58 protein-coding genes and 1 pseudogene (1 of these 59 cut by a window edge) are annotated in these 55741 nt (G+C 64.0%); 19 read left to right on the top strand and 40 right to left on the bottom strand.

Annotated elements, in window-relative coordinates; all coding sequences use genetic code 11:
* On the top strand, nt 1-398 hold the 3' portion of the coding sequence (locus tag AC0L17_RS15865) for an RrF2 family transcriptional regulator (RefSeq protein ID WP_027154320.1). 52 nt of this gene lie to the left of the window's left edge; only the last 398 of its 450 coding nucleotides appear in the window; its start codon lies beyond the left edge, outside the window; its stop codon occupies nt 396-398.
* A 37-nt stretch (nt 399-435) separates the two neighbouring features.
* Here the strand turns inward: AC0L17_RS15865 and AC0L17_RS15860 are convergent, their stop codons facing one another.
* The 10 genes from AC0L17_RS15860 to AC0L17_RS15815 form a co-directional block, all read right to left on the bottom strand.
* Nucleotides 436-963, bottom strand: coding sequence for a gluconokinase (locus AC0L17_RS15860; protein WP_473516507.1), 528 nt, complete (start codon nt 961-963; stop codon nt 436-438).
* Nucleotides 964-992: 29 nt separating this feature from the next.
* Nucleotides 993-1979, bottom strand: a complete 987-nt coding sequence (locus tag AC0L17_RS15855) for an ABC transporter permease (RefSeq protein ID WP_023798663.1) — start codon at nt 1977-1979, stop codon at nt 993-995.
* Nucleotides 1976-2956, bottom strand: a complete 981-nt coding sequence (locus AC0L17_RS15850) for an ABC transporter permease (protein ID WP_023798662.1) — start codon at nt 2954-2956, stop codon at nt 1976-1978. Before AC0L17_RS15850 ends, AC0L17_RS15855 begins: the two co-directional genes overlap by 4 nt.
* Nucleotides 2953-4521: a sugar ABC transporter ATP-binding protein gene (locus tag AC0L17_RS15845; RefSeq protein ID WP_473516506.1), complete on the bottom strand. Its 1569-nt coding sequence runs from the start codon at nt 4519-4521 to the stop codon at nt 2953-2955. The genes AC0L17_RS15850 and AC0L17_RS15845 overlap by 4 nt, the downstream gene beginning before the upstream one ends.
* A gap of 69 nt (nt 4522-4590) precedes the next feature.
* Entirely contained in the window at nt 4591-5715 is a 1125-nt protein-coding gene (locus AC0L17_RS15840; protein WP_027154324.1) for a sugar ABC transporter substrate-binding protein, read from the bottom strand.
* A 311-nt stretch (nt 5716-6026) separates the two neighbouring features.
* Nucleotides 6027-7055: an HTH-type transcriptional regulator GntR gene (gene gntR, locus AC0L17_RS15835; protein ID WP_473516505.1), complete on the bottom strand. Its 1029-nt coding sequence runs from the start codon at nt 7053-7055 to the stop codon at nt 6027-6029.
* Between the two features lie 248 nt (nt 7056-7303).
* Entirely contained in the window at nt 7304-7525 is a 222-nt protein-coding gene (locus tag AC0L17_RS15830) for a hypothetical protein (protein WP_023798658.1), read from the bottom strand.
* Nucleotides 7526-7648: 123 nt separating this feature from the next.
* On the bottom strand, nt 7649-8059 hold the full coding sequence (locus AC0L17_RS15825; protein WP_473493715.1) for an SRPBCC family protein: 411 nt from the start codon (nt 8057-8059) through the stop codon (nt 7649-7651).
* Entirely contained in the window at nt 8056-8379 is a 324-nt protein-coding gene (locus tag AC0L17_RS15820) for an ArsR/SmtB family transcription factor (protein ID WP_128175152.1), read from the bottom strand. Before AC0L17_RS15820 ends, AC0L17_RS15825 begins: the two co-directional genes overlap by 4 nt.
* Nucleotides 8380-8530: 151 nt before the next feature.
* The gene (locus AC0L17_RS15815; RefSeq protein WP_473516504.1) at nt 8531-9763 is read right to left on the bottom strand and encodes an MFS transporter; all 1233 of its coding nucleotides are present in this window, start codon (nt 9761-9763) and stop codon (nt 8531-8533) included.
* A gap of 195 nt (nt 9764-9958) precedes the next feature.
* On the opposite strand from AC0L17_RS15815, the gene AC0L17_RS15810 reads away from it, so the two are divergent.
* Complete coding sequence (locus tag AC0L17_RS15810) at nt 9959-10246, top strand: DUF3175 domain-containing protein (RefSeq protein WP_473516503.1); 288 nt, start codon at nt 9959-9961, stop codon at nt 10244-10246.
* A 99-nt stretch (nt 10247-10345) separates the two neighbouring features.
* Here the strand turns inward: AC0L17_RS15810 and AC0L17_RS15805 are convergent, their stop codons facing one another.
* Entirely contained in the window at nt 10346-10660 is a 315-nt protein-coding gene (locus AC0L17_RS15805) for a hypothetical protein (RefSeq protein WP_473516502.1), read from the bottom strand.
* A gap of 196 nt (nt 10661-10856) precedes the next feature.
* Between AC0L17_RS15805 and AC0L17_RS15800 the strand changes: the two genes are divergently transcribed.
* Together AC0L17_RS15800 and AC0L17_RS15795 are read left to right on the top strand one after the other, a co-directional pair.
* Nucleotides 10857-11540, top strand: a complete 684-nt coding sequence (locus AC0L17_RS15800) for a Crp/Fnr family transcriptional regulator (RefSeq protein WP_473516501.1) — start codon at nt 10857-10859, stop codon at nt 11538-11540.
* Between the two features lie 2 nt (nt 11541-11542).
* Nucleotides 11543-12910 (top strand): adenylate/guanylate cyclase domain-containing protein, encoded by a 1368-nt coding sequence (locus tag AC0L17_RS15795; RefSeq protein ID WP_473516500.1) that lies wholly within the window; start codon nt 11543-11545, stop codon nt 12908-12910.
* A 27-nt stretch (nt 12911-12937) separates the two neighbouring features.
* On the opposite strand, the gene AC0L17_RS15790 is transcribed toward AC0L17_RS15795, so the two are convergent.
* Complete coding sequence (locus AC0L17_RS15790; protein WP_091599182.1) at nt 12938-13714, bottom strand: FadR/GntR family transcriptional regulator; 777 nt, start codon at nt 13712-13714, stop codon at nt 12938-12940.
* Nucleotides 13715-13816: 102 nt separating this feature from the next.
* On the bottom strand, nt 13817-14713 hold the full coding sequence (locus AC0L17_RS15785; protein WP_473516499.1) for an NAD-dependent epimerase/dehydratase family protein: 897 nt from the start codon (nt 14711-14713) through the stop codon (nt 13817-13819).
* Between the two features lie 154 nt (nt 14714-14867).
* On the opposite strand from AC0L17_RS15785, the gene AC0L17_RS15780 reads away from it, so the two are divergent.
* Entirely contained in the window at nt 14868-15803 is a 936-nt protein-coding gene (locus tag AC0L17_RS15780) for an NAD(P)-dependent oxidoreductase (RefSeq protein ID WP_473516498.1), read from the top strand.
* Nucleotides 15804-16510: 707 nt separating this feature from the next.
* Here AC0L17_RS15780 and AC0L17_RS15775 read toward each other — a convergent pair.
* The 3 genes from AC0L17_RS15775 to AC0L17_RS15765 form a co-directional block, all read right to left on the bottom strand.
* A complete protein-coding gene (locus AC0L17_RS15775; protein ID WP_473516497.1) occupies nt 16511-16819 on the bottom strand; it encodes an EthD family reductase in 309 nt (102 codons plus the stop codon).
* 182 nt (nt 16820-17001) lie between these two features.
* Nucleotides 17002-17835 carry a FadR/GntR family transcriptional regulator gene (locus tag AC0L17_RS15770; protein ID WP_091599173.1) on the bottom strand — a complete coding sequence of 278 codons (834 nt, stop codon included), beginning with the start codon at nt 17833-17835 and terminating at the stop codon, nt 17002-17004.
* 134 nt (nt 17836-17969) lie between these two features.
* Nucleotides 17970-18959: a sugar-binding protein gene (locus tag AC0L17_RS15765; protein WP_473493725.1), complete on the bottom strand. Its 990-nt coding sequence runs from the start codon at nt 18957-18959 to the stop codon at nt 17970-17972.
* A 426-nt stretch (nt 18960-19385) separates the two neighbouring features.
* On the opposite strand from AC0L17_RS15765, the gene AC0L17_RS15760 reads away from it, so the two are divergent.
* From AC0L17_RS15760 to AC0L17_RS15710, 11 genes are all read left to right on the top strand, one after another.
* Nucleotides 19386-20126 (top strand): ATP-binding cassette domain-containing protein, encoded by a 741-nt coding sequence (locus AC0L17_RS15760; protein ID WP_027154335.1) that lies wholly within the window; start codon nt 19386-19388, stop codon nt 20124-20126.
* 40 nt (nt 20127-20166) lie between these two features.
* Nucleotides 20167-21165 carry an ABC transporter permease gene (locus AC0L17_RS15755; protein WP_473516496.1) on the top strand — a complete coding sequence of 333 codons (999 nt, stop codon included), beginning with the start codon at nt 20167-20169 and terminating at the stop codon, nt 21163-21165.
* 320 nt (nt 21166-21485) lie between these two features.
* Nucleotides 21486-22313 (top strand): AraC family transcriptional regulator, encoded by an 828-nt coding sequence (locus AC0L17_RS15750; protein ID WP_287121277.1) that lies wholly within the window; start codon nt 21486-21488, stop codon nt 22311-22313.
* Nucleotides 22314-22452: 139 nt separating this feature from the next.
* Nucleotides 22453-22896 (top strand): SRPBCC family protein, encoded by a 444-nt coding sequence (locus AC0L17_RS15745; protein ID WP_473516495.1) that lies wholly within the window; start codon nt 22453-22455, stop codon nt 22894-22896.
* Nucleotides 22897-22927: 31 nt separating this feature from the next.
* Entirely contained in the window at nt 22928-23722 is a 795-nt protein-coding gene (locus AC0L17_RS15740) for an FAD binding domain-containing protein (protein ID WP_473516494.1), read from the top strand.
* 48 nt (nt 23723-23770) lie between these two features.
* On the top strand, nt 23771-24253 hold the full coding sequence (locus AC0L17_RS15735; RefSeq protein ID WP_473516493.1) for a (2Fe-2S)-binding protein: 483 nt from the start codon (nt 23771-23773) through the stop codon (nt 24251-24253).
* A gap of 14 nt (nt 24254-24267) precedes the next feature.
* Nucleotides 24268-25635 (top strand): xanthine dehydrogenase family protein molybdopterin-binding subunit, encoded by a 1368-nt coding sequence (locus AC0L17_RS15730; protein WP_473516492.1) that lies wholly within the window; start codon nt 24268-24270, stop codon nt 25633-25635.
* Nucleotide 25636: 1 nt separating this feature from the next.
* Nucleotides 25637-26641, top strand: coding sequence for a xanthine dehydrogenase family protein molybdopterin-binding subunit (locus AC0L17_RS15725; RefSeq protein WP_473516491.1), 1005 nt, complete (start codon nt 25637-25639; stop codon nt 26639-26641).
* A 9-nt stretch (nt 26642-26650) separates the two neighbouring features.
* Complete coding sequence (locus AC0L17_RS15720) at nt 26651-27547, top strand: AAA family ATPase (RefSeq protein WP_473516490.1); 897 nt, start codon at nt 26651-26653, stop codon at nt 27545-27547.
* A gap of 53 nt (nt 27548-27600) precedes the next feature.
* Nucleotides 27601-28677 carry a vWA domain-containing protein gene (locus AC0L17_RS15715; RefSeq protein ID WP_473516559.1) on the top strand — a complete coding sequence of 359 codons (1077 nt, stop codon included), beginning with the start codon at nt 27601-27603 and terminating at the stop codon, nt 28675-28677.
* A complete protein-coding gene (locus AC0L17_RS15710) occupies nt 28677-29564 on the top strand; it encodes an amidohydrolase family protein (protein ID WP_473516558.1) in 888 nt (295 codons plus the stop codon). The genes AC0L17_RS15715 and AC0L17_RS15710 overlap by 1 nt, the downstream gene beginning before the upstream one ends.
* 37 nt (nt 29565-29601) lie before the next feature.
* Here AC0L17_RS15710 and AC0L17_RS15705 read toward each other — a convergent pair.
* Nucleotides 29602-30499, bottom strand: a pseudogene (locus tag AC0L17_RS15705) (MFS transporter).
* Here AC0L17_RS15705 and AC0L17_RS15700 point away from each other — a divergent pair.
* The gene (locus AC0L17_RS15700; RefSeq protein WP_473516561.1) at nt 30459-30707 is read left to right on the top strand and encodes a hypothetical protein; all 249 of its coding nucleotides are present in this window, start codon (nt 30459-30461) and stop codon (nt 30705-30707) included. The pseudogene AC0L17_RS15705 and the gene AC0L17_RS15700 sit on opposite strands and share 41 nt — an antisense overlap.
* A gap of 175 nt (nt 30708-30882) precedes the next feature.
* Here AC0L17_RS15700 and AC0L17_RS15695 read toward each other — a convergent pair whose 3' ends face one another.
* The 14 genes from AC0L17_RS15695 to AC0L17_RS15630 all read right to left on the bottom strand — a co-directional run bounded on the left by AC0L17_RS15695 (nt 30883) and on the right by AC0L17_RS15630 (nt 45118).
* A complete protein-coding gene (locus tag AC0L17_RS15695) occupies nt 30883-31683 on the bottom strand; it encodes a 3-methyl-2-oxobutanoate hydroxymethyltransferase (RefSeq protein WP_473516489.1) in 801 nt (266 codons plus the stop codon).
* A gap of 97 nt (nt 31684-31780) precedes the next feature.
* The gene (locus AC0L17_RS15690; protein WP_091599142.1) at nt 31781-32092 is read right to left on the bottom strand and encodes a MocE family 2Fe-2S type ferredoxin; all 312 of its coding nucleotides are present in this window, start codon (nt 32090-32092) and stop codon (nt 31781-31783) included.
* A 43-nt stretch (nt 32093-32135) separates the two neighbouring features.
* The gene (locus AC0L17_RS15685; protein ID WP_473516488.1) at nt 32136-33224 is read right to left on the bottom strand and encodes a fatty acid desaturase family protein; all 1089 of its coding nucleotides are present in this window, start codon (nt 33222-33224) and stop codon (nt 32136-32138) included.
* 91 nt (nt 33225-33315) lie between these two features.
* Nucleotides 33316-34497 (bottom strand): aldose 1-epimerase family protein, encoded by a 1182-nt coding sequence (locus AC0L17_RS15680; RefSeq protein WP_473516487.1) that lies wholly within the window; start codon nt 34495-34497, stop codon nt 33316-33318.
* Between the two features lie 16 nt (nt 34498-34513).
* On the bottom strand, nt 34514-35296 hold the full coding sequence (locus AC0L17_RS15675) for an ATP-binding cassette domain-containing protein (protein ID WP_473516557.1): 783 nt from the start codon (nt 35294-35296) through the stop codon (nt 34514-34516).
* Complete coding sequence (locus AC0L17_RS15670; RefSeq protein WP_236376860.1) at nt 35293-36297, bottom strand: ABC transporter permease; 1005 nt, start codon at nt 36295-36297, stop codon at nt 35293-35295. The genes AC0L17_RS15675 and AC0L17_RS15670 overlap by 4 nt, the downstream gene beginning before the upstream one ends.
* Before the next feature lie 61 nt (nt 36298-36358).
* Nucleotides 36359-37300 carry a sugar ABC transporter substrate-binding protein gene (locus tag AC0L17_RS15665; protein WP_287194979.1) on the bottom strand — a complete coding sequence of 314 codons (942 nt, stop codon included), beginning with the start codon at nt 37298-37300 and terminating at the stop codon, nt 36359-36361.
* A 24-nt stretch (nt 37301-37324) separates the two neighbouring features.
* Complete coding sequence (locus AC0L17_RS15660) at nt 37325-38239, bottom strand: sugar phosphate isomerase/epimerase family protein (protein WP_473516486.1); 915 nt, start codon at nt 38237-38239, stop codon at nt 37325-37327.
* 26 nt (nt 38240-38265) lie between these two features.
* Complete coding sequence (locus tag AC0L17_RS15655; RefSeq protein ID WP_473516556.1) at nt 38266-39378, bottom strand: Gfo/Idh/MocA family protein; 1113 nt, start codon at nt 39376-39378, stop codon at nt 38266-38268.
* A gap of 35 nt (nt 39379-39413) precedes the next feature.
* Complete coding sequence (locus tag AC0L17_RS15650; RefSeq protein ID WP_473516485.1) at nt 39414-40505, bottom strand: ABC transporter ATP-binding protein; 1092 nt, start codon at nt 40503-40505, stop codon at nt 39414-39416.
* A 4-nt stretch (nt 40506-40509) separates the two neighbouring features.
* Nucleotides 40510-41595, bottom strand: a complete 1086-nt coding sequence (locus AC0L17_RS15645) for an ABC transporter ATP-binding protein (RefSeq protein ID WP_473516484.1) — start codon at nt 41593-41595, stop codon at nt 40510-40512.
* A complete protein-coding gene (locus AC0L17_RS15640; RefSeq protein WP_473516483.1) occupies nt 41592-42569 on the bottom strand; it encodes a carbohydrate ABC transporter permease in 978 nt (325 codons plus the stop codon). The genes AC0L17_RS15645 and AC0L17_RS15640 overlap by 4 nt, the downstream gene beginning before the upstream one ends.
* Nucleotides 42566-43426, bottom strand: a complete 861-nt coding sequence (locus tag AC0L17_RS15635; RefSeq protein ID WP_473516482.1) for a carbohydrate ABC transporter permease — start codon at nt 43424-43426, stop codon at nt 42566-42568. The genes AC0L17_RS15640 and AC0L17_RS15635 overlap by 4 nt, the downstream gene beginning before the upstream one ends.
* 78 nt (nt 43427-43504) lie before the next feature.
* A complete protein-coding gene (locus AC0L17_RS15630; RefSeq protein ID WP_473516481.1) occupies nt 43505-45118 on the bottom strand; it encodes an extracellular solute-binding protein in 1614 nt (537 codons plus the stop codon).
* A 358-nt stretch (nt 45119-45476) separates the two neighbouring features.
* On the opposite strand from AC0L17_RS15630, the gene AC0L17_RS15625 reads away from it, so the two are divergent.
* Nucleotides 45477-46508, top strand: a complete 1032-nt coding sequence (locus AC0L17_RS15625; RefSeq protein ID WP_473516480.1) for a LacI family DNA-binding transcriptional regulator — start codon at nt 45477-45479, stop codon at nt 46506-46508.
* A 27-nt stretch (nt 46509-46535) separates the two neighbouring features.
* Here AC0L17_RS15625 and AC0L17_RS15620 read toward each other — a convergent pair whose 3' ends face one another.
* The 9 genes from AC0L17_RS15620 to AC0L17_RS15580 form a co-directional block, all read right to left on the bottom strand.
* Entirely contained in the window at nt 46536-46967 is a 432-nt protein-coding gene (locus AC0L17_RS15620; RefSeq protein WP_473516479.1) for an aconitase X swivel domain-containing protein, read from the bottom strand.
* Complete coding sequence (locus AC0L17_RS15615) at nt 46964-48211, bottom strand: aconitase X (protein ID WP_473516478.1); 1248 nt, start codon at nt 48209-48211, stop codon at nt 46964-46966. The genes AC0L17_RS15620 and AC0L17_RS15615 overlap by 4 nt, the downstream gene beginning before the upstream one ends.
* Before the next feature lie 66 nt (nt 48212-48277).
* A complete protein-coding gene (locus AC0L17_RS15610) occupies nt 48278-49342 on the bottom strand; it encodes an ABC transporter ATP-binding protein (RefSeq protein ID WP_473516477.1) in 1065 nt (354 codons plus the stop codon).
* Nucleotides 49342-50130, bottom strand: coding sequence for an ABC transporter permease (locus AC0L17_RS15605; RefSeq protein ID WP_473516476.1), 789 nt, complete (start codon nt 50128-50130; stop codon nt 49342-49344). Before AC0L17_RS15605 ends, AC0L17_RS15610 begins: the two co-directional genes overlap by 1 nt.
* Complete coding sequence (locus AC0L17_RS15600; protein ID WP_473516475.1) at nt 50130-50999, bottom strand: ABC transporter permease; 870 nt, start codon at nt 50997-50999, stop codon at nt 50130-50132. Before AC0L17_RS15600 ends, AC0L17_RS15605 begins: the two co-directional genes overlap by 1 nt.
* Before the next feature lie 58 nt (nt 51000-51057).
* The gene (locus AC0L17_RS15595; RefSeq protein ID WP_473516474.1) at nt 51058-52113 is read right to left on the bottom strand and encodes an ABC transporter substrate-binding protein; all 1056 of its coding nucleotides are present in this window, start codon (nt 52111-52113) and stop codon (nt 51058-51060) included.
* A 44-nt stretch (nt 52114-52157) separates the two neighbouring features.
* On the bottom strand, nt 52158-53138 hold the full coding sequence (locus tag AC0L17_RS15590; protein WP_473516473.1) for a PfkB family carbohydrate kinase: 981 nt from the start codon (nt 53136-53138) through the stop codon (nt 52158-52160).
* A gap of 38 nt (nt 53139-53176) precedes the next feature.
* On the bottom strand, nt 53177-54211 hold the full coding sequence (locus AC0L17_RS15585; RefSeq protein WP_473516472.1) for an ADP-ribosylglycohydrolase family protein: 1035 nt from the start codon (nt 54209-54211) through the stop codon (nt 53177-53179).
* Nucleotides 54212-54213: 2 nt separating this feature from the next.
* The gene (locus AC0L17_RS15580; protein ID WP_473516471.1) at nt 54214-54939 is read right to left on the bottom strand and encodes a GntR family transcriptional regulator; all 726 of its coding nucleotides are present in this window, start codon (nt 54937-54939) and stop codon (nt 54214-54216) included.
* Nucleotides 54940-55253: 314 nt separating this feature from the next.
* Here AC0L17_RS15580 and AC0L17_RS15575 point away from each other — a divergent pair, with 314 nt between their 5' ends.
* Entirely contained in the window at nt 55254-55592 is a 339-nt protein-coding gene (locus AC0L17_RS15575; protein WP_091599084.1) for a hypothetical protein, read from the top strand.
* Nucleotides 55593-55741: the final 149 nt, after the last annotated feature.

Raw genomic sequence — 55741 nt, 5'->3', positions numbered from 1 at the left:
GCTTGCCGGTCGGCCAGCTGGCGTTCGTCAACGACATCGCCGTCGCCAACAACATCCCGAAGAAATTCCTGGATGCCATTCTGGGCGAATTGCGCAATGCCGGCTTCGTCCAGAGCCGCAAGGGCAAGGAAGGCGGCTATCGCCTCGCCCGCCCGGCCTCCGAGATCAAGATCGGCCATGTCGTGCGCGTCCTCGACGGGCCGCTGGCGCCGATCCCTTGCGCCAGCCGCACCCAATATCAGCGCTGCGATGATTGCGACGAGGCGACATGCCAGGTCCGGAACATGATGCTGGAGGTGCGCCATGCGATCGCCGAGGTGCTGGACAATCGCAGCCTCGCCGCCATGCGCGACGCCGACAACGACGATTTTCCAGTCGAACTGACGTCACAGATCTGATCTGGCGTCTTGAAGCGGAATCGGCGCCAGCGACCCCTCATGAATCCGACTCGAACAGGCTTGTTACGTCGGCGACGATATCGGCGATCGGACGCGTCGCATCGAGCGTCAATGCATTCTCGTCGGCTGCCGGCGGTTCGAGCGTGGCGAACTGGCTGTCGACCAGGCTTGCCGGCATGAAATGGCCCTGGCGGGAGCCGACACGCCGCTTTGCGGTCGCCGGATCGATTTCCAGGTAGAGGAACAAAATGTCCTGGCAAAAACCGCGCAGACGCTCGCGATAACTGCGCTTGAGCGCCGAGCAGGCGGCGACGACGCTCTGCCCATCGCCGACCGGTCCGGCAATGCGCAGGCCGATCGCGTCGAGCCAGCCTTCGCGCAATGCGTCGGTCAGCGGCTCGCCGCTTGCCATGCGTGCGACGTTTTCCGGTGGATGCAGCCTGTCGCCCTCGACGAAGACAGCGCCCAATGCCGCCGCCAGCGCTTCGCCGACCGCCGACTTGCCACAGCCGGCGACGCCCATCACCACGACGGCCGGTGCGGGCCGAATGCGATCGCTCTGCATTTGTGCTGTCTTTTCGTCCACGATGCGGGTCAGCGGCTGGCCGGCGCGCGGCCGTAAAGCAGGAGCATGGCGACGATGACGACGCCATAGATGATCTGCCGCCCCGCCTCCGGCATCTGCATGACGGAAAGAATGGATTGCAAAAGCGTGATCAGGATGACGCCCGCGACCGTGCCGAGATAAGAGCCGCGGCCGCCGAGGATCGAGGTGCCGCCAAGCACCACCGCAGCGATCGACGGCAGGAGATAGGCGTCACCCATCGACTGCGCTGCCTTGGAGGCATAGCCGGCCAGAAGCACGCCGCCGAAGGCGGAGAGCCCGCCGGATACGGCGAAGGCGATCAGCACCACGCGCCGCGTGTCGATGCCGGAGAGGTAGGCGGCGCGCTCGCGGTTGCCGATGCCGTAGACCGTGCGGCCGAAACCGGTGCGGGTCAGCACGAAAACCATCGCAGCACCGATCAGCGCCCAGATGACGACGGCATTGGGCACGCCCGGAATGGCAAAGCCGGTCGCCAGATAGCGCATCGCCCGGGTCGCCGAATCCTGTGGCGAGAAGCCGCCTGTATAGACCACCATCAGCCCTTGGGCGACGGCATTGGTGGCGAGCGTGATGATCATCGAGGGAATGCGCAGATAAGCGACGCCGATGCCGTTGACGATGCCGATCGCGACGCCGCAGAAAATGCCGAACGGGATCGCCAGCGCCACGCCGAGCGGGCCGTAGGCGGCGGCCGCACAGGCCATCATCGCGCCCGTCGCCACCGACCACGGCACCGACAGGTCGATCTGCCCAAGCAGGATGACCAGCATCATGCCGGTGGCGATGACGCCGAGAAACGACGCCACCTTGAGCTGCTGCAGCAGATATTCCGGCGACAAGAAGCTGCGCGAATAAAGGCTGCCGACAAACAGCAGCAGCACGATGCAGGCAAAGGCGGTCAGCACCGCAGGGTCGGCGCGGCGGATGAATTTCGGCATGCGGCCGGCGATGCCGGCGATGGTCGTTTCGCTCACAGGAACCACTCCAGCCGGTTGCGGACCCTGAACAGGGCGAAGGCGCCGAGGCTGACGGCGATCAGCAGGATGACGCCCTGGAACAGCGGCTGCCAGAGCGGATCGAAATCGAAGACGAAGAGCAGGTCGCCGATGGTGCGGAAGGCGAGCGCGCCGAAAATCGCGCCGATGGCGCTGCCCTTGCCGCCGAACAATGAGACGCCGCCGAGCACCACGGCGGCGATCGAGAACAGCGTATAGGCATTGCCGCTGGCATAGGCCGCCTCGCCCGTATAGGTGAAGAAGGTCAGGAACAGCCCGCCGATCGCGGCGAGCAGGCCGGCCAGCGCATAGGCGGCGAATTTTCCCCGGCGGATCGGCACGCCGGACATGTAGGCTGCCATCTCCGAAGATCCTGCGGCATAGGCCGCGCGCCCAAGCACCGAGCGGCTGAACGGCACCCAGACGACGAGCACGATGGCCAGCAGCGCCACCAGGCTCGCCGGCACCACGCCGAACAGCCGCCCGGTCAGCGCGTCGGCAAGATCCTCGTTGACCGAACCGCCCGGGAACGGTCGCAGCAGCAGCGCGATGCCGAAATAGACCGCGCCGGTGGCAATGGTGGTGACGATCGGCTGCAGCCGTCCGTAGATGACGATGGCGCCGTTGATCGCCCCGCACAGAAGTCCGGTGCCGAGCACCGCGACGACACCGAACGCGGTCTCGATACCGGTGCCGATGACCAGCCATGAGGCCAGGCAGTTGGTCAGCAGAAAGATCATGCCGACGGAAAGGTCGATGCCGGCGGTGATCACCACCAGCGTCTGCGCCATGGCGACGAAGGCAAGCAGCACGCCTTTGTTGGAAGCAGTCTGCACGACATTGGCGGTAAAGCCGGCCGGATGGTTCGAGGTGTAGATCGTGAACATCACGATGAAGATGCCGAACGCCAGCAGCGTTCCGCGTTGTTCGGCAAGCCAGTAGCGCCAATCCTTCACGCGTCTGCTCCTCCGGCTGGCGTCTTCGCCATGCCTCTGACGGGCATCTCTTCGCCATGGATGTTGAGCGCGCTGGCGATCAGCGCCCGCTCGGTGATCTCGGCGCCGACCAGCTCGCGCTTGACCGCTCCGTCATAGAGCACCAGCACCCGGTCGCAGCAGCCGATCAGCTCGTCATAGTCGGTCGAGTAAAACAGGATCGCCGCGCCCTGGTCGGCGAGCTTGCGCATCAGCTGATACAGTTCCTGCTTGGTGCCGACGTCGATGCCGCGCGTCGGGTCGTTGAGCAGGATGATGCGCGGCTGCCGCATCAGCCATTTTGCGATGACCACCTTCTGCTGGTTGCCGCCGGACAGCGCGCCGACAGGGATGTCGAGGCCGGCCGTCTTGATCGCCAGCAGGGCGACCATGTCGTCGATCAGCCGCTGCTCGGCGGCACGGTCGATGATGCCGGCCCTGGACAACCGGTCGAGTGCGGCGAAGGAGAGGTTTTCGCGCACCGTCATCGGCAGCATCAGGCCTTCGGTCTTGCGGTCCTCCGGGATCAGCGCCATGCCGATCCGGTCACCGCGGGCCTTGGCCGGGCTGGCGATCGCCACCGGCTTGCCGTCGATCAGTATCTGGCCGCTGAGGCCGCGCAGCACGCCGAAGAAGGCGAGCAGCAATTCGCGCTGGCCCTGGCCGTCGAGACCGCCGAGGCCGACGACCTCGCCTGCCCCGACCGTGAGCGAGATATTGTCCAGCCGGTCGGTCCACGACAGTTTTCGCGCCTCAAGCACCGGAGCGGTTATAGCCGGGGCGCGCACCGGCTTCGGTGGAAAAATATGGCTGTATTCGCGGCCGATCATCAGCTCGACGACTTCATTGTCGCTCTTCGAGCCCGCAGCATAGCTGGCGACGTTGCGGCCGTTGCGGTACACTGTGCACTGGTCGGCCAGTTCGGCGATCTCGTTCATCCGATGCGAGATGTAGAGCAGCGCCAACCCTTCCGAGCGCAGCCGCTTCAAGACGCCAAAAATCTTGGCGACGTCGGCCGCGGTCAGCGCCGAGGTCGCCTCGTCGAGGATCAGGATGCGCGGCTTCCTGGCAAGTGCTTTGGCGATCTCGACCATCTGCCGTCTTGAAAGCGGAAGGTCCTTGACCAGCGCCAGCGGGTGGATGTCGGCGGCGCCTGCACGCGCCAGGGCTTCCTCCGCGATGCGCCGCTGCGCCTTGCGGTCGATCATGCCGAACCGTTTCGGCGGATCGGAAATGACGATGTTGTCGGCGACGCTGAGTTCGGGGACGAGCGACAATTCCTGGAAGATGCAGACGATGCCGGCCTGGTTGGCCGCGGCCGGCGACGCGAAGCTCACCTCGCTTCCGTCCAGCATCATGCGGCCTTCGTCAGGCGCGACGACGCCGGCCATGACCTTGATCAGCGTCGATTTGCCGGCGCCGTTTTCGCCGAGGATGGCGTGGATGCTGCCTGGCGTGACCGAAAGCTCGGCCTTTTCCAGCGCCCGCACACCGCCATAGCGCTTGGATATGCCCTCCATGCGGAAGAGCGGAACCGCACCGTCCATCGGCCCCTCCCAAGGCGCTTGTTCATCGGGACTGGCGCCGCGGAATACCCGCGGCGCCGAGCGATCAGCCTACTGGTTCTCCTTGCTCTGGCCCATGATTTCCTGCGCGGTGAAATTGATGCCGCAGGTCGGGAAGGAATTGCCGACGAAGAAATTGTCGGACTGGTCGGGGAAATAGTCCTCGCCCTCCTTGAAGTTCGGATCCTCGACGATCGCCAGCGGCAGCTTCACCGCCTGCGGGACGACCTGGCCTTCGAGCGCGGCGATCGCCGTCTTGATGGCGACCGCAACCTGGGCGGGTCCGGTTCCGGCCGACGAGCATTTCAGCCCTTCTGAGGCAAACTTGGCGCAGAATTTGCGAAAGCCATTCTCCGTTTCGCCGCCGAACGGCACGAACGGATGCTTGGCGTCGATCATCGCCTGGACGATGCCGGTGTCGCCGCCCTGCCCGGTGACGCCGTCGAAGGGACCGTTGGTGGCGATCGCGTCGGCCGTAGCCTTTTGCGCCACGCCGTCGTCCCATTTGCCGACGACTTCGGTGACCTCCCACTTCTTGCCTGAAGCGTCGAGGGCCTCATGGATGCCGTTGTGGCGGTCGGTGTCGACCGACGTGCCGGCAACGCCGCGCACCTCGAGGAGCTTGCCGCCATTGGGGATATGCTTGATCAGCCAGTTGGCCCACAATTCGCCAAGGCCTTTCTGGTCGACATTGACGTTGATGGCGTCCTTGGTGTCGAGGATGTTGTCGAAGGCGACCAGCACGACGCCGGCTTGCTTGGCGCGCTTGATGACCGGACCGAACGCCGTCGGATTCTGCGCGTTGACGACGATCGCGTCATAGCCGGAATCGATGAAATTGTTGATCGCTGAAATCTGCGCCGGCACGTCTTCGCCGGTCGAGACGACCTTGAATTCCTTGAGCTTGGCCGCGACCTCCGGCTGCGCCGCATAGGCTTTTGCCGTCTGCACCATCTGGATGCGCCAGGTGTTGGCGATATAGCCATTGGCGAGCGCGATGCGGTACGGGCCTTCCTTCTTGGGAAACTTGAAGAACTGCGTGTCGGCGGCCCATGGTGCGAAGCATTCCGGCTCGGCGGATGGGCCTGCTACGATTTCGGGTTCGGCGAGCGCCGACGAACTCAGCATGACGAATGCAGTGGCGGCGACGACGCCACCTACGAGTGACTTGATCATCGATATTCCTCCCAGTTGCAGTTTCTGATTGTTCTTACGCGTCTCGCGTGCCTGGCTCGGCACCTCCTGCCTTGCCGTCGCGCTTTCAGGGTGGCCGAATGCCAACCCGATCTCCTCCCTCGTGGCTCAGTAAACCGGAATAAAAACTATCATATTATACATAATAAACAAGCATCAGCTGTCGCTTATATATAATAAACAGACTTTCGCTGTTTCGCGAGCTTTCGCCTGGATATAACTGGTAGCGCTACCATGACGTGGAGTAAAGCGGATTTCGCGATGCCTGCAAGCGCTTTCAGCGGCCAGTGCTTTCAGCGGGAAGTGCTCTCACGGCGCTTGAGTTCGAAGCCAAGGTCTACGACCGGCTGTTGCGGCCGCTTGCCTGCAATCGCCGCGAGCGCCATGGCGACCGACAGCCGGCCGATCTCGTAGCGAGGCGTCCGGACGCTGGTGACCGAGGGGAAAGCCACTTCCATCATGTCGAGATCATTGAAGCCTGTGATGCCGATCGTCTTCGGCACGGCGATCGAGGCGCGGTGGCACTCGAACAGCGCGCCGAGCGCGATGTCGTCATTGTTGCAGAAAACCCCGTCCAGCGTCGGCACCTTGGCCAGCGCGTCGCGAAACAATTCGCGCCCGAGCGTCACGCTGGACGGCACCGGCGTGGTGGTGACAAGCCGCGCGTCGAACAGGCCGGCCGCCTCCATCGCCGCGCGATAGCCGGCCAGACGCCGCTGCGAGCGCGGGTCCATGCGCGCGCCGATGAAGCCGATGCAGCGATAGCCCATTTCGATCATGTGCTCAGTCGCCGCCCTGCCGCCATCGAAATGCGAGAAGCCGACCATCATGTCGACCGGATCGGGGCCGGTCTCCATGACCTGCACCACCGGGCAGCCGGCCGTCTCGAGCAGTCTTCGCGAAACTGGCGTCTGGTCGATGCCCGCCACGATCAGCGCCGCCGGGCGCTGCGGGCCGAACACCTGCAGCAGCCGTTCCTCCTCGAGGCCGGAATAATGGGTGTTGCCGAACTGGATGCGGTAGGAGCTGTCGGACAGGCTGTCATAGATGCCGCGCAGCACTTCGGCAAAGACGCTGTTGGTGAGCGACGGCACCAGCACGCCAAAGACCTCGGCGCGCGCCGAAGCCAATGCTCGCGCATTCGGATCGGGCAGATAGCCGAGCTCATCGACAGCAGCCTGGATCTGGCGGCGCAGATCCTCCGAAACGCGCTCCGGCTCGCGCAAGGCACGCGAGACGGTAATGGCGCCGACGCCGGCCTTGCGCGCGACATCGGCGATCGTCGGACGGCCGCCGCCACGGCGCGAGCGCGGTTTGGTCATAGCCTGGTCCCGAACGCGGCGCCCTCACCGAAGCGCGACCGCGAAATGCTGTTCAGCGTCTTTGCCACTGTCGCCATGCCAATCCGACTTTGCCGCACCCGACTTGCCACACCCGTCTGGCGTCGCGCAGCCTTACCCCATTGTCAAGGGAACCGGGCAGGACGCTACCCGAACTCGGGTAGCGCCACTGTTTGAATTTCGGCTGTGGGTGGTGAGCGGGCGTGTTGTCGTCCACCGTGCTCGGTCTTCTACGCCGTGCGTCGTCCGCTGCGCCAGTTCGTGGCATAGGGCAACGCGAACAGATAGAGACCGCTGAGCATGAGCAAGCCGAGCGGGATCAGCGGCATGAGATATACCCAATAGGCCGGCTCGACACCTACGCCCAGGGTGATGAAGATGGCAGCGACGACCGCCGTAAAAATGATCGACAGCCAGCGGTGGAATTGCCGGATCCACGTGTTCCAGTTCATTTGGGACCTCCTCTGAAGACGAGCCGCACGCCCGCTTGGCGGCTTTTTTGCTACCTTGTTTCGTTGACAGACGTCTTGTTGGGCATGGCGTTTCGCCAGCAGATGCCTATGGCGCCGGCACGGCTATTCTATCCGCGCCAGGACCTGCTCCAGCTTCGCAAAGAACCGCTGCCACCCGTGTTGGGCGCCCTGGTAGTACTGCTGCTGGTCCGGCCGGAAGCCCAACTGCTCCATGCGCAGATGGGTCCCTGTGCTCGTAGGGGTGAGCGTCCACGTGACGACACTTCTGAGATCCTTGGTATCCCACGTGTAAGACAGCATCTTGTTGGGCTCGACCGCCTGGACCTGACAGTCGACCGTCCCCCAGTCCGCGCTCAGATTGAAACGGTGCCCCTCGTCTGGCTTGAAATCGTTCTTCATCAGCCACTCCTCGATCAGGTGTGATTGGGTGAGCGCGCGCCAGATCTTTTCCGGCGGAAAAGCGACCTCCCGTTCAACAATGACGGCGCGCGTTTCGGTCTCGGTATTGGTCATTGGTCCATCCTTTTGAGCAAATCTTCGAGGTTGTCGAACCGGCTTTGCCAGAACCCAGCCATTTGGTTTGTCCAGTCGATCAGCGGCGCCAGGGCGCCGAACTCCGCGCTGTAGTGCGTGTTGCGGCCTTCGTGGCGGTCGCGCACCAACCCGGCCTGCTTCAGCACCCCAAGATGCTTTGACACGGCCGGTTGTGAGACCCCGGCCCGAGCGGTCAGGGCCGCGACGGTCTGGTCTCCGTCGCGACACAGCCGCTCGAAGATGGCCCGTCGCGTCGGATCGGCAAGCGTTTTGAAGAGGATCTCGTGGGGCTGTGACATGGCTATCGATAACTCTCTGGCTATTGAAAACCAATAACCGCCGAGATATGTGTAAGTCAAGCAGGAACCTGGACCGGGCTCCGCGTCACAGGGGGCCACCGCCATGTCTCTTCCATCGCTCCGGCCAACGGCAGGCCAGCGGGGTCAGTGCTCAGGCCATCGCCGCGGCGCTGCGCCGTGCCTTCCACAACAGCAGCACCATGGCCGCTATGTTCAGCAGGTTCCAGGCGATGCCGTTGAGGAACGCGGCGGCGTAGGAGCCGGTCAGATCGTAGATCCAGCCCGACATCCAGCCGCCGATTGCCATGCCGAAGATAGTTGCCATGATGACGATGCCGACGCGCTGGCCGGCCTCTTTGGCGGGCATGTATTCGCGCACGATGATGGCATAGCAAGGCACGATGCCGCCCTGCGACAGGCCGAAGACCAGCGAGACGACGTAAAGCGACGCGAGCCCGTCGAAGGGGATGTAGAACAACAGCGACAGGGCTTGCAGCACCGAGCCGATCAGCAGGGTTTTCACGCCGCCGATGCGATCGGCAAGGAAGCCGGACGCCAGCCGGCTGACGACGCCCGCCGCCATCATGATCGACAGCATGTCGGCGCCTCGCGCCACGCCGTAGCCGAGATCCATGCAATAGGCGACGATATGGACTTGCGGCATCGACATCGCCACGCAGCAGCCAAGGCCGGCGACGATGAGCAACACCTGCAGCGCTGCCGGTGACAGCGTGATCGGCTGGACCGGCCGGCTGCCGGGTGAACCGGGAGCGGCGGCATGTGGTGCGCCGCGCCTGAGCAGCATGATCAGCGGCAGCATGGTGGCGAGGCAGACGACGCCGATTGCGGCATAGGTGAAGCGCCAGCCCTCGCTCTGTATGACGTAGGGCATTGCCAACGGCCAGATCACCCCGGCAAGATAGCTGCCGGCGGCGGCAGCCGTCACCGCGACGCCGCGGCGGCGGTTGAACCAGTGCGAGATGTCGGCGATCAGCGGCCCGAAAATCGCCGACGTGCCGACGCCGATCAAAAGTCCCTGGACAAGGGTGAACTGCAGGATCGAAGTGGTCAGCGACGCCAGCAGGAACCCGGTACCGAGCGTCACCGAGGCAATGAGCGCCGGTATCCAGTAGCCGATGCGGTCGATGGCGCGGCCGACCAGCACATTGCCGACGGCGAAACCGGCCATGGTCGCGGTATAGGGCATCGAAGCGGCGGCGCGATCGACGCCGAATTCGGCCTGCATGGCGGGCAGCACCACGACCACCGCCCACATGCCGACACCGCCGATCGTCGCCAGCAGCATCGAGATGCCGAGCCGCAGCCAGGCATAGGCGCTGTCGATGCCGGGGCTGCTCGGCCGGCTGGAGGCGGTTGTGGTCAAGGCGTTTCCTGTCCGCGGTTGTGCGCAAGTCGACGGGTTCGACACCACTATCGGCACATTGGCGGCGCCGTGCAGCGCCACATCGCGCAATTGCGTGGCTCCAGGGATTTTGAGCTGCAGTGGAACGGCGGCCGCCGTCCCGGAGTTTTTCATCAAACTTGCCAATAGGCCAATAGAAGGGAGAAGGAGCTTGTCATGACCGCGAAAAGGAAATGGTCGGCCGAGGTCACCGAGCACAGCGATGCGCTGGACCTCGAGGAACATATCTTCGAATCCCACGACCCCAAGAAGATCGCAGCCTCGCTGAAGCGATCGGCCGAGCACAGCGACCGGCGCAAGGCCGAGCCGTTCCAGTCCGCCATGTCGATGCTGAATTTCTACATCAACCGCGCCGGCACGAACCTGCCGGCCAAGCAGAAGAAAGTGCTGGAGGGCGCCAAGGACGAACTGCGCGCCGCGTTTGGCCGCCCGAGAGAACACTGAGACGCCTGCAGTACAACGAAGGCATAGGGGGCCACGGCAGCCAAATACAAAAGAGGCCCGGCTGCAATAGGCCGGGCCTCGGTGTGTCCAAGCTATGGTTCAACCGCAGATCCAGATCTTCTTCCAGAAAATGCCATGGTTGGTGAAAATCTTCTTCTTTGTCCAGCAGCTATAGCCGGGATAATCATAGACGGGATAGTAGTCGTAGAAGCCGAAACGCTTGTGCCAGCGGTGGCCGTGACCGTGGCCATGACGATGGCTGCGATGGCCGACCTTGACGACAAAATCGCCGGCAGCCTGGCTCTGCTGCCCAGTGTTGCCGAAGGCCGCCGATGGTGCTGCGGAAGCCGTCGATGCGAGCGCTGCGATGGCGATGGTGGCTGCTGTTGCGATGCCGATAAGTTTGCTGGTCATGTTCGTTCCTCCCTGGGTTTCGCGAAGAGCGCCAATCGCCCTTCGATGGAGATGATCATGCCGTGTCCCGAATTTTTACGATGTGCATTCGGTCACATCATCAACCTGGGCGCTCTTTGCTTGCCAGTCCGGCACGACGCGGCCACTATGTCCCGGAAGGGCCAGCGTCACTTTTTTGCGGTGGCGGGTTGGGAAGATGACCGATCTGGATGCCATTCCAGTGTTCGAGACACTCGACGCCGATACGCGCGTGCGTATCTCGCAGCGCTGCAGACGGATGAGCGTCGACGCCAATCAGATGATCATCGATTTCGAGGATCCGAGCACCGATGTCTATTTCCTGGTGTCGGGCCGGGTCCGCATTCTCTATCGCTCTCCAGTCGGCAAAGAGGTGATCCTTGGCGAGTTGGGAGTGGGTGGATGTTTCGGCGAACTGGCGGCCATCGACGGCCGGCCGCGCGCTGCCAATGTCACCGCGCTCCACCGTTCAGAACTGGTGGTGATGCCCGCTCCGTTCTTTTCAGGGTTGCTCCACGACAATCCGGCGTTCGCCCTGCATTTCCTCGCGCTGCTGGCCGAAAGGATACGCAGCCTGAACACGCGCCTTGCGGAATATTCGTTCCTGCAGGTGAGGCCGAGGCTTTTGTGCGAATTGCTGCGCCTGTCGCGGCTGCGAAGCGGCAGCAGCGGTGAGCGGATCATAACGCCACCGCCACTGCAGAACGACCTCGCCGCCCGCATAGGTTCTCGCCGTGAGGTGGTGTCACGCGAATTATCGGCGCTTGTCCGGGACGGGCTAATTGCGAAGGCGCGCGGTGCGCTCGTTCTTACAAACCCGGCGGAACTCAACCGGCGTATCTCGGTTGCGATGAATGCCTGACGATGGCCGGGCTGCACCAGCTGACCCCGAAGAGCCGATCGAGCCGGCGTCAGACCCCGCCCTGGATTTCGCGCCTTGTCCAATTGGGTGTCACGGCTGACAATCCCGATATCCGCCGGCGGCAGATTTTCACCAATATCGGCGCATTCGCCATCGCGCTCAACGCCTTCTCGCATCTGCTGCTGAATGCCGTCCTCTTCCCCTGGGATTTGATGCCGCTGCATATTTACAATGCGGTGGTGACCGTTCTTGCCCTGTCCGTGCACCGGCTGCACCGGCTGCAGCGTTATGGCGAGAATCTTGGAGCGACCGCCCTGTCGACGCTGACCATCGGCGGCCATACTTATGTGGTTCTGGCGCTCGGTCTGAACAGCGGCCTTCAGATCTACTTTACGCTTGCCGCTTTCCTGCTGTTCATTTTCGGCATCGAGCAATGGCGGCAGTTCTTGATCTTCTACGCAGCGGCGTTCCTGGCCTTGGTCGCGACGCTTTATTTCGGACGCCCGACTGGCTTCGTGGTGCCCCAACAGGCCGAGTTTCGGGAGACGCTGGCGGTTCAGGCGCTCATAAACACGATGATCATCAACCTCCTGTTGATCGCCTACGCCCTCACCGCTCTGCGCCGTGCCGAGATTGAGCTTTCACAGGAATTCGCCCGCTCGGAATCGCTGATCGAGGTGATATTGCCCCGGGCGATAGCGGCGCGCCTCAAACGCGGAGAAGAACGGCGCATCGCCGACAAAGTACCGTCGGCGAGCATCATGTTTGCCGACCTCGCCGGCTTCACAGCCGCAGCCAATGCAGTCGGACCCGATGAGCTGGTCGGATGGCTGGACGAGCTGTTCTGCAGCTTCGACGGACTCTGCACAAGCAACGGCGTCGACAAGATCAAGACGATCGGCGACAGCTATATGGCCGTCGGCGGCCTCGACGGCGACGCTCAACGCGGCGCCGTCGCGATCTGCCGGCTAGCGCTCCAGATGCAGCATGAAATGAGCCGGCACAAGGCATTGGGAGCCCACCGGCTCTCCTTGCGGATCGGCATCCACAACGGCGTGGTTGTCGCCGGGGTGATCGGTGACCTGCGCGTCTCCTACGACGTTTGGGGCGACGCGGTGAATGTCGCGCAGCGCATGGAGGCTCATGGCGAGCCCGGCCGCATTCAGGTCTCGGCTCAATTGATGGCGATGGCCGACCATCGCTTCGCCTTCGAGCGCCGCGGCAGCATCGCCCTTAAGGGATTGGCTGAAACCGAAGCCTGGTTTTTGACCGGTGCGCTGGCCGATGCCGACAAGGAGATTGCGAACGGGGAGAGCGCGGACGGCCAGACTGCGAACGGCGAAATTGCGGGCGGTGGAGAAAGAAGATGAAGCGCTGCAGTGGTCCGGCGCGTTTTATCAGCGCGATTTGATGACGCCGTCGGTATTGGCCAACAGCTTGCGCACCGCATTGCGTGCCGCATCCGGCCGCTGCAGGCGGATGTTCCTTTCGATCGCCTCGTGCAGCTTCTGCGCGTGCTGCAGATCGTCCAGTTCCCGCGTCGTATAGGCGAACAGATGATCGAACGCCGATTCGATCAGCACGCCGAGCGGCACCAGGAGGTCGTTACCGGAGGCGCGCAGGATCGCCAGATGAAAACGCGTATCGGCGCGCGTGCGCTCCTGCAGCGTCGCCGCCGCGCCCATCTCCCGGCAGGCCCGGCTGATCTCGGCCATCTGCTCGTCTGTGCGCCGCATCGCGGCAAAGGCGGTCGCTTCCGGCTCGATGATGTGGCGGAACTCCTGCACCGTCTTCAGGAACACCTCGCGGTCGGGCGAGGTCGCGTACCAGGCCAGCACGTCGCGGTCGAGCAGGTTCCAGCGCTCTTTCGGCTCGACCCAGCTGCCGATCTTTGGACGCGACGCCAAAAGGCTCTTGGCCATCAGCATTTTTATCGCTTCGCGCACCGCCGAGCGGCTGACGTCGAAAGTCTCGGACCATTTGGCCTCATTGGGCAGGATGGTTCCCGGCGGATAGTCGCCGCGCACGATCCTCAGACCGATTTCGTTGGCCAGCGACGCATGCACGCTCGCCCCAGGCATACGCGCCGTATCGGCACGGCGAACGACAGCCGGGCGCTCGGCCGACGCCGCCCTGGCCGGTGTTTTTGGCTTATTCGGCTTGCCGTCCCGCATGCGTTCACAAAGTCCGGATTCCGAAAGCTGTCAAGCACCGCAACAGCCTCGGGCGGCAAAGCCTGCTTCTGTGCACAGATCAGCCGGGATGCGTCGGCCTCGTCACGCCGTCCTGACGTATTTCCGCCAGCTGTGTTCCGGGCGGAAGCCGAGCATATCCCGCGCCTTGCGGTTCGAAAGCAGCGTCTCGTATTCGCCGAGCTCACCCTTGACCGGCACGCCGGGATAAAACCGCTTCAACAGTTCGGCCGTCGGCAGGTCGGACGAGGTGTCGTCATTGGCGGCGTTGAACACCTGATAGCCGAGCCCGTCCGTCTCGATGGCGCGCAGCGTGATCTGGCCGAGGTCGCGCGCGTCGATATAGCTCCAGGCGATCCGCTTGCGGAAACCTGGATCGGCGAACCATTTCGGGAACAGCGAATATTCATGCGGCTCGATGACGTTGCCGATGCGCAAGGCGTAGATGTCGATGCCGCTGCGCAGCGCGAAGGCGCGCGCCGTCTTCTCGTTGACGATCTTCGACAGCGCATAGCTGTCCATTGGATCGACGTCATAATCCTCGTCGAGCGGGAAATGTGTCGGGTCGCGCGGCTCGTTGGCGAAGACCAGCCCATAGGTCGTCTCGCTGGAGGCGATCACCACCTTGCGGATGCCGAGTTTTGCCGCCGCCTCGATGACATTGTAGGTGCCGAGCGCGTTGATGCGGAACACCTCGTTGTCGGGCGTGATCATGATGCGCGGGATCGCCGCGAAATGCACCACGGCATCGACCGGCTGCGCGCGCAGCGACGGGTCGAATTCATGCAGGCCCATATAGCTCGACAGCGCATTGAACACCTGCCCGCTGTCGGTGATGTCGGTGATCAAGGTGCGCACCTTGGGATTGTCGAGCGGCTTGGTGTCGATGTTGAGCACCTGGCAGCCCTGCTCCACCAGATACTGCACGACATGACGCCCAGCCTTGCCGCTGCCGCCGGTGAACATGATCCGCTTCGTCATTTTGCTCTCCACATTCCCTGGAATTCAGGTGTATTGTCAGACAATATCGAACTCTGCAATCGTCTGCCAACCGCTTGCGGCAAAAACCCGCTTCAACAATTCGCCTGCCGAAGTGCGGCGCCGTCATCGAGACCGCAACACAGGATTACACGACATGAACACCGCCGCGAGCGAAAAGATCGGCTTCATCGGCCTTGGCCTGATGGGACACGGGATCGCCAAGAACATCGTCGACAAGGGCTATTCCCTGACGTTTCTCGGCCGCAAGAACCGCGCACCGGCGCAAGACATGCTCGACCGCGGTGCGAAGGAAGCCGCAACCTCGCGCGACGTGGCAGCGGCATCCGATATCGTCTTCATCTGCGTCACCGGCTCGCGCGAGGTCGAGGCCATCATCCGCGGGCCGGGCGGCCTCAAGGAGGGCCTGAAGCATGGTTCGGTGGTCGTTGATTGCTCGACCTCCGACCCGACCTCGACGGTGGCGCTTGCCGCCGAACTCAAGGGGCTCGGCGTCGACTATGTCGATGCCCCGCTCAGCCGCACGCCGAAGGAGGCCTGGGAAGGCACGCTCGACGCCATGGTCGGTGCACCCGACGCGGTCTTTGCCCGGCTGAAGCCAGTGCTCGACACCTGGGCCGGACGCATCGTCCATATCGGTGACACCGGCGACGGCCACCGTATGAAGCTGCTCAACAATTTCATCTCGCTGGGCTATGCGGCGATCTATTCCGAGGCGCTGGCGCTGGCCGAAAAGGTAGGCATCTCGCCGCCGCGCTTCGACAGCGTCATCCGCAACGGCCGCATGGATTGCGGCTTCTACCAGACTTTTATGCGCTGGACGCTTGAAGGCGACCGTGACGCGCACAAATTCACCATCGCCAACGCCTTCAAGGACCTCACCTATCTCGAATCGATGGCCGGTGCCGCCGGCATCGCCAACCCGCTCGGCAATGCCACCAAGAACGCCTTCGCCGGCGCATTCGCCGCTGGGCCCGCCGATCAATATGTGCCGATGCTGGCAACGCATATCGGCAAGGTCAACGGCGTCGATTTGACGCCGACGAAGGATGGGAAGAAACAGACGATTTGAGGCGATCGGCTCGCTGTATCTGGTCAAAGTTGGCGCTGCCCCTCATCCGGCTGCCGCCACCTTCCCCCCGTGGAAAACGGGGAGAAGGGACAAGCTCCAGCCGCTAATGGCGGCAACCTGCACCCATATCAGTCGTCGGCAATGACGATGCAGACTACCTCTTTTTGAGGGGTTTCCCGATCGCCGTCTCACTGTCATCGTTCGAGGAGAAGGTGCGGGAATAAGCAAGAATTTTGAGGCGACCCATGACGCAAGAGCGTGAACCTACGCTTGACGATCTCCTGAGCGAGCCAATCATCCTGACGGTCATGGCAATCTACGGTCATACTGCAGATGACGTCCGACATCTAATACACCAAGTGGGCGCTCGGGAAACGCCATCAATGCTTCAGAAGCCCTCTTCGATGGCTCACGCGCCCCAGCGGATTTCCAGTCCCGCCCTGACGGCCACTTGATGGCGGATCGGTTGGTGACAGTGGCTTTTCCACGGGACGTCGTTGAGAACCGCGATCCGTGTCAATCGGCGTTTAGGCGTGACATCCGCGACAGCAGATCGCCCAGGAAACGCAACAGGTCATGTTTCTCTATCCCAGACCCAGTCCGCCGGCAGCCAGCGAAAGCCATCGCCCTCCTTCACGACATGGCCAACGCCCGGGAACGGATAGTGGTAGCCGTTGAAACTTTGCTGGGGTCGGATTGTGCGAGGTTCAGACTTCCCTAGTCTCAAAGAGCATTAGCTCCACTCCGCCATCTGCAAAATTGCCAAGATCAGCCGCCGTGGCCCGACCCTCGGGGGACGCTAAGGCCGCTTGAATATCCGCAACGGAATCGAAGTAGAGCGTAGCAACAAGATGATAGCCTGATGCCCCATCCGGCGAATGGACGCCGCCATCGCTGATTTCGTATTTCCTCAAGCCGGGAATGGCTTTGGCCAGAGGAATGTGGGTCGAAACATAGTAACGGTCGAAGGCGGCCACGTCTTTCGGAGTCTTGTAGAGTGCGACAAGTCTGGCCATGCTCCCCCTTTCAACCGACACTCACCGCCAGCTTTGCGCAAAAGGATACTCCTCGGCAAGAGTGCTGGCAAATGGGTTCGTTCCTCGCTCTGAGGAGGTCAACGAAGCATATGGGGTTTCAGGCCCGACGTGAGTCTTCCAAGTCGCCGCTCCCTGGCCGTTCAGAGCGATTGCGTTTGACCTTACCGCCGCGACCGCCCGATAACCTCGTCGGTGTTGGCGAGCAGTCGGTGCACCGCGGTGCGGGCTGCCGCCGGCCGCCGGAGGCGGATGTTCTTCTCGATCGCCTCATGCAGCGCCTGCGCCCGAGGCTGGTCGCTGGTTTCGCGCGTGACGAAAACGAAGAGATGATCGAGCGCCGATTCGATCAGCACGCCGAGCGGCACCAGCAGGTCATTGCCCGAGGCGCGCAGGATAGCCAGGTGAAAACGCGTGTCGGCGCGGGTGCGCTCCGGCAGCGTCGCCGCCTCGCCCATCTCCCGGCAGGCCTGGCTGATCTCGGCCATCTGCTCGTCGCTGCGCCGGATCGCCGCAAAAGCGCTGGCTTCCGGCTCGATGATGTGACGGAATTCCTGGACCGTGCGCAGGAACATTTCGCGATCGGGCGCTGTCGCATACCAGGCCAGCACGTCGCGATCGAGCAGGTTCCAGCGCTCTTTCGGCTCGACCCAGCTGCCGATCTTGGGGCGTGAGGCCAGCAGGCTCTTGGCCATCAGCATCTTGATCGCTTCGCGCACCGCCGAGCGGCTGACGTCGAAGGTTTCGGACCATTTGGCTTCGTTGGGCAGGATGGTTCCCGGCGGATAGTCGCCGCGCACGATCCTGAGGCCGATCTCGTTGGCCAGCGACGCATGCACGCTCGATCCGGGGATCAGCGCCGCGTCGGTCCGGCGGGCGCCGGCCGGGCGGGCGACCGGCGGCTTGACCTTGGCCCGTGCCTTGACCTTGGCCCGTGCCTTGACCGTAGCCCGTGCCTTGACCGTGGTAAGTCGCTTTTTCGATCTGGCGTCCGACATCCATGTTCCCCGGCACAGGCTGAACTCAAGGCGCGGCAAAGCAGGAGCGGTTCGCCCCAGCCACGTCACCTCGTAGATTTTCGTGAACCGGCGTGACGGGGCGCCCGTCGAGCGGACGCCCCGAAAATGCGAACCTACTTCTGGATGCAGGTATCGACCGTATCCTTGGTGCACTCGTCGAGACCGGTGAAGACCGGATCGGCGACGGGCTTGCCTTCGACCAGGTCGATCATCACCGAGGGCGCCTTGTAGCCCATCTCGAACGGCCGCTGGCCGACCAATGCGGTCACCAGGCCCTCCTTGGCAATGGCCACTTCCTCACCGATCGTATCGGCGGCGCCGATGACGAACTCGTTCTTGGCGATCTTGTCGGCCATCGGCTTGAACAGGTCGCGATAGGGCTGCGGCGCACCGAACAGCGGCCAGCCGCCCATGATGCCGAAGGCGTCGAGATCGGGATTTGCGGCGAGGATATCGGTCATCGCCTGCACGCCCTTGGCACCGTCGTCATTGGTGAACACCGGGCAGCCGGCGACCTCGGTCCAGCCGCCCTCGCCGGCGAGCGCCGGGAGATCCTTCTGGCCTGTAAGCGCGTCACGCATGCCCTGGGCGCGGCGCAGGATGTTGTCGGCCGCGGGATTGCCCTGGATCGTGCAGATCTTGCCACCGTCGGGCTTGGCCTTCTTGATGTACTCGCCGATCTTGTAGCCCATCAGGTAGTTGTCGGTGCCGAGATAGGTCTTGCGCAGCGCCGCATCTTCCTTGCTGAGGTCGGCGTCGAGCGTCATGATCGGGATCGACGGATTGGCGCTCTTGATCGTCTGCGCGATCAGCGGTGCATTGGACGGCGAAATCGCCATCGCCACCGTGTCCGGCTTGCTCAGCATGTCCTGGACGATCTGGGCTTCGCCGGCTTCGTCCGAGGTCGATGCCGGACCGGTGTAGAAGCACTCATACTCCGAGTCGGCGTTTTCCTTGTTCCATTTCTGGCAACCCTGGTTGATGGCCTCGAAGAACGGATTGTCGAGCCCCTTGACCACGATGACGAGCTGTTTCTTGGCCAAAGCCGGCCCGGCGCCCAGCGCCAGCATGGCGACGGCAGCGAGCAATAGTGACTTCCTCATTTCAGTCCTCCCTTGAAACAGACGGACACGGCGTGCCCGCCACACAGACCAGCCCGGATGCGCGATGACAGAGGTTCGTTTCGCGAGCGCTCGTGTCGTCAAGCCGGGCCGATAAGAATTTCCAGATGCGGTTGCAGACCAGCGCAATAGGGACGCTGCCAGATCCTCGACCGATAAACCTCCGCCTGCTCAGCCCCGGCGAACCGGGGCAGGAGATCGGCATAATCTCCTCCGACGCCTAGCTAATATCGGCTTGCGACGGACGTCAATTGCTATTTGTCCTACAAAACGGATTTTTCGAAAGAAGCCGCTGTTGACGGCAAGGGGGCATATGGGTAAATGGGCGAAAGCGCGGTTCCCGGGAGGAGCTGGGAAGAGCGAGGCCGCGGCAGGACCGCAGGCCGAAAGCACGGAGGAAGCAGACTGGTGCCGGTTCTCGAACTCGCCAACATCTCAAAACATTTCGGCGCCATCCAGGCCGTCAACGACGTTTCGCTGTCGATCGAGGCCGGACAGGTGGTCGGGCTGATGGGCGACAACGGCGCCGGCAAGTCGACGCTGGTCAAGATGATCGCCGGCAACTTCCGCCCAAGCCATGGCACGATGCAGATGGACGGCAAGGAGCTGATCCTGCACAAGCCGGTGGAGGCGCGCCAGCACGGCATCGAGATCGTCCATCAGGATCTGGCGTTGTGCAACAATCTGACGGCCGCCGCCAATGTCTATCTCGGCCGCGAGCTGCGCCGCGGCGTCGGGCCGTTTCGCATCCTCGACTACGCCGCCATGTACAAGCGCGCCGGTCAGATCTTTGCCGTGCTGAAATCCGAAACCCGCCCGCGCGATCTGGTCAAGCAGATGTCGGGCGGCCAGCGCCAGGCGGTGGCGATCGCCCGCACCATGCTTTCGCAGGCCAAGATCGTGCTGATGGACGAGCCGACGGCGGCGATCTCGGTCCGGCAGGTCGCCGAGGTGCTGAACCTGATCCGCCATTTGCGCGACCAGGGCATTGCCGTCGTGCTGATCAGCCACCGCATGCCCGACGTCTTTGACGTTGCCGACCGCGTCATCGTCATGCGGCGCGGCCGCAAGGTCGCCGACAAGACGATCGCGTCGAGTTCGCCCGAGGAAGTCACCGGGCTCATCACCGGCGCCATCGAACAGGTTTGATGCCAGCCGGTTTCACCACGCAAGCAGATAAAGGTCGACGATGGCAGTAACTCTTGACCAGACGATCGCGCAGAAACAGCACACTTTGCTGACCAGGGTGTTTGCCAGCCAGACCTTCTGGGTGGTGATCGCGGTCATCCTCGCCTGCCTGTTCCTGTCCGTCGCCACCGATTCCTTCGCCACGACGAAGAACCTCTACAACATCACCCGCAACATCACCTTCGTCGCCATCGTCGCGCTCGGAATGACCTTCGTCATCATCACCGGCGGCATCGACCTGTCGGTCGGCTCGGTGCTTTGCCTGTGTTCGATGGTGCTCGCCGTGACCATGCATGCCGGCTACGGCATCGAGGTCGGCATTGCCGCTGCGATCGCGACGGCGCTGATCATCGGCGCCTTCAACGGCATCCTGATCGCCTATCTCGGGTTTCCGCCCTTCGTGGTGACGCTCGGCATGCTGTCGATCGCGCGTAGCCTCGCCATGGTCGCCTCCAACAACACCGTCGTGTTCCAGTTCGGGCCCGACCACGACAAGCTTCTGGCGCTGGGCGGCGGCGCCTTTGTGTTCGGCATCGCCAATCCGGTGCTCTACACGATCGTGCTGGCGCTGATCACCGGCTTCGTCCTGCGCTGGACGAAATTCGGCCGGCACATCTTCGCCATCGGCGGCAACGAGCATGCGGCGACGCTGACCGGCGTTCCGGTGCGTCAGATCAAGGTCGCTGTCTACATGATCTCGGCGCTGGCAGCGGGCCTTGCCGGCATCATCCAGACCGGCTGGCTGGGCGCCGTCACCACCAATCTCGGCAACGGCATGGAGCTTCAGGTCATCGCCGCCACCGTCATAGGCGGCGCCAACCTGGCCGGCGGCATGGGCACGGCCTTTGGCGCCGTCGTCGGCGCGGCGCTGATCGAAGTGATCCGCAACAGCCTTGGCCTGCTCGGCATCAACGCCTTCTGGCAGGGGGTGTTCATCGGCGGTGCCATTCTGATGGCGGTCCTGTTCGACCGGCTCCGCAATTTCCGGCGCAACGAGTGACGTTCAAGCCCCAACGTCCCCTTTTCCCCTTTGTGGGAGAAGGTGGCCTCGCGCAGCGAGGTCGGATGAGGGGTGTTCCAGAGACCACCAACGCCTCATTTCTTCCAACACCCCTCAACCGTCTCGGCGCTAGCGCGCCGATCCACCTTCTCCCACAGGGGGAGAAGGGGACGCGCTCCTATCGCTCAGTCTGAAAATCGGCCGGCGCGCCGCGTGGCGTGCGCCAGGCGCGCACATGCGCCTTGACGCGGACCCGGACTGAGCAGCACTATCCCGATTGCAGGCGAAGGGAGGCCAGTCGCCTGCGGGAGGATATACCCATGACGGAAGCGATCAGGCTCTACTGGGGCCGGTTCGGACATGTTTCTGTCCTGAACGTCGCCAGCGACTTCGTCACCCATGCCCATGTCGAGGCGCATATCATCATCTGGCTGGAAGGCACGGCCGGCGAGATGACCATCGGCCGCGAGACGGTGCGGCTTGGGCCTGGCACCGCCGCCGGCATCAATTCCTTCCAGCCGCACAGCCACGCTTTGTCCCGCGACGGCCGGCCCGGCCTGTTCCTCGCCTTCTACATCGATCCGGACTGGGCGCGCCGGCGCCGCGACCTGCCGTCGACCGCGCCGCTGTTTTCGGCACCGGCGATCACGCTGGAGCCGTGGCTGCACAAGGCGGCAGCCAATCTTCTCGATCATCTCAGCGACAATGAGAGCATCGACGACATCGCCAATTACGAGATCGAGCGCTTCATCGACAGCGTGCTCGACGCCGCCGACGCCTCGGCGCCACAAGTGGCGCGCGCCCGCGTCCACAGCGTGCAGGATTTCCGTGTCCGCAAGGCGATCCAGCTGATGAAGGCCAATGTCTGCGAACGCATCTGCTTCGACGAGGTGGCGCGCAGCGTCGGCCTGTCGCGGCCGCATTTCTTCGCGCTGTTCAAGGAGCAGACCAATCTGACGCCCAATGTCTACTGGAACACGCTGCGCATGGAGGAAGCGGTGCGGCAGTTGCAGTGGTCGCAGGAACCGCTTATCTCGGTCGCCTGCAATCTCGGCTTCACCACACAGGGCAATTTCTCGCGCTTCTTCCGCGACCATGTCGGCGTTCCCCCGACACTCTATCGCGAGGCGGCGCGGGCCATTTCCTGAGCCATTTTCACACTGCCCGTTTTTTTCAGATTGCCGGTTTTTTTCAGACTTATTGATAGGCGTTCAAGACGCATTGATAAGCGCTGCCGGGCTCGCCGCCCTACCCTCGCGACACAGCTATCTGCAAGGGAAGCATCATATGGCGAAAGTCACCGTCTCCAGCGTCATCGACGCACCGGTCGAAAAGGTCTGGGCGCGCATACGCGACTTCAACGGGCTGCCGAACTGGCACCCGCGCATGGTCGAGAGCCATATCGAGGATGGCAAGGACGCCGGAGCAATCGGCTGCGTGCGCAATTTCCAGCTCGCCAGCGGCGCCCGCATCCGCGAGAAGCTGCTCGACTTCTCCGACGACAATTTCCTCGTCAGCTACTCCATCCTGGAGACGCCGCAACCGCTGACCAACCACAAGGCGACGCTGCAGCTGCGTCGGGTGACCGATGGCGACCGCACCTATGCCGAATGGACCGCCAGCTTCGACGCGGCCCCGGAAGAATCTGACAAGCTGGCCGAAGGCATGGGCGCCAACGTCTTCCAGGGCGGCTTTAACGCCCTGAAGACCCATTTCGCCGGCCAGGGTTGAGCTGAATGGGGCTCACAAAAAGGAGCGTTCCATGGCGCTTGCACTGCAGACTTTCTCGACGGTCAAGGACGCCAACGCGGCGCTGAAAGCCGCCGGCACCCGCTATCTCGGCGGCGGCACGCTGGTCGTGCGCGCCGCCAATGAAGGCGACGTTTCGGTCTCCGGCCTCATCAGGTCGACCGAACCGGCGCTGTCGGCCATCACTGTTTCCGGCAGGGAGGTCCGCATCGGCGCTTCGGTGACCATGGCGGCGATCGCCCGTCACCCGGATCTGTCTTCCCTTGCCCGCGCCGCGCGCGCCGTCGGCGGCCCGGCGATCCGCAACATGGCGACCATCGGCGGCAATCTCTTCGCCCCGGCGCCCTATGGCGATTTCACCGTCGCGCTGCTGGCACTGGGCGCAACCGTCGGCACCGATGACGGCGAGGTGCCGATCGAAACCTTCCTGGCAAAACGCGAAGACAATCACTCCATAGTCACGTCGGTCGGCTTCAGCTTGCCACTGGAAGGCGGCTTTCGCTTCCTGAAAATATCGCGGGTCAAGCCGAAGGGCGTCTCGGTGCTAAGCATCGCCGCCGTGCTGGAACGAGCGCCGGACGGAACCGTGTCATCGGCGCACATCGCGCTTGGCTGCATGGCCGACCGGCCGATGCGCGCCAAGGCGGCGGAGAAGGCGCTGCTCGGCAGGAAACTCACGAGCGACGGCATCGCGCCGGCGCTGGCAGTCGCTAACGACGGCACCTCGCCGATTACCGATCCGATCGCCAGTGCCTGGTATCGCAACGAAGTCCTGCCGGTCCATCTCGGCCGGCTTTTGCTCGCCTGAAAGCCGATGGCGCGCATCTCCGCCTGGCTGCGGCGCAAGGAGTAAAAGATGGCAAAGATCCCGGTTCAGTTCATGCTCAACGGCGCGGAGAAGGCCGAATTCATCGACAGCGGCACGACGCTGCTCAATGCGCTGCGCGACAAGATCGGCGAAACCTCGCCAAAGGGCGGCTGCCATCAGGGCACATGCGGCGCCTGCTCGGTCATCATCGACGGCGAGTTGCGGCTGTCCTGCCTGACGCTGGCCGAAACCTGCAACGGTGCGGCGATCACCACGACATCGGGGCTTTCGCAAGGCGGCGTGCTGCATCCTTTGCAGCGCGCCTTCCTCGACGCCTTCGCCACGCAATGCGGCTTCTGCACGCCGGGCATGATCATGGCCGCCAAGGTTCTGCTCGACCACACGCCGGACCCCAGCCGCGACGAGGTGGTCGAGGCGCTGTCGGGCAATATCTGCCGCTGCACCGGCTACGAGCCGATCATCCAGGCGGTGCTGACCGCCGCGCGATCCAATTCGCAGAACGCAGCTTGAGGGGAGTCGAAAAAATGGAACTCCGCAAGAGCTATTTCGCCGACCAGCGCACGGACGATCTGCACGAGATCGGCCAGCCACGGCCGCGCTCCGATTCGCCCGGTCACGTCACCGGCAAGACCACCTATTTCGCCGACCGCAATTTTCCAGGCATGCTGCATCTGAAGATGGTGCGCAGCCCGCATCATCACGCCCGCATCCGCAGCATCGACACTTCAGAGGCGGAAAAGCATCCGGGCGTAGTGAAAATCCTGACCGCCAAGGACGTGCCGCACAATGTCTACACCATCCTGATCCTGATCCAGATCGGACCGGAGGACGAGACGGTGCTGGCCGACGGCAAGGTGCGCTGGAAGGGCGAAGCCGTGGTGGCGGTGCTGGCCGAGACCGAGCGTGCCGCCCAGGAAGCGGCGGCCAAGGTCAAGGTCGACTACGAGGTGCTGCCGGCCGTCTTCGACATGGAAGAAGCGCTGAAGCCCGGCGCGCCTGTTGTCAACGAATATCACGGCCGGAATTATTACCTCTATGACAGCGGCGAATGCCGCAAGGTGCGCTTCGGCGATGTCGAGGCCGGTTTTACCGGCGCCGATCACGTGCTCGAGCAGACCTATCAATCGTCGCCGATCGAGCACGCGCCGACCGAGACGACCGGCTGCATCGTCGCGCCGGAGGGCAACGACCGCTTCACCTGCTACACCAACACGCAGGCCATGTTCTTCACCCTCGACAACGCCTCGATCATCCTGCAGATGCCCGGCAACAGACTGCATTTCGTCGGCGGCACCGTCGGCGGCGGCTTTGGCGGCAAGGTCGACGTCATCGTCGAGCCGATCGCCATCCTCGGCGCCAAGCTGACCGGGCGGCCGGTCTCCTTCATCTACAGCCGCGAGGAGGAGATGCAGATTTCCTCGCCGCGCGCCGCCGAAAAAGTCGCCATCAAGGACGGCGTCATGAAGGATGGCCGCATCGTCGCCAGAAAAGTCACCGGCTACACCGATGCCGGCGCCTATTCGCGCCATTCGCCTTATGGCGCGCAGAAAGGCGCCGGCCACTATCCCGGCCCTTACACCATCCCCAATGTCTGGATCGACACCTACTGCGTCTACACCAACCGCACCCCCTCCTCCGCCATGCGCGGCTTCGGCGTCACCATCGGCGATTTCGCGCTTGAGGTGCAGATGGACAAGCTCGCCCGGCTGATCGGCATGGACCCGCTCGAATTCCGCTTCATCAACGCCTACCGCGACGGCGACATGAAGGCGCACCGCCAGCCGACCGAGGGCGCGGCTCTGATCGAGTGCATGCAGGAAGCTTCGCGCGCCGCCAACTGGCCGGTGGCGGAAAAATTCATGGCGATGTCGTCCTACGCGAAGGGAGCTTGAAATGGCGATCAGGCGCGGGCGCGGCGTCGCCGCGATCAACTATCCGACCGGCATGAATCTCGGCGGCGACCCGACCCAGGCGCTGGTCCATTCGACGCCGACCGGCAATTTCATGGTGACGCTGTCGAGCGTCGATCTCGGCCAGGGGATGAAGCAGATCATGGCGCAGATCTGTGCCGAGACGATCGGCGTGCCAACCGACCGCGTCGTCGTCGACACCGCCGACACCGACACCGGCCCGCACTGCATGGGCACCTTCGCCTCGCGTGGCACGCACCGCGCCGGCAACGCCGTCATCCAAGCGGCCAGGGAAGCCCGCCAGGTCATGCTGGAAGTGGCGGCCGAGGAGCTGGAAGTGAACGCCTCGGACCTCGAGACCGACGGCCAGGGCAACATCCTGGTCAAGGGCGCGCCGCAAAGATCGATCTCGATCTTCGATGTCGCGCTGTCGGCGCATTTCAAGCGCGGCCGCTCGATTTCCGGCCGCGGCATGTTCTTGATCCCGCGCTCCTATCCCGAGAAAGAAACCGGCGCGATGAAACCGTCGACCTGCTATGCGCACGCCTGCACCGTGGCCGAGGTCGAGGTCGACGACGAAACCGGCGAGGTCACCGTGCTGACGGTCAGGAATGTCTTCGAGATCGGCCGCGCGCTGAACCCGAAAATGGTCGAGCAGCAGCTCATCGGCGGCTCGTGGATGGGCATCAGCCACGCGCTCTACGAGACGACGGAACCCTATTACCCCGACCGCGATCATGGCGGCACCGACTTCAACCAGTATCTGATGCCGGGACCAGGCGATCTTGCGCAAACCGAGATCATCGTGCTGGAGAGGCCCTCGGCCGACGGACCCTTTGGCGCCAAGGGGCCGGGCGAAATGTGCGCCAACCCGCAAATCCCGGCGGTCGCCAACGCGGTCTTCGACGCCGTGGGCGTGCGCATCGACACGCTGCCGATCACGCCGGAACGCATCCTGCGGGCGCTGAAGGCGCAAGCCTCGAACTGAGTGCTGGAAATGCCCAAAAGAAGCGCCCGGGCTAGAAGCGCCGACACTGTTGTGATCTCGCCGGAGGCGGTGGCATCGCGCCTCGCCGCCTCGCGCTACCTGGCCGATGAAAGCCTGGCCACCGCCATTTTCCTGGCGATCCGGCTGGGCAAGCCGCTGCTGCTCGAAGGCGCGCCGGGCGTCGGCAAGACCGAGGCGGCCAAGGCGATAGCCGAACTGCTCGGGCGCGACCTGGTGCGGCTGCAATGCTATGAAGGCATCGACGCAGCACACGCGCTCTACGAATGGAACTACCAGCGCCAGTTGCTCGCCATCCGCCATGCCGGCGAGCATGAGGTCGACATCTATGACGACCGCTTTTTGATCGCACGGCCGCTGCTGCAGGTGCTGAAGGCGCCGGAAAAGCGCGTGCTGCTGGTCGACGAGATCGACCGTTCCGATCATGAGTTCGAAGCGCTGCTGCTGGAGTTCCTGTCCGACTTCCAGATCAGCATTCCCGAGCGCGGCACCATCCGCGCCAAAACGCAGCCGATCGTCGTCCTGACCTCGAACCGCACCCGCGAACTGGCGGAAGCGTTGCGGCGGCGCTGCGTCTACCACTGGATCACCTATCCCGACGCCGAGCGCGAGGCCGAAATCATCATGCTGCGCGCCGGCGACGTCGCCAACGCCACGGCGCGCGCCGTGGCTGCTGCCGTGCGCGACATCCGCGCCCGCCCGCTGGCCAAGCCGCCGGGCATCGCCGAAGCGGTCGAATGGGCGAACGCCGCGACGATCCTCGAAAAGGGCGGCAGCCCGTGGCCGGAAGCGTTCCGCCGCGCCATCGGCGTGCTGATCAAGGATGAGGAGGACCTGTCCTACATCGCCCCCGAGCTTGGCCGGATCGTCGAGGAGGCATTGGCGTGAGCCCCGCGGCCCTACCCCGGGCGGCTGCACCCTTGCTCGGCTTTGGCCGGCTGCTGCGCCGCTACGGCTTTCCGGTTGCGCCCGAACAGGTGTCAGGCTTCATGCAGGCGGTGAGGCTGCTCGGGCCCCGCTCGATGGCCGACATCCACGAGGCGGCGCTTGCCACGCTGGCGCCGCCGCCCGACCGCCGCGACGAATTCGAGGCGCATTTCCGGAGCTATTTCTACGGCAACACCGCGGCCGTCATCGAAGGCGAGGCCGACGAGGAAACCCGCATCAAGGACGACGGCGGCGCCAGCGACGAGGACAACGAGGTGGCGCGCCCGGAGGAAGGCGGCGCGCTGTCGTCCGGCTCCGAACAGTTGAGCGCCCGCGACTTCCAGCGCGACGGCGACGGGCTTGCCGCTTTCCGCCGCAAGCTCGCTACCGCCTTGCCCGCCCGCCGCTCCTTCCGCACCGTGCGCACGCACGCACGCGGCAAGCTCGATCTGCGCCGCTCGCTGCGCGAAATCGTCAGTGCCGACGGCGATATTCCGTCGCCGCTGCTGCGCCGCCGGCAGACCGTGTCGCGCAAGCTTTTGCTGCTGATCGACGTGTCCGGCTCGATGAAGCTCTACACATCGGACTATCTCAAGCTGGCGCATGCAGCGGTGCAAGGCGCGGACCGGGCCGAAATTTTCACCTTCGGCACGCGGCTGACCCGCATCACCGCGGCGCTGCGCATTCGCGACCGCGACCAGGCGCTGGCGCGGGTGGCAGCACTGGTCGACGACTGGGACGGCGGCACCCGAATGGGACCGACGCTGCTCGCCTTCCTGTCGGTGCCGCGCTTTTCCGCATTCGCGCGCGGGGCGGCGGTCATCATCCTGTCGGATGCGCTGGAGCGCGGCGATCATGCCGAGCTGGAAATGGCGATGCGCCGGCTGAGCGCACGCGCCTTCCGGCTTTCGCTGGCGACGCCGCTGGCCGGCGACCCGCGCTTTCAGCCGGCGACGGCAGCACTTCGCGCCATCCTGCCGGTGCTCGACGATCTGGTCGACGGTTCTTCGATCGCCGGTCTCACCGATTTCATCCTGTCGCTCGCCCGCCCCGCTCCGGCGGCGGCAGCAATCTGGAAAAGGGTTTCATGATGAAAAAGGCGATCGACGCGCATTTCCACATCTGGCGCCAGGAGGACCAGCCCTGGCTGCGCGGGCCGATGGTGCCGCGCATCTTCGGTCCCTACGAGCCGATTCGCCGCGACTATCCGATCGAGAAATTCCTCGCCGACCAGCAAGGCTCTGGCGTCGAGAAGGCGGTCTATGTCCAGACCAACTGGGCCAAGGAGGATTTCGAGAAAGAAGTCGCCTTGCTGCAGACGACGGCTAACAAAACCGGTTGGCCGCATGCCATCGTCGGCTATGCCGACATGACGGTGGACGATGTGCGCCATCAGATCGACCGTCTGATCAAATACCCCCTGCTGCGCGGCGTGCGCATGCAGCTCCACTGGCATGAAACGCCGGCCTTCCGCTTTGCCGCCTCCGCCGACCAGGTCGTCGACCCGAAGGTGCGGGCCAATGTGGCGCGGCTGAAGGACTATGGTCTGACCTTCGACCTGCAGCTTTTCCCGGCTCAGATGAAGGACGGGCTGACGCTTGTCGGCGAAAATCCTGAAACCAATTTCATCCTCACCCATGCCGGCATGCTGACCGACATGTCGGAGGAAACCACGCAAGCCTGGAAGGCCGGCCTGCGCACGCTTTCAGCGGCGCCAAACCTCTACGCCAAGCTGTCCGGCCTCGGCACCTTCGTCCACCGCAATGACCCGGCGCTGATCGCCTACATCGTCGACAACGCAATCGACATCCTCGGAAGCGACCGTCTGATGTTCGGCTCCAACTTCCCGATCGAAAAGCTGTGGACCAGCCACGCCGAACTGATCAAGAAGCACCGGGAGGCGGTGGCCAAGCATGGTGCGGCGGCAGAGGCGGACATTTTTTGGAACACAGCGGAGAAGGTATATCGGCCGGTGTGACGCGCTGCCCCCTTCCAAACACCCTTGTGGGAGAAGGTCACGCCCGATGGCCCGAAACCTCGGCGCCGGCGGCCCGCGGCAGCGCCAGGAAGCGGGACGAGGCCACGAGCCCGATGGCGCCGATCGCCAGGAAGGCGAGGCGGAAGTCGACCAGGTCGGGCGCCGCCCCGGCCCTGGCGATCTGCGACAAGTTGAGCAGCGCCGCGGCGACCGCCACGCCGAACAGCATCGCCACCTGCTGCAGCATGCTGGACAGCGTCGCCGCCGAGCTGCGCTGCGCCGAAGCGATATCGGCGAAGGCCAGCGTGTTGAGCGCGGTGAACTGCATCGACCGCGTCAGTCCGGCAATCAGCATCAGTCGGCAATGCGCCATCTTGCGGATGGGCGATGCGCTCGAGGCCGTAGAGCATCGAGGCGAGCCCGACCGAGGTCACAAGGAAGCCCGGCCAGTCGAGCGGCCTGGTTTCGGAAGCGCGGTCGCCGGGAATGAAGCGGGCGACCAGCGCCAGGCCGGCCGCGCCGAGCGGAATGTTGATGAAGAAATTCCAGTGCCAGGACAGATAGGTGGTGATGAAGCCGCCAAGCACCGGCCCGATCACCGGCGCAAATAGCGCCGGCCATGTGATCAGCGCGGTGGCGTTGAGAAGCTCGGACTTCGAGGCGTTGCGCAGCACCAGGATGCGGCCGACCGGTGTCATCAGCGCACTGCCCAGGCCCTGCACGGCACGCGCGGCGACGAACTGGGTCAGGTTCTGCGAGATGCCGCAGGCGATCGAGGCCAGCGTGAACAGGGCGATTGCCACGAGGAAGATCTTGCGCGCGCCGAAGCGGTCGGCGAGCCAGCCGGACAGCGGCACGAACACCGCCATGGTCAGCATGTAGACGGTGATGCCGATGCTCATCGCCACTGCCGGCACGCCGAAGGATTCTCCCATCTGCGGCAGCGATGTCGAGATGATCGTCGAATCCAGAAGCTGCATGAAGAAGGCGACGGCGACGATCAATGCCACGCGCCGCGCCTGCCGCGCCGCCGTCGCGGTTTCGGACAAGGCTTTGTTTTCGGGAATGGCGGTCATGCGCAGAACTGTACGAAAGGTTTTCCCGCGCCACTGGGACCAGGCGATTGTCCGGCAAAATCGGTGACGCACCGGTTTGAACAGCATTTGGGCGGCGACGTCCAGACTTGGCCCAACAAACTTTCGTGTCGTTTCGCGACCAGTCACGGCGGAGAAGGTATATCGGCCGGTGTAGCGAGGCGCGCCCTTTCCTTCTCCCCTTGTTGTGGGAGAAGGTCACAGCAGGTCCTGGCCGGCGCCTCTCATCCGGCGTCGATCTTCTCCATGAACTGACCGAGCTGATCCGGGTCCATATGCACCACATGCTTGTCTTCGGGATAGGCCAGGCTGTTGACGTCGGCGACATATTCGGAAAAAGCAGCGATGCGTTCCGCCTGCAGGCGGTCATGTTCGGCGGCAAAATCGCGATAGACCTTGGAATGGCGCGGCATGTGGCCACGGTTCTGGCCAAGAATGTCGTCGGCGAACAGATATTGCGCGTCGCAGCCGGTGCCGGCCCCCATCGACAGCATGATCAGCGAGGTTCGCTCCGAAATCGCCTTGGCCACCTCGACCGGCACCACTTCGATCTCGGCGCCGATCGCGCCGGCCGCTTCGTATTGCTTGACTGCCTCGAAAATCTGCATGGCGCTGTCGGCGGTTTTGCCGACAGCCTTGAAGCCGCCGGTCCAGGTGGCGCGCGACGGAATCAGGCCGACATGGCCGATCACCGGGATATTGTCATCGGCCAGCCGTTTGACAGTGGCAAAGCCGGCGCTGCAATAAACCGCGTCGGCGCTCGCCTTGTAGAGCCGGAACGCCCAGCGGACGAAATCGTCGGCTGTGCCGATCTCGTAGAAATTGTCGCCCGGCATGGTGAACAGGCTGGGTGCGGCATCGCGGTATTGCGGATCGAGCACCAGTTCCGGCGGCACCGAGACTATGTCGACCCCGGCTCGTTCGGCGGCCTCGGCCTCGTCCATCGTCAGCACCCGCAGCATGGTCAATTGCCGCTTGCCCTTCATGGCGCGCAGGTCTGCCACCGTCGGTCTTTTCCGGCTCATCGATTCTGGTCCCCTATGTTACGTGAATGGAAGCCCGGTCATGATTCAATTTGCATGATCTTTTCCGAAACCAGTTCCCACTTTTCGGGATCATGCTTTAGATCTGGATCATCACCTTGCCAGCTTCGACCTTCACCGGATAGGTCTGCAGATTGACGCAGACCGGCGCGCCCTTGGCCTGGCCGGTCTTGTAATTGAAGCGGCCATTGTGCTTGGGGCATTCGATGATGTCGTCCATGACAAGCCCATCGGCCAAATGCGCCTTTTCATGTGTGCAAAAGCCGTCGGTAGCGAAGAATTCGTCATCCGGCGAACGGTAGATCGCGAAGCTGCGGCCGTCATGATCGAAGCGGATGACATCCTCTTCGTCGACATCGTCCACAGTGCACGCCTCGACCCAATCGGCCATCTCTATTTTCTCCCGAAATTTCGCCTTGCTGTGCTGCACAGTGCTATTCAGCTGCTGCCGACATGTTCACTTCGTGGAACTCGCCACGATAGGGCCGTGCCGTCGGCGGCAGTTCGCGCTTGAGGAAATAGTCCTCATATTTGAGCTGCCTGAGCAGGACCGGCCAAACCTCGCGATAGGCATGCCACATCGACGGGTTCGGCTCCGGCAGATCGTGTCTGATCAATTCGTGCAGCCTGGGCAGCGCGTGATAGGGCACCATCGGGAACATGTGATGCTCGACGTGGTAGTTCATGTTCCAGTAGATGAACCGGCTGATCGGGTTCATGTAGACGGTCCGGCTGTTGAGCCGATGATCGACCACATTGTCGGCGAGACCGATGTGCTGCAGCAGGCCGGTCAGCACCATGTGCCAGGTGCCGTAGAGGCGCGGCACGCCGATGAGCACCAGCGGCACCCAGGACCGCATAGTGAGGGCGAGCGCAATCGTGGCGATGTATATGGCGATATGCCAGCGCGCGGCAGTGACGGCCTTGTGCTGTTCCATCTCGGGCACGTAGCTTTTCTCGTCGGGCGTCAGCTTGCCGAACGCGTGGCGTGCCAGTGCCGGAAGCGAATAGCGAAAGTCGAGGATACCGGTAAAGGCGAGTGCGGTGCGCAGCAGGTCCGGCGGGCGCATCACGGCGATCTCGGCATCGCGCCCGACGATGATCGTGTCGGTGTGGTGGCGGGCATGGCTCCAGCGCCAGGTCACCGGGTTGCGCATCAGCATGAAGCTGGCAATCTGGTAGACGACATCATTCATCCAGCGCGTGCGGAAAGCCGTGCCGTGGCCGCATTCGTGCCAGCGCGAATCACTGGCCGAGGCATAGAGCACGCCATAGACGAAGAAGAACGGCACGCACCACCAGGTGCCCCAGAAGTAAACGCCGCCGGCGGCGGAGACCAGGATGGCGCCCAGCCAGATGGCCGTGTCGCGGATTGCTGGACTGTCGGAGCGTTGCATCAGCTCCTTCATCGTCTTGCGCGGCACATCGGTATGGTACCACTCCGCCGAGGCCAGCCCGATTTCGATCGCAATCCGCGTGCTTTCGCCGACCAGGCTGTAATCGCGCTTCACCTTGCCAGCCATTGTGACCTCCAATTTTCGAACCGCCGCGAGCCCTCTCCACTCCGGCCAAGGCCAGCCTTCCAACTGGTGTTTCGCACCGCCTTCGCCATTGTCACGACCTGCCTCCGAGAACAGGAAAATGACCCGATGGCCGCGGATAATCCTCCCGCGGCTGCCTGGCAATCGCTGCGATCCGGCTCTCGGCGGCGGCGATCTCGCCGGCGCCGTCGAGAACCCGGAACACCGCTTCGTACGAACGGCTTTCGCCGTGCTCCAGCCAGATCATCTCGCCGCGCTCGCGCGCTGCCAGATTGCCCAGCACATGATGCGTCGACGGCTCGATGCCGAGCGCATAATGCCCAGCCTGGAAATTCTGCCACTCATAGGCGCAAGGCAACTGGTGCTTGCGCGTGACGACTTCGAGACCGAGGCCGAGACGGTCGTTGACCACCGCCACCGGCACGTCGCCGTTGGCGTCGGCGCCGAGTTCGTGCTGCCAGACCTGTTCCGTGAAGCCCAGTTGCGGTGCCGGCGCCGTGCGGTAGCCGACCTTCTGCGCTTCATAGCGCTCGCCGGCATGGCCCGCCCAGACGACGTCGCGGATCGGCGCCAGGTAGCGGGAGCCCTCGTCGAGCACCGGATGGCTGACATTGATGTGATAAAAGTACATATGCGGCGTGCGGCTAAAACCGTGATTGACGACGCGGTCCGAAAGCCGGATCTCGTTGCCGCCGACATCGGCCTCGATCCGCCGCAGCAGATGCAGATCCTCGCCGAACACCGTCGACTGCTGGACGATACCTTCGGCCCACAGCACGCAGCGGTCGCCGTCCCATGTCTCGCCATAGCCGGTCAATCGCGCCGGGATGGTGCTGACGCGGCCATGCAGCGAATGGCGCACCGTCTTCTTCGGCGGATAATTGTAGCTGTCGGCGGGGACCTCGTTCATGAACAATATGTGGTCAAGGCCGCAGGTCAGCAGCAGGCCGGAAAACGACCGCGCCCAGGCCAGCCCCTCCTCGCCTTCATATTCGTGCAGGCCGGGATGGCGAAAGCCGCTCGGCGAATGCCAGCCGATCGCCTGGCCCCTAAAATCGCAATCGGCGATGTCGAGCGCCCGGTCGACCAGCGCGGTGAAGCGCAGGCCGGAGCCGGTGCGGAATTCGAGCATGCGGATGCCGCGCTCCACCCCGTCGCCAAGCGTCATCAGCCGCACGCCGGCGAACTGCGACAGCATGCCGGACCGTTCCGAGACCTGCCGGCGCGAAAGCGTCTTGCCGTAAAGCTCTACCATGTGACGGCCAGTTCCTTCACTTCGCTCTCGTCTCCTTGAGCAGGGCCGACATGTCGGCGCCGGTGATGATGCTCTCCACCGTCAGCAGGTCGGTATCGGCGACCGTCTGCTCGGCGACGATCTCGCCGCGGCGCATGACGATGACACGGTCGGCGACCTGGAAGACGTGGTGGATGTTGTGGGTGATCAAAAGCACCGAATGGCCGGCGTCGCGCACCTCCTTGACGAAGCGCAGCACGCCGTGCGTTTCCTCGACGCCGAGATTGTTGGTCGGCTCGTCGAGGATGATGACCTTGGCGGCGAACTGCATGGCCCGCGAAATGGCGATCGACTGGCGCTCACCGCCCGACAGCGTGCTGACCAGCGCATCGGCGTCGAGTTTTTTCGAGATGCCGACGCGCTTCAAAAGTGCCGCGGCGGCATCACGCAGCTTGGCGAGGTCGAGCGGCGCGAACACGCCCAGCCATTTCAGATTGACCGGCTCGCGACCGAGAAAGAGGTTGCGCGCGATGCTCAGGTCCGGCGCCAGCGACGTGTCCTGGTGAATGGTCTCAATGCCGAGATCCATGGCGTCGCGCGTCGAGCGGATCGAGACTTTTAGGCCGCGCACATAGATCTCGCCGCGGTCGACGGGGAAGACGCCGGAGATCGCCTTGATCAACGTGGATTTGCCGGCGCCGTTGTCGCCGAGCAAGGCCACCACCTCGCCCTCGTTGAGCGTGAAGGAGGCGCTCTTCAGCGCGCGGACGCTGCCGAAGGATTTTTGCAGATTGTGCAGCCGAAGCACTTCCATGGTCAGCTCCTGGCGGCGTTCTTCTGCAGCAAAGCGTGCAGGATGAGCATGGCAAGGATGATGACGCCGACGAAGATATTGTAGGCGAGGCCGGGCACGCCGATCAGCACGATGCCGTTGCGGATGCTGCGCAGCATCAGCGCGCCGACGATGGTGCCCAGGATGGTGCCGCGCCCGCCGGTCAGCGCCGTGCCTCCGACCACCACCATGGCGATCACTTCGAGCTCGTATCCGGTGCCGGCTACCGGCGAGGCGGCCGAGATGCGGAACGCACTGATCATGCCGGCCAGACCCGCCAGCACTGAGGTCAGGATGAACAGCCAGACCTTGACCGCATCGGCCGGCACGCCGCGCGCAACCGCAGCGTTGCGGTTCGAACCGATGGCGCTGATCCAGTTGCCGAGCTTGGCGTAGTGCAGCACGTAGATCGCCAGCAGCGACAGGCCGATGAACCACCACAGCGAGGTATAGAAACGGAACGTTCCGATATTGAAGCTGCCGGCCAGCAGTGTCACGAAAAAGCCAGGCTGGTCCCAGGATTTCAGCGGAAAGCCTTGCGTGATGTAGAGCGCTGCACCTCGCACGACGAGCAGCATCGACAGCGTCACCAGGAACGAGGAGATGCCGATCTTGGTGACGATCAGCCCGTTGACCGCACCGATCGCTATGCAGAGCAGCAGGCCGGCAAGCAGCGCGATGCCGATATCGAACCCGCCGTTCTGCACCAGCAGCATGACGACGACCGGCGCCAGGCCGAACACGGCGCCGACCGAAAGGTCGAACTCGCCCGCAGTCAGAAGCAGCGTCATGCCGAGCGCGATGATGCCGAGTTCGGGCAGGAACGCCATCATGTTGGAGATGTTGAGCGGCGACAGGAAGTTCGCATCGGCGATCGCGAACACCGCCAGCAGGACAATCAGGATGACGAGCGAAGAGAATTGCGGCGAGCGGATCAGGCTCGACCTGCGTTTGGAGCGCGGCATTTCCTGTTCTGCGGCGATAGTCATGACTGCTTGGACCATATCTCAGGGCGGCGCCCGCCGCCTGCGCAGCGGGCGTCAGTTTCAATCACTTGTCGTAGAGTTTCAGGATCGGTTCGACGCTCGATGCGTCGTAGAGGCTGAAAGTGTGGATATCGTAGCCGATCGGTTCGCCCGCGGCGGCAAGCCCGAGCAGCGCCACCGGCATGAAGCCCTGCGCCGACGGAAACTGCCAGGCAGCCGCGTTGACGAAGCCGGCCTTGACGGCTTCGGCGGTCTCCCGGGAATTGCCCCAACCTACGACCGGGATCGTGCCGGCCGGCACGCCGGCGCCGTCGAACACCCGCTTGATGCTGGCCGCCACGGAATCGCCGAGTGCGATGATTGCCGGCGGATTGTTGGCGACCATGTAGTCGGTCATCTTGGCGATGATGCCGGCCGGATCGGTGCCGCAATCGACCACGTCGTATTTGATGCCGAGCGGATCGAAGACGCTGGCGATGCCTTCGGTCTCGAGCTGCTGATAGCTGGCGCCCGGCACCTCGACCGGCAGGAACACCTTGTCGCCCTGCTTCACCATCTTGTGGTCGACCAGATATTTCGCCCAGATGACGCCGGCTTGCCTGAGGTCGGCGCCGACATAGGCCTGCCGGCCGGTCGCTGGATCGTCGGTGTTGAAGAACACGATCGGGATGCCAGCCGCCTTGGCTGCCTTGACCTCCTCGGTCCATAGGCCGGGCTGCGCCGAGGTGGTGGCGATGCCGTCCGGCTTGGCGGCAAGTGCGGAGTTGAAGGCCTCCTTCTGCGCCGCCATGTCGCCACCGCTGAACGAGATCTTGCAGGTCACCTTGAGCTGGTCGCAGGCCTTGGTCGCGCCGGCATTCCAGTCGATCCAGAAGGCGTCCGACGGGCCGCCATGCGACAGCAGGTAGAACGTCTTCTGAGCATCCTGCGCCAGCGCCGGTGCAGCCAGTGCAACACCGGCGAACACGGTCGCCGCAGCCGCGATTTTCGATACGAATCTCAACATTCTCTTCCTCCTTTTTTGTGGCCGTCACAGTCCGTTGGCGCGGAATTTCTCGTCGAGGAATTTCTTGGCGCGCGGCACGTCGTCCTCCGAAAGGTGCTCGATGATGACCGGGATGTTCGGGTGCTTTTCGGACAGCCGCTTGAGATAGAGGTCGTAGTTCAGCGAACCGAGGCCGGGCGCAGGCAGCTCGATCTCGCCGACACCGCGAAAAGTGTGGCTTTCCAGCGCGTCCTCGTCGCCGATATCGGCGTGCTTCTCCGACTTGTCGCCGCCCGAGCGCTTGACGTCCTTGGCGTGGGCTATTTTGATCTTGTCGGTCAGGGTGTCGAATACCTGGTTCAGGATCTGGTCCATCCTGTCGATGTTATGGGTCTCGAAATAGTTGGTCGGATCCATCAACAGGCCGAGGCCGGGATGGTCGACCTGCGCGAACATCTTCACCGTCTCCTCGACCGAGCCGACGACATTGTTGACATAGGTTTCGAGCAGGAACACCGCGCCGTGGTCGTAGGCGGTCTGGGCAAGGTCGGCGATGACCTTGCGGCATTCCTCAAAACCTTCCTCGGTCTTGTTCTTGGGATGGTGCACCCAGTCGGATTCGGTGTTGTAGGTGCCGGTCTCCGAGATCACGTAAGGGGTGCCGAATTCGCGCGCATTGCGGATGATCTCCTTGAGATAGCCAACGCGCCTCTCGCGCTCGCGCATGTCCGGATGAATGATGTTGGTGTAGCCCGACACGCAGCACACCGGCAGGTTGTGGTCGCGGAAGGTGTCGCGAACCGTCCTGGCCTTTTCCTTGGTGATCTGCCCGACCGACAGGTCGATATCCCTGAAATGCAGGTCGAGCTGCACCGTGTTGAAATCGAGCGCACGGATCTTCTGCGCGGTTTCCTTGAGGCCGTACGGGAAATAGCCCGTGAAGATACCTGCCTGCATCATGATATGAAGTCCTCCCTGTAAGCGACTCAGTTGATTGGGTTTATCGAGATTTCGGACAGCTTGACCGTGCGGCCCTCGTCGATCGAGCGATAGCCGGCTTCGATCAGCGCCATGGTCTTGACGTTGTCGGCGACGGAAAGTGCCGGCGGCTCACCCGTCTTGACCGCATGCTGGAGTTGCTCCATCACGCCGATGAAGGCATGCGGGAACCACATCGTCTCCCAGCTAGGGGTGACCCATTCACCGCCGGTGGTCTCGGTCGAGGCATAGGTCAGCGTCGAGGCCGAACCCGTCGGCCAGCCTATCGTGCCCTTGGCGACGCCCTTGGTGCCGTCGACGCGCCAGTTGATGTGCTGGTCGTCCCTGTAGCCGTCCTGGCGCGGGCCGGACCAGACATCCTCCAGCGACACGGCGAGCACGCCGGACGGAAACCGCAGCGTCGAAACTGTGATGCCGTCGGAATGGTCGAAGCGCGTGCGCGGATCCTTGCGCGTCAGCGTGGTGATCTCGTCGGGATCGCCGAACAGAAAACGCAGCACATCGAGATGGTGGACGCTCATATTGGCGAGCGTCAGCCGGTCATAGTCTTCGAGGAATGTCTGCCAGTGCGGGATCGCATGCATGTCGATCTGCGCAAAGACGATGTCACCGAGCGCGCCGCTGTCGATGATCTGCTTCAGCACCCGCATCGACTGGTCGTAGCGCATGTTCTGGTTGACCGAGAGGATCTTGCCGGCCCTGGCCGCCTCGTCGCGCAGTTTGACCGCTTCATCGAGCGACAGCGCCAGCGGCTTTTGCGCCAGGACCGCCTTGATATGCTGCTGCTTCAGCGCATGGCGGATCAGTGCCGGCTGCTGGTCCGGCGGAAACGCAAGGTCGATGATCTCGACATTTTTGTCCTCGATCAATTGTTCCGGCGTGTCGTGAACGGTCGGGATCTCCCAGCGCCTGGCGACTTTCTCGGCGCTGGCCTTGGTCCTGGAGGCGATCGCCACCACGGGAAAACCAGCTTCCTTGTAGGCGGCAAGATGGCATTCGGCCATGATCATGCCGGCGCCAACGCAGCCGATCCTGTAGTCCCTGGTGCGGACTTTAACGTCCGGCTCGAAGCCGTTTCTTGGCCCGCCTTCGCTCGCCATGTCTTCCTCCCGAACCTCGTTGCTTGCGGTCGCCGTCATCTTGCCAGCGCTCCCCCGCTTTGCCCGAAATAATGCACCCTGCCCGGCTCGCAGGATATCGCCACCATCGCATCCGGCCTGATGTCCGGCTGGCCGCGCAGCAGTGCCCGCAGACGCGCCTGCCCGGCAGCGAGTGTCACGACGGTGTAGCCGCCGAGCGGCTCGACCTCGAACACTCGCGCCGGGCGGCCCGCGCGCCCAACCGACATTCCGCCATCCGATATTTCCCCATCCAGCCAGGGCCGGACCTTGATATCTTCCGGCCTGAGCCCGATCTCGACGGCATCGGCCGGCGCGGCCTTGTCCGCAATACGGATCGCGCCTTCGGCCGCCTCGACGCCTTCCGCGCTGCGCACCGACTTCAAGATGTTCATCATCGGCGAACCGAGCAGCCGCGCGACATAGGTGCTGGCCGGCCGATCATAGATCTCGGCCGGCGCGCCGGTCTGTCTGATCCTGCCGTTTTCCAGAATGGAGATGCGGTCGGCGACAGACATCGCCTCTTCCTGGTCGTGCGTGACATAAATCAGCGTCTTGCCAAGCTCGCGCTGGATGCGCTTCAGCTCGACGCGAGTCTCCTCGCGCAGCCTGGCGTCGAGCGCCGAGATCGGATCGTCCATCAGATAGGCATTGGGGTCGCGCACCAGCGCCCGGGCAATCGCCACGCGCTGCCGCTCGCCGCCCGAAAGCTGCGCCGGCGGCTTGTGCAGGATGTGGCCGATATGCAGCTTGGCCGCGACGTCATCGACACGTTTTACGATATCGGCCTCGGCGACCCGGCGTTCGACCAGGGGAAAGCGGACATTGTCGCGCGCGCTCATATGCGGAAACAGCGCAAGGTTCTGGAACACCATGGCGACATTGCGCTCGGCTGGCGACACCGTATTGACCGGCCGGCCGCCGATCAGGATCTCGCCACTATCGGGGGTTTCCAGTCCGAGCACCAGGCGCAGTATCGTCGATTTGCCGGATAGCGGCGGGCCGAAGAAGCAGAAGAACTCATTGTCGTTGACAGTGAACGAGGCGTCGTCGACGGCGAGCGTGTCGCCATAGCGTTTCGTCACATTGCGGAAGACGATATCGGCCATGGTCTCAGCCCGCCTTCATGGCAAGGCCGGTGGCGGCGTCGAACACGCGCACCGACGCCTGGGCCGGCGCGACAACCGCTGTCTGCCCGATCGCCAGCCCGACGTCATTGTCGAACACCGCCTTCACCGCGCTCTCGCCCTGGCCGAGATGGACGATGGTGCGCGCGCCGATGCGCTCGACAAACGTTACCGGCATCGACAGGCCGCGGTCTGAGAGAATCACCTGCTCCGGCCGAAAGCCGTAGAGCACATCTCCGCGCGCGGCCCTCACCGCCGCGGCGAGATTGTCCGGCAGCGACGGCGTGACACCGAGCGGGCCGAGGTCGATGACCAGGCCCCGGTCGCTTTCCGCCGGCCTGCCCCTCAGCAGGTTCATGCCCGGCGCGCCGATGAAGCCGGCGACGAAAACGTTGGCCGGATTATTGTAGACCTCTAACGGCGTGCCGACTTGCTGCAGCACGCCGTGGTCCATCACCGCGATGCGGTCGGCCATGGTCATCGCTTCGAGCTGGTCGTGGGTGACATAGACCATGGTCTGTCGGAACTGCCGCTGCAGCTGCTTCAGCTCGGTCCGCATCACCGCCCGGAAGGCGGCATCGACATTGGACAGCGGCTCATCGAGCAGGAAGATCGCCGGCTCCATGATCGCCGAGCGGCCGATCGCCACCCGCTGCAATATGTTGACTGACAGCCGGTCGGCTTTGCGGTCGAGCAGCGGCGTCAGCTGCAGCATCTCGGCAATCGCGCCGACGCGGCGGTCGATCTCGGCCTTTGGCGCGCCGCGCATTTTGGGGCCGTAGGCGAGGTTCTGCCGCACGCTCATGTGGGTGAAGATCGCGTAGTTCTGGAAGACGAAGCCGACGCCACGCCGGCCCATCGGCACGCCTTCCATGTCGCGCTCGCCGAACAGGATCTTGCCGCTGCTCGGCTCTTCCATGCCGGCGATCATGTTCATCGTCGTCGACTTGCCGCAGCCCGACGGCCCGAGCAGCGCCATGAACTCGCCGTCGGCGATGGCAAGATCCATCGTCTTCAGCGCGGTGAAGTCGCCGAACTTCTTGACCAGGTTCTGCAGGTGGATGGCGCTCATGCCGTCACCTCGCGTGCCCGGGCCATGCGCTTCATGGCAAACACCGCGGTGATGGACAGCACGATCAGGATGGCCAGCGCGATCGCCGCGACATAGCCCCAGATCAGGTCCTGGGTGGTGAGCTTGTAGATATAGACGGAGATGGTTTCGGTGGCGACGCCGGGACCGCCGCCGGTCATGATGTAGAGCGTGTCGAAGATCTTGAAGTTCTCGATCACCCGGATCGCCAGCGCGATGATGATGATCGTCTTCATCTTCGGCAGCACGATGGTGACGAAGCGTTGCCAGGGATTGGCGCCGAGCAGCGTCGCCGCCTTAATCTGGTCTTCGGGCACGCCGACCAGGCCGGCAAGCAGGATGAGGAACATCAGCGGCGTCCACTGCCAGATATCGGCGACCATGACGGCGATGAGCGCCAGCGTCGGGTCCGACAGCCAGGCGATGGTGACGGGAAAGCCTGATAGCGCCGACAGGATGTCGTTGACCGGGCCGCCCGACTGGAACAGCATGAAGAACATGTAGCCGGCCACCGCCGGCACCACCATCATCGGCATCAGCAGGATCGAATAAAAGATCCGCTTGCCTGGAAACTCGTCGGCAAACAGCGTGGCGAGCGCCAGGCCGAGCAGGAATTCCGCCGGCACGCAGACGATCATGACGATGGCGGTGCGGTTCAACGCGCTCCAGAAGCGAGCGTCGGCGGCAAGGTCGGTGTAGTTGGCAAAATTGTTCCACAGCGACCAGGCGCTCCACCAGCCGAGTCCCGACAGCGGCGACCAGTCGGTCAGGCTGATATAGAGCTGCATCAAGAGCGGGAAGACCGCGATGAACAGCACCAGGATCTGCGCCGGCAAGGTCAGCCGGAAACCGAGCTTTGCCCCTTCATCACGCAAAGCCGGGTTTGCGTGGGCCGCGTGGCTGTTGTCCTCCGGGATGGGGGCCTGCTCCGAAATTGCGGCAGTCGCGGCGCTCATTGCTTGAGCGCCCCGAAGGTCAGCCCGCGCACCAGATGGCGCTGGATGGCGATACCCATGATCACAGGCGGCACCGCCGCGATCAGGCCGAGAGCTGCCTTGGCGCCATAGAGCTGCCCGGTCATCGAGGACGACAGCGAGGCCATGTAGACGGGTACCGTCACCCATTCGCGCGTCGTCAGGAGCAGCGCGATCAGATAGTCCGACCAGTTGAGGATGAAGACGAACAGCGCGGCACTGGCCAGCGGCGCGCGCATCATCGGCAGCGTGATACGTGTGAAGACGCGCAGCCGCGAGCAGCCCTCGACCAGCGCCGCTTCCTCGATCTCGCGCGGCATGTCGTCGAAGAAGGTCTTCATCAGCCAGAACGCAAAGGGCAGCGTGACGATGCCGTAGATCAGCGACAGCCCCCACCAGCTGTCGGTGAAATTGAGGAAGGCCCACATGATCATCACCGGGGTCATCACCGCCATCGGCGGAAACAGGCGGAGCTGGATCAGCGCCAGCGGCAGGTTCTGGCCCGAGCCGAAGCGCGACAGCCCGTAGGCCGCCGCGGTGCCCGCCGACATGGCGATCGCCGTTCCGAAGGAGGCCGACAGCAGCGACGACAGGATCGGCTTCAGGGCGGTGCGATCGAGCGCGACGATCAGGTTGTTGGTCGATTCACCGAAGACGAAGCGGAAATTGCTGAGCGTCGGATCCTTCGGCCACCAGGTCAGTTCGGCGCCGGTCGCCGACCATTCGGCGATCGGCTTGAAGGCCATCGACACCATCCACAGGATCGGCACCAGCGTCACCCCTATGGCCGCAAGGATCGCTGCATAGCGGAATATTTCGAAGGGAACGGAACGCTTCATCTTGCCGCTTTGCTGGTACCGTCGTTTGCGGAGGCGAAGCGCAAACTCCTCGCCTCCATTGGGATCCTGGGAGGAGGATCAGCTGACCGGATCGAGAACCGTGGGCCAGGCCTCCTTGTTGGTCTTGATGGCTTCGAGAAGCTTCTCCTCGCCGGTACGGCGGGCGATCTTCTTCCATTCGACCTCGGTGTCGGCCATCGCCTGCTCGGCGGTCTTGGCCTTGGTCAGCGCGGCGACGAGGTTCTCGTCCAGCGCGTTGTGGAAGGCGGTGGCGCCGGGATAGTTGATGGTCGGGACGGTGCGGGCGACCGTCTCGCGCACTACATCCATATGGTAGGCGTGATAGGTCTGGCGGACCAGCGGGTCGGAGAAATCCGACAACCGGAACGGATCGAAATAGCCGCCCGGATTGGCGGTCATCCAGGCATAGATGCGGCTCGAACCCAGCCACTGCAGGAACAGGTAGCAGGCCTCCGGATTCTTGGCCAGCGACGAGACCGAGGCCGACAGATTGAGCCACAGCACCGAGCGGCTGATCAGCTTGCCGTCGATCTCGCGGCCGGGCGGCAGCATCGAGCCGATCTTGCCGGTGACAGCTGAATCCTTGTTGCCGGCATTGTCCAAAAATTTCGGCAGGTTGGAGAAGGCGCAGGTCATCGCGGCGCCGCCCTTGGCAAAATTGCCGTACTGCTCCGGCCAGCCCCACGAGATCGCATCCGGCGAATGATGGGCCAGCGAGGCGATGTACTCGTTAACAGCGGCAATGCCTTGCTGCGAATTGATCAGCGGCCTGCCGGTATCGTCGAACAGGAACTGATTGGGCGAAGCCATTGAAACATAACGCTGATACCAATTGGTGTAGCCCCAGCCCTGGTTGCGCAGATCGGTCGAACCGAACAGACCCTTGTCCGGGCGATGGAAGAAGGCGGCGATCTCGTCATGCTGCTTCCAGGTCTTCGGCGGCGCCAGTTCATAGCCATGCTTGTCGGAGAAGGCTTTCTTCTCGGCCGCGTCGCCGAACAGATCGGTGCGATAGACCCAAGTCTGGAAATCGCCGTCCAGCGACACGCCATAGGTCGAGCCGCGATACTGATTGAGCAGCGAGACGCCCTTGGCGCCGTCGACGTAGCCGCGCTCGGGGTCGTCCCATTCCGGCTTGTACTGGGCGACGAAGTCGTCGAGCTTCAGGATGCCGCCGGTTTCGGCGAGATCGCCGAGACGGTTCCATTCCACCGCGTAGATGTCATAGGCCCCACCCTTGGTGGAGATGTCCTGCATCGTCTTGGTGAATTCCTGGCCGTTCGGCACGCCGACGATCTCGAGCGGAATGCCGGTTTCTTTCTCCCACAGATCCTTGATCGAGGGCGCGCCGGCGGGAAATGGCTGCGTCAGCTGGCCGATCGAGCCGTCGGACAGGCCAAGCACGATCTTGGCCGGCGCCTTGCCGGCCCCCTTCATCGCCTTGGCCGCCTCGATGGCGCGGCCTTCCGGCGTGTCGGGACCATACTGATAGCGCTCCGAGCCGTCGAAGCCGGTCGGGCCGCCGATCATGCCCGGCGCCAGCGCATCGGCCGCATAGGCGCGGCTGGGGCGGATGAATTTCGGCGCGATACCTGCGGCGGCAACAAGCACGGCCGCCTTTCCACCGGACGCCAGCAGACGGCGCCGCGACATGCGGATCATATCAGACATTGGAACTCCTCCCTCGGGGGCCTTGTTCCTCCACGCCCCTCATGATGGATATTGACGGCACCGGGGGAAGGCTGTCAACATCATAAATAATCAAAACACGTCACAACATCGCAAATGGAGGAAAAATGCAGTCTATCATCATCGTCCCATCGCACTCGCTGCTGGATTTTGAGGGGCTTGACTTTGAGGGGCGGCGCGGCTCGACGATTTGGTGTAGCGCCGGCTTGCGCATCGGCTAAGGCCGGATACATCATTTCCCATCAGAATCGCGGATGGCATGAAGCGGTCGTCCGGCATTCGAACCATTGAGCGCGCGATTTTGATGCGCGGTAACGCGCAAGCAGTGAGGTGATCGACTGTGCGGTCCACCCTGACAGACATAGCCCGGGAAGCCGGCGTTTCAGCCGCGACGGTCGATCGTGTGCTCAACAACCGCGCCGGGGTCAGGGCGCGCACCCGCGAGGTCGTGCTGGAAACGGCGCAGCGGCTTGGCTACATCGCTGAGAATTCGAACAGCCCGACCCCGCGCCACGCACCGCCCGGCGATGTCATACGGCTCGACTTCGCCCTGCCCGCCGGCACCAATTCCTTCATCAAGATGCTGCACCGGCACATCGAGACGCAGGCGCAATCGCGGCCAGACCTCGATGTTCGCGTCGCCACGATCGAAGGCTTCAATCCCGACCGGCTGGCCCGCCTGCTGCAGGAATTGCGCGGCCAGACGCAGGGCGTCGGCGTCATCGCGCTCGATCACCCGACGGTCCGCGAGGCGATCCGTTCGCTGTCGGCCAGCGGCGTCAACGTCGTCACCATAGCGTCCGACATCCTGCACGTGCCGAGGGTCGCCTATATCGGCATCGACAACCGCGCCGCCGGCCGGCTCGCCGGCTATCTGCTCAACCGCTTCATGGGCGCCGGTCGTCCGGGCAAGGTCGCGCTGTTCGCCGGCTCGCTCTCCTATCGCGGCCATGAGGAACGCGAGATGGGGTTCCGCCACATATTGACGGAAGAATCGCCCAATCTGCAGATCGTCGAGATGCGCGAGATGCTCGACGACCGGGAAAAGGCCTATGCGGAGGCCTCCGCCCTGCTGGACCGGCATCCGGACCTGGCCGCGATCTACAATGTCGGCGCCGGCAACACCGGCATCGCCCGCGCGCTCAAGGAGCGAGGGCGGGCGCTGTCGACCGTGTTTCTCGGCCATGAAGTGACGGAAGGCACCAAGGAGCTTTTGCTCGACGGCACGCTCGATGCAGTGATCGACCAGAACCCGCGCGTCGAGGCCCGCGAAGCGCTCAACACCTTGACCCACGCGGTCAAGGGCTTGCCCTACGAACTGCACCAGCCGAGGCTGCAGGTGATTTTTAGGGAGAGCATCCCGGAGATCTGAACGGCCTGTGGCACTGTCAACACGGGCCTAGATTCTGCTCACCATCGCTTGCGCACCCTCAGCCATGCCAATCGCGATCCGGTCGCCGGAGATAATGCCCGATATGTCGCAGACGACCAGCGGCATGCTGATTTCGTAGAGGAACTCGGCGACGATGGCGCCGACGGCCAGGATCGGATCGGGCCGCTGCAGGATGATGCCGGCCGGCGCCGTGCCCCTGCGGATCGCCTCGGCCAGGACCGACGACGAGGACGACGACCCGCGCCCGGATGCCATCACCAGGATCTTGCCGGCGACATTGCCGCCCGGGTGCGAACGGTCGATGATGTCGCCCGTTTCGGCATCGACGCCACCCCAGAAGCTGAGCGCATGCGACAGCACCAGCGCCGATCCCTGCGCCTCGCCGGCAAGCTGGAACGTGCCAACTCTGTTCAGGGCTCGACTGTCCGGTTGGCTCATCGCGCGCCTCGCACGACGCGGCCGGCAGCGGCCGAGCGAACGCAGTCTGCCAGGTCGCCGAAGGCTACCGACACGCCGATATTGCCGGGCGCGTAATGCGCCCATTTGCCGGAATTGGTCATCACCACGCCGTCGAGACGCTCGAGCACAGAGGTGACATAGGTGCAGGTATCGGTAACCGGAATGAGTTTGAACTTTTGCGCATCGTCCAGTGCGCCCTCGTCCTGCAATCTCTTGAAAGTGGCGCGCCCGGTGTTGACGTAGATCGGGATGCCCCTGCCCGGCGCCACCTCGCGCAGCATCGGCAGCAGGCGCATCCATTCGTCATGGGAAAAATGCGGCGTGCCGAGCGATACGGCCGCAAGCGGCGCGCCGTCGGGGACGCTCGACAGTTTTGCCAGCGCCTGGTCGATGTCGGCGCGACAGATCCGGATCGTCGCTTCCGGCGCCACGCCGCGAAATGCATCGTCGAGCGTCCTTGCTTCCGGCGTGATGCCGACCGCATGAAACAGCGCCACCGCACCCGTCGTTGCCGCCGCCGCGCCAAGCGCCTTCAGCTGGTCCTCGTCGCGCGGCTGCGGCAGGCCCGATATGACCGGAATGCGGTCGCCACTCGCTTGCCCGATGACCAGCCCGACGCCGACGAACAGGGCATCGGCAGGTTCGAAAGAACCGGTCAGCTCGAACAGGATCTGGCCGCGCCGGTTTTCGCTGAGATGCAGTCCCCAGGCCGGCGCGCGCCCGGTCATCGCGCAGCACAGATCGATGAAATCGCCATAGCGATTGGTGCGCGCGCCGATCACCGAATTGGCAAAGACGATGGCGTTGGACTCGCCCCAGGCGATCTGCTCGCCAAAGCCCGGCCGGAACCGCGTCTGATAAGGCGCGCAGGTGAAGGTCGCCTGGCAGCCGAGTTTTAGATGCGCCTTCATCAGCCGCCGCGCCGGCACTTCTTGCGCCGGCGGCATCTTCACCAGCCCGGGATGGATGAGGTCGAAGGAACCGACATTGAGTGTCGTCGGCACCCGAACGCGGCCGCCGCCCTCGACCAGCCTTTCGACGAAATCGAGGCTGGCCTGGCCGTGATAGAGGCAGCCGTCGATATGCGCCCCGGCAATGTCCAACAATTTGCGCGCACCGACGGCGTTGGAAAAGGCGACCAGTATCTTCATGGCTGCGGCCACGGCCCGGCCGTGCTCGCCGTCGAGCATCGACTGGTCGCCCGCACTGAGTTCAAGCGTCATCGGGTGTTCCGCTTTCCCGCGCTATGCCCGACCATGCTCTCACTGATTGCGGTCCGCTTGGCAAGATCAGTTTGCCGCGATCAGCACCGTGCTCTCCGGCGACCAGCGCAGCACCACTTCTTGCCCCTCCGCCAATCTTTCAACGCCGGTGTTCTGCACGATGACCTTGAGTGTTTGCCCGTCGCGATCGACGAAATAGGTGCTGTTGTTGCCGGCGAAGATGCGCTTGGATACCTGGCCGCGGAGCATATTGGCGTTCGGATCGGACGTCCCTGAATCGGTAGCAATGCGGATGCGTTCGGGCCGCACCGCGCAGCTGGCCCTGGCGCCGGCGGCAAGCGTCGCGCCTGCCGCGGCGGCGATCGCCGTGCCGTCCGGCAGCCGGATGCCGGCGCCGGTGCTGTCGCCGCGAAAAATGTTGGCGTCGCCGAGGAAGGTGGCGGCGAACTCGCTCTTCGGCCTGTCGTAGATCTCCTCGGGCGGCCCCTCCTGCACCAGCCTGCCGTCACGCAGGATGCCGATGCGGTCGCTCATCGTCAGCGCTTCTTCCTGGTCGTGGGTGACGAAGATGGTGGTGATGCCGATGTCGCGCTGGATGCGCTTCAGCTCGATCTGCATGTCGACGCGCAGCGCCTTGTCGAGCGCCCCCAGCGGCTCGTCGAGCAGAAGCACGCGCGGCTTGGTGACGATGGCGCGGGCGAGCGCGACGCGCTGGCGCTGGCCGCCCGACAGCTGGTGCGGGCGGCGGGCGCCGAGCTTGCCGAGCTGCACCAGGTCGAGCGCGCGCTGCACCTCGCTGGCTATCGTTGGCTTGGCTTGCCCGCGCACCGACAGGCCGAAGGCGACATTGTCTGCGACGCTCATATTGGGAAACAGCGCATAGTTCTGGAACACCATGCCGATGCGCCGCTTCTCGACCGGCACCCGCTCGACGCTCTCGCCGCCGATCGCGATGCGGCCGGTGTCGGGGAAATCGAAGCCGGCGATCTGGCGCAGGAGCGTGGTCTTGCCGCTGCCCGACGGCCCGAGCAGCGCATAGAAACCGCCGTCGGCGAAATCGATCGAGACATCGTCCAGCGCCTTGTGCGCGCCAAAACTGCGCGACAAATTCGCTACCTGCACGCCGGCCATTATTTCTCTCCGCCGAATTTGAAGAATTTTGCCGTGAGCAGCATCAGCGCCATCGAGACGACGATGATGATCGTCGAGACGGCATTGATCTCCGGCGTGAAACCCTTGCGGATCGCGGCGTAGATCTCGACCGGCAAGGTCGTCTGGCCCGGCGTCGACAGGAAGTAGGAGACCACGAACTGGTCGAACGACACGGCGAAGGCGAACAGCCCGCCGGCGATGACGCCCGGCATGATCCAGGGCAGCGTCACCCGCGAAGTCACCTGCCACTGGTTGGCGCCGAGCGATCGCGCCGCCTCTTCCAGCTCCGGCGCAAAGGTCTGCAGCCGGGCCGAGACGACGACGATGACATAGGGCAGCGCCAGCGCCACATGGCCGAGCAGGATCGCGAACAGCCCCCGCCCGATGCCGACGCCGAAGAAGAAGATCAGCATCGCCGTGCCGGTGATCAGCCACGGAATGGCGATCGGTGGAAACAGCAGCGCTTGCAGGACTTTCTTGCCGCGAAATTCATGGCGATAGAGCGCCAGCGATGCCGCCGAGCCGAGCACCGTGGCGATGATGGTGCTGATGATGGCGATCCCCATGCTGTTCCAGGTGGCCGAGATCAGCTGGTCGTTCTGCCACAACGACGCGTACCACTCGGTCGTCCATTCGAACGGCAACTGGTAGAAGGGCGAGACGTTGAACGACATCAGCGCCATGATTATAACAGGCAGGTAGAGGAAGGCGAGCAGCAGCCAGATGTAGAGGCGCCCACACCATTCCAGGATACGCGTCGTCGCCATCACGCGGCCCTCTTCAACACCGGCGACGCCAATGCCAGGATGACCAGCACGACGGCCAGCAGGATGAAGGACAGCGCCGCACCCAGCGGCCAGTTGAAGACGGCGACGAACTGGTCCTCGATGATCGTGCCGTAGAAAGTGCCGGTGCGGCCACCGAGGATACGCGGTTCCATGAAGGAGCCGACGACGGGAACGAAGATCAGCGCCGCACCGGCGACCAGCCCCGGCATCGACAGTGGAATGATCACCCGTTTCAGCATTTGCAGCCGCGAGGCGCCGAGCGAGCGCCCTGCCTCGATCAGCGAATCGTCGATGGCCTGCAGCGTCAGGTAACAGGTCAGCACCATGTAGGGCACGTAGGAGTGGACCAGGCCGATGATGACGGCCGGATAGGAATACATCAGGTCGATGTTGATCTTGAACGGCAGCACGGCATTGAGTGCGGTGTCGAGAATGCCGCCCTCGCGCAGCACCATCGCCCAGGAGAAGATGCGCACCAGGCCGTTCGACCAGAACGGCAGGATAACGAGCAGGAAGATCGCCTCGCGGCTGCGTCCCCTCAACACCTTGGCCAGCACATAGGCCGCGGGATAGCCGATGACGACGCACCACAGCGTCACCTCGAGCCCGAGCCTGAGCGAGGCCAGCAGCAGCGTCCGGTAGAGGCCTTGCGCAAAGAAGGTGGCATAATTGTCCAGCGTGAACGACCACGCCTTTCCCGACAGCGGCAGCTCGGTCATAAAGGAGAAAAACACCATGGCCGACAGCGGCAAGAAGATCGCCACCGTCAGCCAGAGATAGGCGGGCACAAGCAGCGGCAAAGCCGATCGCAATCCGCTCCTCGAACCGGTCGCGACCTGTCCTGCCATATGGTCCTCCCGAAAAGCTTGCCGTTACTTCACCCCGACCGTTACTTCACCCAGCCCGTTACTTCACATTGACCTTCAGCTCCTGCCACAGCGCCAGATAAGCCTCGCGCTGCGCGTCGCTGATCGGCGCCTGGAACTGGATGCGCTTGGCGACGTCGGGGTCGCCCATCACCTTGCGGTTGAAGGCGCCTTCGGGAAGGGCGGCGACCGCCTTGGCGTTGGCCGACACCGGCGCGCCGACCTTGGTGACCCATTCGACGTAGAACTTCGGGTCGATCATGGTGTTGATGAAGGCCTCGGCGCCGGCGACATTCTTGGCGCCGACCGGAATGGAAAAGGCGTCGAGCCAGGCGACGGCGCCTTCCCTGGGGATGACCAGCGACACCGGCAGCTTGAAATGCGTCTTGGCCCGGTCGGCCGAACCGCTCCAATAAGTGCCGATGTCGATCTGATTGGAGGCGACCATCTGGTTCCAGTCGTTTTCCGAACTCCAGAACGTCTTGATCTGCGGCATCAGCGAGGTCAGCTTCGCCTTGACCGCTTCCATATCCTTGATGTCGTTGATGTTCTGGCCGGTGGCGATGGCGCCGAACTGGACCGCTTCGACCGCGTCGTCGCGAATGGTGACGCGGCCCTTGTGGGCGGGATCCCACATTTCGGCGATGCTGGTCGGCGGCGTCTCGAAGGCTTTCTCGTTGATGGCGAGCGCGGTCAAGCCCCACACCCATGGCACGCCATAGACCTTGCCGTCGCGGGCGAGCATCGGCGAGCCTGCCTTGTCCGCGCTGATGTCGGCATAGTTGGGGATTTTCGAGACGTCGATCGGCTGGATCAGCTTTTCCGCCATCGCCTGGTCGTTGAAGGCGGCGTTGATCATGACGACGTCGTAGAGGCCGGGATTGGTCCTCAGCTTGGTCAGCATTTCCTGTTCGGAATTGAAAAAATCGTTGACGACCTTGTTGCCGGTCGCCTTCTCGAAAGCGGCGATGGCCCAGGGCTCGTCGGCGCCGTAGCCCTTCCAGTTGAGCACATGCACCTCGTCGGCGCTGGCGACCAGTGCGGAAGCGAAGACGGCGGTTGCCGCCAGAAAAGCAGTCAGTTTGGGCATGCGCATGTTCGTTCCTCTCATTGTTTGCCCGGTTGGCGGGCTTGTTTAAGTCATTTTTGCTGTCGGAAATGGGCCTCTAGCCTTCCGCCGTGCACGGATCGATCGTCATGGCTGAGGAAAGTCTGGATCTCGTGGGCGGTCGGCGCCGACGATCCGCCATGGCGGGTGACCGAGAGCGCCGCCGCCGCATTGGCGTAGCCCGCCGCTGCGAACGGCGGCACGCCGCGCGACAGCGCGCTGACGAAGGCGCCGATATGCGCGTCGCCGGCGCCGTTGGTATCGACGGCGGCGACCTTGAAACCGGGCACGGCCTGCGCGGTGCCGTCAGCCAGCCGCACGAAACAACCTTTTGCTCCGGCGCGGATGACGACCGCCTCGGCGTTCGGGCAGTGGCTGGCCAGCAGCCGGGCGGCAACGGCCTCGACATCGCCGCGGCCGGCGATCTCGGCCGCTTCCGTTGTGTTGCAGCTCAACCAGTTCGTGCGCGCCAGCACCCGGTCGAGAATGGCGCGCGGAATGTCCGAGACGACCGGCGTCGGATCGAAGACCAGGGGGATCTCCGCCGGCAGCGCCTCGATCCAGTCGGCCAGCGCGTCGCGGCTGCCGGGATAGCTCAGCGTATAGCCGGAGGCGAACACCCAATCATCAGGCGCAACCCGGACCGGCGCCATCATGCCGAGGCTGAGCACACTCTCGGCGCCAGGCCATGACACGAAGGTGCGCTCGGCGTCACCGCTGATCATGGCGACGCAATTGCCGCTGTCCATATCAGGTGATGGCGGGGTCAGCGTTGCGATGCCTTCGGCGGCAAAGGCGGCGCGCAGGAAGTCGCCATTCGGTCCACTGCCGAGCTGGCCGCCGAAGACGACCTTCATGCCGGTGCGGCTGGCCGCGACCATCATGTTGAAGCCGCCGCCGGCGACCTGGGCATAACTCGATGCGGTCTTTTCGGTGCCGGGCTCAGGCAGGGCGTCGATGCGGTAGACATGGTCGACCACCGCGCTGCCGACATGGACGAGACGCCGGCTCATGTCAGGCTGAGCTCCGCTCATGTCAGGCTGAGCTCCGCTCATGCCGCCGCGTCCTTGCCTGAACCGCTTTTCGCCATCCGCGCCGCGACCAGGTCGGCGGCGAGCCCGCGCACCTGCGCGATGTCGAGGCCCTTGAGCCGGGCGATGTATTCCCTTGGCAATCGGCGAAAGCCGGCGCAGGCGCCTGCCATGCCGGCGGCGATGGCGCCGATCGTGTCGGTGTCGCCGCCGAGATTGGCGCTGATGACGGCCGCCTGCCAGGGATCGCCGCCGGCGATTTCCAGCACCGCGAAGGCCGCCGGAACCGATTCCTGGCTGGCGACGCCGGTGCCGACGAGGTCGACGATCAGCCGGATGCCGTCGGTGACGGCCTTGCCGCGAACCAGGCCCCTCGCCCAGTCGATGCGCGCGGCGATATCGCCGCCGGTGGTCCAGTGACCGCGTTCTGCGCCCTGCCTTGCCGCCACGACCGCACGATCCGAGGCGGCGCGCCAATCGCCGCCGGCAACGCCACTGCTGACGGCGGCGGCAACGGCAGCCGCCGCGGCAATGGCGATCGAGGTGTTGTGCGTCGCCCGGCAGGTTTCCGCAACCTTGGCGACCAGCGCGTCGAGCGGCTCCAGCGGCATCATGATGCCGACCGGCGCGATGCGCATCGCCGCGCCATTGGTGTCGCCGCTGCGCCCGGCCTCCTCGGCCGGCACACCATCATTGATGGCGTCGATGGCGCGCTTGGTCGACGGTCCGAGCAGATCGTAGCTGCCGCGCGCCTTGACCTCGCGCTCCCAGTCGAGCAGCGCCTTGACCCAGCGCGTGTGGTCGAAGCCGTCGCCTGAAGCAACCAGGATGCGGCCGAGCAGCAGCGCCTGTTCGGTGTCGTCGGTGACGGTGCCGGCAGCCAGGCCCTTCGACACCGGATGGTCGGCGGCGGGCGCGACGAAACCCTCGACAGGACCGTAGAGCTCGACGATGCGGGCCGGCGACAAAAGCTGCGTCGGCATGCCGAGTGCATCGCCCAACGCCCCGCCGACAAGCGCACCCATCGCCCGGTCGATCGCCGCGACCATCTCCATGCTCAGAACTCCAGGTGAAGCGCGAAATGCGCCGGATTGAGCAGGCTGGTGACATATTCGATGGCGCGGCCGTCGGCGGCGCGCGTCAGGCGCCGCGTGCGCAGGAACGGCGCGCCCGGCGCGCAGTCGAGAATGGCCGCGTCCTTAGCGCTCAGCATCTCGATATCGACCCACTCCTCGCCGTGATCGGGGACGAGCCCCGCGCCGCGCAACGTCTGGTGCAGCGAGCCCTCGCGCAGGCCGCGCAGCGGCACGTCCTCCAGTTCGGGCGACAGCGGCAGGCGGCTGCGCTCGATCGAGATGGCATGGCCGTCATCGGCGTTTGAGCGCACCCGGTCGACGGCGATGAAGAACGGGCTTTCGACGCCGAGCCTGGCGGCGAGCTCGGCATCCTGCATGACTTCGAGCCTGAGCGTGCGCGTCTCGGCATTGGCGCCGGCATTGGCCAGTGCCCGCGACCAGCCGACGGCGTCGTCGACCGGCATGCCGTCGAAGGTGACGAACGAGCCGATGCCGACCTTGGTGGTGATCAGTCCGCGGCTCGACAATTCCTCGAGACCCTTGCGGATGGTGTTGCGGCTGACGGAGAAGCGCTGGACAAGCTCGTTCTCGCTCTGCAGGCGGTCGCCGAAGCCGAGCACGCCGGAGCGGATCTCGTGCTCGAGGACGGTGGCGATCCGTTCCGGCTTGCCGGTTCCGGGAGACGACAGGGTCGTGCGACGCGCCATGGAATACCTGTTCAGTAAACCTGTATAGTCCTGTTCAATAGCGCGATAGGCCAAGTCATGTCAACGGCTCGCGGCCGGCGCACTTTGGGTTCCCGGAATCCCGGGCAAGATTGCCCTGCTGGTCGCGACGGCCCCTCCCGATCACGACGGCCCCTCCTGATCACGACGGCCCCTCCTGATCACGACGGCCCCTCTTGGTCACGACGGTACGTCGCAGGCTGGAATTTTATGGGAACCTTCACCACCCCCGAGCGGTTTTTTCTGTAGTCGCGATGCGGCGACGACCAAAAATTGGAGACAAATGGAGGCAAACCATGCTTACGAAGTTACTCGCGGCGTCCGTGCTCGCCGCCGGCCTGGCCACCTCTGCGATGGCCCAGAGCACAGCCGACCCAGCCGACACAGAGGCTGGCATGGCTCCCGGCAGCGGCAGGAGCGTCGTCATCGACCCGGCCCCGGTCGATCCGACCCTGGCTGAGCCGGATACGGTCGATACCGGGATTACCGGCAGTATCATTGCAGGCCCCGACGGCACGAATTCCAATGCCGACCGGAACTGCCCGCCAAGCCCGCAGGGCGCGATGCCTGATGCCACGCACAAGGCTCCCGGCACGGTTTCACCGACCGTCAACGACAGGCACTGCGGCCAGTAGCCGAGATCGATTTCGGGACCAGCGCTTCGGGGGGGGGGGGGGGGGGGGGGGGCCCCCCCCCGGCGAGGGGGGGGGGGGGTTGTTGTGTAGGGGAGGGCCCCCCCCCCCCGCCGCCGCGGGGGGCCGCCAAAAAAAAGGCCCAGAGCACA

Source organism: Mesorhizobium sp. WSM4829 (genome assembly GCF_055811475.1).
This window is presented reverse-complemented; position numbering and strand designations above follow the sequence as displayed.

Bases quoted from the DNA above. Each gene is read 5' to 3' on its own strand.
- AC0L17_RS15795 (WP_473516500.1), top strand. From the start codon at position 11,543: ATGGCCGGGCTGCACCAGCTGACCCCGAAGAGCCGATCGAGCCGGCGT.
- AC0L17_RS15650 (WP_473516485.1), bottom strand. From the start codon at position 40,505: ATGGCCGATATCGTCTTCCGCAATGTGACGAAACGCTATGGCGACACG.
- AC0L17_RS15775 (WP_473516497.1), bottom strand. From the start codon at position 16,819: ATGGCCAGACTTGTCGCACTCTACAAGACTCCGAAAGACGTGGCCGCC.
- AC0L17_RS15755 (WP_473516496.1), top strand. From the start codon at position 20,167: ATGGCAGTAACTCTTGACCAGACGATCGCGCAGAAACAGCACACTTTG.
- AC0L17_RS15635 (WP_473516482.1), bottom strand. From the start codon at position 43,426: ATGAAGCGTTCCGTTCCCTTCGAAATATTCCGCTATGCAGCGATCCTT.
- AC0L17_RS15585 (WP_473516472.1), bottom strand. From the start codon at position 54,211: ATGGAGATGGTCGCGGCGATCGACCGGGCGATGGGTGCGCTTGTCGGC.
- AC0L17_RS15785 (WP_473516499.1), bottom strand. From the start codon at position 14,713: ATGACGAAGCGGATCATGTTCACCGGCGGCAGCGGCAAGGCTGGGCGT.
- AC0L17_RS15765 (WP_473493725.1), bottom strand. From the start codon at position 18,959: ATGAGGAAGTCACTATTGCTCGCTGCCGTCGCCATGCTGGCGCTGGGC.
- AC0L17_RS15695 (WP_473516489.1), bottom strand. From the start codon at position 31,683: ATGAGCCGGAAAAGACCGACGGTGGCAGACCTGCGCGCCATGAAGGGC.
- AC0L17_RS15655 (WP_473516556.1), bottom strand. From the start codon at position 39,378: ATGGCGAGCGAAGGCGGGCCAAGAAACGGCTTCGAGCCGGACGTTAAA.
- AC0L17_RS15690 (WP_091599142.1), bottom strand. From the start codon at position 32,092: ATGGCCGATTGGGTCGAGGCGTGCACTGTGGACGATGTCGACGAAGAG.
- AC0L17_RS15860 (WP_473516507.1), bottom strand. From the start codon at position 963: ATGCAGAGCGATCGCATTCGGCCCGCACCGGCCGTCGTGGTGATGGGC.
- AC0L17_RS15790 (WP_091599182.1), bottom strand. From the start codon at position 13,714: ATGCGGGACGGCAAGCCGAATAAGCCAAAAACACCGGCCAGGGCGGCG.
- AC0L17_RS15800 (WP_473516501.1), top strand. From the start codon at position 10,857: ATGACCGATCTGGATGCCATTCCAGTGTTCGAGACACTCGACGCCGAT.
- AC0L17_RS15710 (WP_473516558.1), top strand. From the start codon at position 28,677: ATGAAAAAGGCGATCGACGCGCATTTCCACATCTGGCGCCAGGAGGAC.
- AC0L17_RS15780 (WP_473516498.1), top strand. From the start codon at position 14,868: ATGAACACCGCCGCGAGCGAAAAGATCGGCTTCATCGGCCTTGGCCTG.
- AC0L17_RS15665 (WP_287194979.1), bottom strand. From the start codon at position 37,300: ATGTTGAGATTCGTATCGAAAATCGCGGCTGCGGCGACCGTGTTCGCC.
- AC0L17_RS15845 (WP_473516506.1), bottom strand. From the start codon at position 4,521: ATGGACGGTGCGGTTCCGCTCTTCCGCATGGAGGGCATATCCAAGCGC.
- AC0L17_RS15725 (WP_473516491.1), top strand. From the start codon at position 25,637: ATGGCGATCAGGCGCGGGCGCGGCGTCGCCGCGATCAACTATCCGACC.
- AC0L17_RS15735 (WP_473516493.1), top strand. From the start codon at position 23,771: ATGGCAAAGATCCCGGTTCAGTTCATGCTCAACGGCGCGGAGAAGGCC.
- AC0L17_RS15660 (WP_473516486.1), bottom strand. From the start codon at position 38,239: ATGATGCAGGCAGGTATCTTCACGGGCTATTTCCCGTACGGCCTCAAG.
- AC0L17_RS15820 (WP_128175152.1), bottom strand. From the start codon at position 8,379: ATGTCACAGCCCCACGAGATCCTCTTCAAAACGCTTGCCGATCCGACG.
- AC0L17_RS15810 (WP_473516503.1), top strand. From the start codon at position 9,959: ATGACCGCGAAAAGGAAATGGTCGGCCGAGGTCACCGAGCACAGCGAT.
- AC0L17_RS15600 (WP_473516475.1), bottom strand. From the start codon at position 50,999: ATGGCAGGACAGGTCGCGACCGGTTCGAGGAGCGGATTGCGATCGGCT.
- AC0L17_RS15830 (WP_023798658.1), bottom strand. From the start codon at position 7,525: ATGAACTGGAACACGTGGATCCGGCAATTCCACCGCTGGCTGTCGATC.
- AC0L17_RS15595 (WP_473516474.1), bottom strand. From the start codon at position 52,113: ATGCGCATGCCCAAACTGACTGCTTTTCTGGCGGCAACCGCCGTCTTC.
- AC0L17_RS15685 (WP_473516488.1), bottom strand. From the start codon at position 33,224: ATGGCTGGCAAGGTGAAGCGCGATTACAGCCTGGTCGGCGAAAGCACG.
- AC0L17_RS15670 (WP_236376860.1), bottom strand. From the start codon at position 36,297: ATGACTATCGCCGCAGAACAGGAAATGCCGCGCTCCAAACGCAGGTCG.
- AC0L17_RS15610 (WP_473516477.1), bottom strand. From the start codon at position 49,342: ATGGCCGGCGTGCAGGTAGCGAATTTGTCGCGCAGTTTTGGCGCGCAC.
- AC0L17_RS15580 (WP_473516471.1), bottom strand. From the start codon at position 54,939: ATGGCGCGTCGCACGACCCTGTCGTCTCCCGGAACCGGCAAGCCGGAA.
- AC0L17_RS15730 (WP_473516492.1), top strand. From the start codon at position 24,268: ATGGAACTCCGCAAGAGCTATTTCGCCGACCAGCGCACGGACGATCTG.
- AC0L17_RS15620 (WP_473516479.1), bottom strand. From the start codon at position 46,967: ATGAGCCAACCGGACAGTCGAGCCCTGAACAGAGTTGGCACGTTCCAG.
- AC0L17_RS15740 (WP_473516494.1), top strand. From the start codon at position 22,928: ATGGCGCTTGCACTGCAGACTTTCTCGACGGTCAAGGACGCCAACGCG.
- AC0L17_RS15805 (WP_473516502.1), bottom strand. From the start codon at position 10,660: ATGACCAGCAAACTTATCGGCATCGCAACAGCAGCCACCATCGCCATC.
- AC0L17_RS15770 (WP_091599173.1), bottom strand. From the start codon at position 17,835: ATGTCGGACGCCAGATCGAAAAAGCGACTTACCACGGTCAAGGCACGG.
- AC0L17_RS15745 (WP_473516495.1), top strand. From the start codon at position 22,453: ATGGCGAAAGTCACCGTCTCCAGCGTCATCGACGCACCGGTCGAAAAG.
- gntR (WP_473516505.1), bottom strand. From the start codon at position 7,055: ATGACCAAACCGCGCTCGCGCCGTGGCGGCGGCCGTCCGACGATCGCC.
- AC0L17_RS15700 (WP_473516561.1), top strand. From the start codon at position 30,459: ATGCTCATCGCCACTGCCGGCACGCCGAAGGATTCTCCCATCTGCGGC.
- AC0L17_RS15680 (WP_473516487.1), bottom strand. From the start codon at position 34,497: ATGGTAGAGCTTTACGGCAAGACGCTTTCGCGCCGGCAGGTCTCGGAA.
- AC0L17_RS15825 (WP_473493715.1), bottom strand. From the start codon at position 8,059: ATGACCAATACCGAGACCGAAACGCGCGCCGTCATTGTTGAACGGGAG.
- AC0L17_RS15750 (WP_287121277.1), top strand. From the start codon at position 21,486: ATGACGGAAGCGATCAGGCTCTACTGGGGCCGGTTCGGACATGTTTCT.
- AC0L17_RS15615 (WP_473516478.1), bottom strand. From the start codon at position 48,211: ATGACGCTTGAACTCAGTGCGGGCGACCAGTCGATGCTCGACGGCGAG.
- AC0L17_RS15640 (WP_473516483.1), bottom strand. From the start codon at position 42,569: ATGAGCGCCGCGACTGCCGCAATTTCGGAGCAGGCCCCCATCCCGGAG.
- AC0L17_RS15720 (WP_473516490.1), top strand. From the start codon at position 26,651: ATGCCCAAAAGAAGCGCCCGGGCTAGAAGCGCCGACACTGTTGTGATC.
- AC0L17_RS15605 (WP_473516476.1), bottom strand. From the start codon at position 50,130: ATGGCGACGACGCGTATCCTGGAATGGTGTGGGCGCCTCTACATCTGG.
- AC0L17_RS15630 (WP_473516481.1), bottom strand. From the start codon at position 45,118: ATGTCTGATATGATCCGCATGTCGCGGCGCCGTCTGCTGGCGTCCGGT.
- AC0L17_RS15575 (WP_091599084.1), top strand. From the start codon at position 55,254: ATGCTTACGAAGTTACTCGCGGCGTCCGTGCTCGCCGCCGGCCTGGCC.
- AC0L17_RS15645 (WP_473516484.1), bottom strand. From the start codon at position 41,595: ATGAGCGCCATCCACCTGCAGAACCTGGTCAAGAAGTTCGGCGACTTC.
- AC0L17_RS15590 (WP_473516473.1), bottom strand. From the start codon at position 53,138: ATGAGCCGGCGTCTCGTCCATGTCGGCAGCGCGGTGGTCGACCATGTC.
- AC0L17_RS15840 (WP_027154324.1), bottom strand. From the start codon at position 5,715: ATGATCAAGTCACTCGTAGGTGGCGTCGTCGCCGCCACTGCATTCGTC.